Origin of the sequence: Marinicella sediminis, from assembly GCF_002000055.1 — a bacterium.
Classification (GTDB): Bacteria; Pseudomonadota; Gammaproteobacteria; order Xanthomonadales; family Marinicellaceae; genus Marinicella; species Marinicella sediminis.
The window spans coordinates 230686-274071 of sequence record NZ_MVBD01000006.1 but is presented as its reverse complement, the minus strand read 5'-3'; the positions used below and the strand labels follow the sequence as shown (position 1 = coordinate 274071).

Annotated in this window: 41 protein-coding genes and 1 tRNA gene; 9 read left to right on the top strand and 33 right to left on the bottom strand. The window is 47.1% G+C overall.

Annotation, left to right across the window (positions count from 1 at the left end; translation table 11 throughout):
- The 11 genes from B0475_RS10595 to B0475_RS10545 all read right to left on the bottom strand — a co-directional run.
- A partial coding sequence (locus B0475_RS10595; protein ID WP_157892861.1) for a beta-ketoacyl synthase N-terminal-like domain-containing protein occupies positions 1-5069 on the bottom strand: 5069 nt, incomplete at its 3' end.
- Complete coding sequence (locus B0475_RS10590; protein ID WP_077411811.1) at positions 5066-5851, bottom strand: alpha/beta hydrolase; 786 nt, start codon at positions 5849-5851, stop codon at positions 5066-5068. The genes B0475_RS10590 and B0475_RS10595, both read right to left, overlap by 4 nt.
- Positions 5852-6228: 377 nt before the next feature.
- On the bottom strand, positions 6229-11034 hold the full coding sequence (locus B0475_RS10585; RefSeq protein WP_077411810.1) for a GNAT family N-acetyltransferase: 4806 nt from the start codon (positions 11032-11034) through the stop codon (positions 6229-6231).
- A gap of 106 nt (positions 11035-11140) precedes the next feature.
- Positions 11141-11869: an START domain-containing protein gene (locus B0475_RS10580; RefSeq protein WP_077411809.1), complete on the bottom strand. Its 729-nt coding sequence runs from the start codon at positions 11867-11869 to the stop codon at positions 11141-11143.
- Between the two features lie 294 nt (positions 11870-12163).
- Complete coding sequence (locus tag B0475_RS10575; protein WP_077411808.1) at positions 12164-12625, bottom strand: methyltransferase family protein; 462 nt, start codon at positions 12623-12625, stop codon at positions 12164-12166.
- Positions 12622-13062: an acyl-CoA thioesterase gene (locus B0475_RS10570; protein ID WP_077411807.1), complete on the bottom strand. Its 441-nt coding sequence runs from the start codon at positions 13060-13062 to the stop codon at positions 12622-12624. Before B0475_RS10570 ends, B0475_RS10575 begins: the two co-directional genes overlap by 4 nt.
- A gap of 61 nt (positions 13063-13123) precedes the next feature.
- The gene (locus tag B0475_RS10565; protein WP_077411806.1) at positions 13124-13615 is read right to left on the bottom strand and encodes a P-loop NTPase family protein; all 492 of its coding nucleotides are present in this window, start codon (positions 13613-13615) and stop codon (positions 13124-13126) included.
- Positions 13608-14285, bottom strand: a complete 678-nt coding sequence (locus tag B0475_RS10560) for a hypothetical protein (RefSeq protein WP_077411805.1) — start codon at positions 14283-14285, stop codon at positions 13608-13610. Before B0475_RS10560 ends, B0475_RS10565 begins: the two co-directional genes overlap by 8 nt.
- Positions 14285-14671, bottom strand: coding sequence for a cupin domain-containing protein (locus B0475_RS10555; protein ID WP_077411804.1), 387 nt, complete (start codon positions 14669-14671; stop codon positions 14285-14287). Before B0475_RS10555 ends, B0475_RS10560 begins: the two co-directional genes overlap by 1 nt.
- Positions 14668-15021, bottom strand: a complete 354-nt coding sequence (locus tag B0475_RS10550) for a DUF1428 domain-containing protein (RefSeq protein WP_077411803.1) — start codon at positions 15019-15021, stop codon at positions 14668-14670. The genes B0475_RS10555 and B0475_RS10550 overlap by 4 nt, the downstream gene beginning before the upstream one ends.
- 13 nt (positions 15022-15034) lie before the next feature.
- Positions 15035-15415 (bottom strand): VOC family protein, encoded by a 381-nt coding sequence (locus B0475_RS10545; RefSeq protein WP_077411802.1) that lies wholly within the window; start codon positions 15413-15415, stop codon positions 15035-15037.
- Between the two features lie 133 nt (positions 15416-15548).
- Between B0475_RS10545 and B0475_RS10540 the strand changes: the two genes are divergently transcribed.
- Positions 15549-16643, top strand: a complete 1095-nt coding sequence (locus tag B0475_RS10540; protein ID WP_157892860.1) for an NHL repeat-containing protein — start codon at positions 15549-15551, stop codon at positions 16641-16643.
- Between the two features lie 48 nt (positions 16644-16691).
- On the opposite strand, the gene B0475_RS10535 is transcribed toward B0475_RS10540, so the two are convergent.
- The 5 genes from B0475_RS10535 to B0475_RS10515 form a co-directional block, all read right to left on the bottom strand.
- Positions 16692-17600, bottom strand: a complete 909-nt coding sequence (locus B0475_RS10535) for a 1-aminocyclopropane-1-carboxylate deaminase/D-cysteine desulfhydrase (RefSeq protein ID WP_157892859.1) — start codon at positions 17598-17600, stop codon at positions 16692-16694.
- Entirely contained in the window at positions 17584-18684 is a 1101-nt protein-coding gene (locus tag B0475_RS10530) for a GGDEF domain-containing protein (protein WP_077411799.1), read from the bottom strand. Before B0475_RS10530 ends, B0475_RS10535 begins: the two co-directional genes overlap by 17 nt.
- Positions 18685-18708: 24 nt before the next feature.
- The gene (locus B0475_RS10525; RefSeq protein WP_198538204.1) at positions 18709-20238 is read right to left on the bottom strand and encodes a B12-binding domain-containing radical SAM protein; all 1530 of its coding nucleotides are present in this window, start codon (positions 20236-20238) and stop codon (positions 18709-18711) included.
- Positions 20235-21065 carry an alpha/beta fold hydrolase gene (locus tag B0475_RS10520; protein WP_077411798.1) on the bottom strand — a complete coding sequence of 277 codons (831 nt, stop codon included), beginning with the start codon at positions 21063-21065 and terminating at the stop codon, positions 20235-20237. The genes B0475_RS10525 and B0475_RS10520 overlap by 4 nt, the downstream gene beginning before the upstream one ends.
- A 64-nt stretch (positions 21066-21129) precedes the next feature.
- Positions 21130-21555, bottom strand: a complete 426-nt coding sequence (locus tag B0475_RS10515) for a DUF1801 domain-containing protein (RefSeq protein WP_077411832.1) — start codon at positions 21553-21555, stop codon at positions 21130-21132.
- Between the two features lie 195 nt (positions 21556-21750).
- On the opposite strand from B0475_RS10515, the gene bfr (B0475_RS10510) reads away from it, so the two are divergent.
- The 5 genes from bfr (B0475_RS10510) (at position 21751) to B0475_RS10490 (ending at position 26022) form a co-directional block, all read left to right on the top strand.
- On the top strand, positions 21751-22221 hold the full coding sequence (bfr, locus tag B0475_RS10510) for a bacterioferritin (RefSeq protein WP_077411797.1): 471 nt from the start codon (positions 21751-21753) through the stop codon (positions 22219-22221).
- 2 nt (positions 22222-22223) lie between these two features.
- Positions 22224-22691, top strand: coding sequence for a bacterioferritin (gene bfr, locus B0475_RS10505; protein WP_077411796.1), 468 nt, complete (start codon positions 22224-22226; stop codon positions 22689-22691).
- Between the two features lie 113 nt (positions 22692-22804).
- The gene (locus B0475_RS10500) at positions 22805-23683 is read left to right on the top strand and encodes an alpha/beta hydrolase family protein (RefSeq protein WP_077411795.1); all 879 of its coding nucleotides are present in this window, start codon (positions 22805-22807) and stop codon (positions 23681-23683) included.
- A complete protein-coding gene (locus tag B0475_RS10495) occupies positions 23665-25461 on the top strand; it encodes an ABC transporter transmembrane domain-containing protein (protein WP_077411794.1) in 1797 nt (598 codons plus the stop codon). Before B0475_RS10500 ends, B0475_RS10495 begins: the two co-directional genes overlap by 19 nt.
- Positions 25462-25524: 63 nt before the next feature.
- Complete coding sequence (locus B0475_RS10490) at positions 25525-26022, top strand: lipocalin-like domain-containing protein (RefSeq protein ID WP_109862379.1); 498 nt, start codon at positions 25525-25527, stop codon at positions 26020-26022.
- 157 nt (positions 26023-26179) lie between these two features.
- Here the strand turns inward: B0475_RS10490 and B0475_RS10485 are convergent, their stop codons facing one another.
- From B0475_RS10485 to ruvC, 10 genes are read right to left on the bottom strand one after another with little or no spacing between them, the layout of a single operon-like run.
- Complete coding sequence (locus B0475_RS10485; RefSeq protein ID WP_077411792.1) at positions 26180-26605, bottom strand: OsmC family protein; 426 nt, start codon at positions 26603-26605, stop codon at positions 26180-26182.
- The gene (locus tag B0475_RS10480) at positions 26602-27423 is read right to left on the bottom strand and encodes an alpha/beta hydrolase (RefSeq protein ID WP_077411791.1); all 822 of its coding nucleotides are present in this window, start codon (positions 27421-27423) and stop codon (positions 26602-26604) included. The genes B0475_RS10485 and B0475_RS10480 overlap by 4 nt, the downstream gene beginning before the upstream one ends.
- A 36-nt stretch (positions 27424-27459) precedes the next feature.
- Positions 27460-28743, bottom strand: a complete 1284-nt coding sequence (gene tolB, locus B0475_RS10475) for a Tol-Pal system beta propeller repeat protein TolB (RefSeq protein WP_077411790.1) — start codon at positions 28741-28743, stop codon at positions 27460-27462.
- 3 nt (positions 28744-28746) lie between these two features.
- Positions 28747-29544 carry a cell envelope integrity protein TolA gene (locus B0475_RS17660; RefSeq protein WP_157892857.1) on the bottom strand — a complete coding sequence of 266 codons (798 nt, stop codon included), beginning with the start codon at positions 29542-29544 and terminating at the stop codon, positions 28747-28749.
- 22 nt (positions 29545-29566) lie between these two features.
- Positions 29567-29983, bottom strand: coding sequence for an ExbD/TolR family protein (locus B0475_RS10465; protein WP_077411788.1), 417 nt, complete (start codon positions 29981-29983; stop codon positions 29567-29569).
- A gap of 3 nt (positions 29984-29986) precedes the next feature.
- On the bottom strand, positions 29987-30613 hold the full coding sequence (tolQ, locus tag B0475_RS10460) for a protein TolQ (RefSeq protein ID WP_077411831.1): 627 nt from the start codon (positions 30611-30613) through the stop codon (positions 29987-29989).
- Positions 30614-30645: 32 nt separating this feature from the next.
- Complete coding sequence (gene ybgC / locus B0475_RS10455; RefSeq protein WP_077411787.1) at positions 30646-31050, bottom strand: tol-pal system-associated acyl-CoA thioesterase; 405 nt, start codon at positions 31048-31050, stop codon at positions 30646-30648.
- Positions 31047-32075, bottom strand: coding sequence for a Holliday junction branch migration DNA helicase RuvB (gene ruvB / locus B0475_RS10450; protein ID WP_232781872.1), 1029 nt, complete (start codon positions 32073-32075; stop codon positions 31047-31049). The genes ybgC and ruvB overlap by 4 nt, the downstream gene beginning before the upstream one ends.
- Entirely contained in the window at positions 32075-32674 is a 600-nt protein-coding gene (gene ruvA / locus B0475_RS10445; RefSeq protein ID WP_077411786.1) for a Holliday junction branch migration protein RuvA, read from the bottom strand. Before ruvA ends, ruvB begins: the two co-directional genes overlap by 1 nt.
- Before the next feature lie 10 nt (positions 32675-32684).
- Positions 32685-33200 (bottom strand): crossover junction endodeoxyribonuclease RuvC, encoded by a 516-nt coding sequence (gene ruvC / locus B0475_RS10440; RefSeq protein ID WP_077411785.1) that lies wholly within the window; start codon positions 33198-33200, stop codon positions 32685-32687.
- A gap of 151 nt (positions 33201-33351) precedes the next feature.
- On the opposite strand from ruvC, the gene xth reads away from it, so the two are divergent.
- From xth to B0475_RS10425, 3 genes are read left to right on the top strand one after another with little or no spacing between them, the layout of a single operon-like run.
- The gene (gene xth, locus B0475_RS10435) at positions 33352-34119 is read left to right on the top strand and encodes an exodeoxyribonuclease III (RefSeq protein ID WP_077411784.1); all 768 of its coding nucleotides are present in this window, start codon (positions 33352-33354) and stop codon (positions 34117-34119) included.
- A gap of 4 nt (positions 34120-34123) precedes the next feature.
- A complete protein-coding gene (locus B0475_RS10430) occupies positions 34124-34645 on the top strand; it encodes a cytochrome b (protein ID WP_077411783.1) in 522 nt (173 codons plus the stop codon).
- A 9-nt stretch (positions 34646-34654) separates the two neighbouring features.
- The gene (locus tag B0475_RS10425; protein WP_077411782.1) at positions 34655-35215 is read left to right on the top strand and encodes a YceI family protein; all 561 of its coding nucleotides are present in this window, start codon (positions 34655-34657) and stop codon (positions 35213-35215) included.
- 324 nt (positions 35216-35539) lie between these two features.
- Here B0475_RS10425 and B0475_RS10420 read toward each other — a convergent pair.
- The 7 genes from B0475_RS10420 to dnaA form a co-directional block, all read right to left on the bottom strand.
- Positions 35540-35615, bottom strand: a tRNA-Lys gene (locus B0475_RS10420).
- 86 nt (positions 35616-35701) lie between these two features.
- Positions 35702-36142: a DUF3465 domain-containing protein gene (locus tag B0475_RS10415; RefSeq protein ID WP_077411781.1), complete on the bottom strand. Its 441-nt coding sequence runs from the start codon at positions 36140-36142 to the stop codon at positions 35702-35704.
- Positions 36135-37034 (bottom strand): Grx4 family monothiol glutaredoxin, encoded by a 900-nt coding sequence (gene grxD, locus B0475_RS18010; RefSeq protein WP_077411780.1) that lies wholly within the window; start codon positions 37032-37034, stop codon positions 36135-36137. The genes B0475_RS10415 and grxD overlap by 8 nt, the downstream gene beginning before the upstream one ends.
- A 2-nt stretch (positions 37035-37036) precedes the next feature.
- Positions 37037-39418 carry a DNA topoisomerase (ATP-hydrolyzing) subunit B gene (gene gyrB / locus B0475_RS10405; RefSeq protein WP_077411779.1) on the bottom strand — a complete coding sequence of 794 codons (2382 nt, stop codon included), beginning with the start codon at positions 39416-39418 and terminating at the stop codon, positions 37037-37039.
- A gap of 84 nt (positions 39419-39502) precedes the next feature.
- On the bottom strand, positions 39503-40600 hold the full coding sequence (gene recF / locus B0475_RS10400; protein WP_077411778.1) for a DNA replication/repair protein RecF: 1098 nt from the start codon (positions 40598-40600) through the stop codon (positions 39503-39505).
- A 10-nt stretch (positions 40601-40610) separates the two neighbouring features.
- Complete coding sequence (gene dnaN / locus B0475_RS10395) at positions 40611-41711, bottom strand: DNA polymerase III subunit beta (protein ID WP_077411777.1); 1101 nt, start codon at positions 41709-41711, stop codon at positions 40611-40613.
- A gap of 173 nt (positions 41712-41884) precedes the next feature.
- Positions 41885-43183, bottom strand: a complete 1299-nt coding sequence (gene dnaA / locus B0475_RS10390) for a chromosomal replication initiator protein DnaA (RefSeq protein WP_077411776.1) — start codon at positions 43181-43183, stop codon at positions 41885-41887.
- Positions 43184-43386: the final 203 nt, after the last annotated feature.

Here is a 43386-nt window from a genome sequence, read left to right as displayed (position 1 = left end):
TGGTGATCCGGGCTTGAGTCAAGTTGCACAACCTGGGCATTCAACCGTGGATGCTCGCGCATCGCGCTTTGCAACATACCATCAATACCTGCATAAACAGCTGAGTCTTCTCCTGTGGCTATCACCACCTGTAGCAAGGTTCCCACTGAGTTGGCAGGGGGCCAGATCCTTTGCAAGCGATCCAGACAACTGAGCACCAATGTCTCATAATCAGAGGCCAAATCCGTTGTGCTGCAGGCAACCTGCTCAACCTGGGCCGCTGGCAAGTAGGCCGACAGCCTGGCAGCATCAACACCGTCACCAAACACCAAAATATGATGCCCCATGCCATTGACCGGGGTAACCGATGACAACGGCAAATGCGACCAATGCGGACTCGCATACAAGCGGCCCGTGGCATTTTTACTGGATAAATCCAGCTTGCTTGCTTGCCGAACCGTCAACCCTTTGATCACCAACGCCACTTCGCCATTGGGGTTGATGATATCAATGTCCATCTTGTCAAGGCCGGAACGACCTTGACCTGATTCAGCCCGGCGAATAAAGGCAAAGATTTCGGTATCGCATTGCTTCAATACAGCCAGGGATTCCAAAGCAAATGGCAATGAGGGTGCAGATGTGGGTTGGCGCAAGTCAGTGATCAAGGCATTACACGCTTGTAAAACACCATCCAGCAAACTGGGGTGTAAAGCAAAGTCCCATTGTTTGACTTCCAGGATGTCAGGAATGGCTAAGTGTGCCAGCAGTTGTTGGTGGTCCAGATAAATGGCTTTCAGTGAGCGATGAGTCGGCCCGTAATCCAAGCCCATGTCAAACAGGCCCTGATAGATGTCCTGATCATGTAATTGGTCGGTGTGGGTCGATTGTTGAAGGGCTGCTAAATCGTGGGTTGATGACCCTTGAACTTCCGTTTCACTGATCAAACCCTGACAATGAACCACCTCTTGATCGTCAACAAGAGAAGCTACCGTGAAGGTCATTTCCTGATGTTCATTTTCATCAAATGAAACAATCGCTTTTTGCTGTTCTTCAACAATCAACGGTTGAATCCAGGCAACTTGAGAAAACTCCACAGTGGACCCGCCTGGTTCACCTGTGGCCTGGTGAAAGGCCTGAGTGACCATTTCCAAATACACAACGGCTGGCAATATTCTGATGCTTTGAGGGGCGTTTTTTTCAGGCCTGACTTTATGGTCCCGAAGGAAAAACTCAGTGCCAAGAAAATCTGTTGCATAGGCCTGACGACTAAAGTCAGAAATGTTTTGATGTACCAGTGGATGCAATAGTTGGCCCGTGCCTGAGAACAACTCAGAGCCGTGATCACCATTAAACCAATGGCGTTGCTTGTTGAAAGGATGGGTTGGCAGTTGAACACGCAAAGGCGTGCGATTGGCATGAAGCTGTTTCCAGTCAAGGGACAGACCCTTGACCCAAAGTTTGGCCAGGCTGTTTAATTTTTCTCCAGCCATCCAACGCTTCACTGTCATTTGTAAATCATCGTCATCACTGAACATGTGAACCAAGTCGCCACCAGTAATCACATTTCCTGTATGAATTTCTGACGTCTCTACAGGGTTTTCAATGAAACTTTTTAAATGACTGATCAAAGCAGCCATGGAGTCAGCGACCACACAAAACCGGTGTTCCATTTCTTCACGACCCAGCTGCAACGTATACGCCACTGATGTCAGATAACTGTGCTCGCTAATGCCTTGGCTGATTTGCTGCAGGAGGTGGGTGTACAAGTCTTCAACCTTCTGTTGCAATTGTAATTGCGACTTCGCAGATACAGGAAACAAGTGTGGTGAATCAACGGCATGTGCTTGAGGGTTGTCAATTTTCGGGGCATACTCTTCCAGAATTACATGGGCATTTGTGCCGCCCGCACCGAAACTGCTGACTCCGGCCCGCCTTGGATAACGGGTTCCGTTCAGGGTGATGGGGTTCCAGGCCTGGCTTTTTTCTACAATGTAAAAAGGTGTATCGTTAAGGTGAATTTGCTCATTCAGTGGTGAATGGTTGATCGTGGCAGGAATTTGTTTGTGCTTGAAACACAGGAGAATTTTGATCAACCCCGCGACGCCTGCGGTGGTTTCTAAATGTCCAATGTTTGATTTGATTGAGCCCAAACCACAATGCGCTCCGATGAAATCAACACCGTATTTCTGGTAAAGTTTGTCAAAAGCCATGCGCAACCCATTGAACTCAATTGGGTCACCCAGTGCGGTCCCTGTGCCATGGCATTCAATCAACCCAATGGTTCTTGGATCAATGTCTGCCTGGGTGATGGCATCCTCAACCAATCTGGCTTGCAGAATGGGGTTGGGGGCTGTCAAAGAACTGGCTTTACCACCATGGTTTTCTGATGAACCCCGGATCAATCCCATGATCATGTCGCCATCTTTTTCTGCGGCGGACAAACCCTTCAACAGAACGGCTGCAACGCCTTCGCCACGGGCATATCCATTGGCTTCTGCCGAGAAGGTTTTACAACGCCCATCCACGGCCAACATACCGGCTTTTGAATACAGCAAGTGCATTTTTGGGCTCAGCATCAAATTAGAGCCACCTGCAATCACCATGTCACAATCACCCTGTCGCAGTGATTGAATGCCCCGGTGTATGGCTACCAATGAAGAAGAACAAGCGGTGTCTATCACCTCACTCGGACCGGTGAAGCCAAAGAGGTATGAAATCCTGTTGGCACCAAACAAATGCATCAAACCACTCATTTGTAAGGTGTCATTCCTGGAAGCCTGCTGTTGAACCAATTCTGCATAGTCATTGAGATTAATGCCCAGGATGACCCCCACCCTTTGGTCAGTGAGTGCATTTGGGTTATACCCTGCCAGCTCAACCAACTCCCAACAACACTGCAAAAACAAACGGTGTTGAGGGTCCATTAATTCAGCTTCTCTCGGGCTGATTTGGAAGAACAGTGGATCAAACTGATCCACACCATCAATGAAGCCACCCCACTTCACCCGGGTTTTGTTCCCGTCTGCAGGATTGCCAAAATACGCTTGCCAATCCCATCGATCCAGCGGCACCTCTGCAATACAATCTCGTTCGGAGGCCAGATTGTCCCACAACTCTTCCAGATTATTGGCTTGGGGGAAGTACCCATGAGCACCGATAACAGCAATGGGCTCATGGCTGTCAATCAAGGTATTTGGCTGATTTGGCCGGTGTTGATTGACTTCGATGCTCTGGTTCGCGGCTTTGAGCATTTTAATTTGTGTGTGACTCAATGACGGCAAGACCGGGGTCTGATGGCTCGATTCATCACTGACATGAGCTGTTTTGCTCAAAGGCAATGCCTCTGGCAGCATTTCCGCCAAAGAGCTGCAAAAACTGCTCAAGTCCGGGTACTCAAAAAAAACCGCAGCGTCCAAATTCAATTGATAGTGATTGTTGACCCGTTTAATAAAATCGGTGATCAGGATTGAGTCCATCGCGTAATCACGTAACGGTTTTCCGGCATTGACTTCGCGGACAGCCAAACCCGTTGTTGTGGAAAATATTTCGACCACATCTTCAATGACCTTACTCACGTCTGTGGCCTTGTTCAGTTGACTGGATGCAGCTGTATATACAATCGAATAGTCTTCTGCACGAAAGGTCTCTGTCAACGCCTTGTATTCCTGGTATCCACCTGGAAACGTGCTGATGTTGATGTTGTTGTCGTTTTTGTACCAGGATGAACAATCAGCAGATTCCGTGGCTTGCTGGCATTTATCCAGCATGTACTGCATGTATCCTTTCTGCACATCTGGTTTAACCGTGATTAGCCTGAAATCTCTTTTCTGTTGTGACTCAAGCATTTGTTTGATGTACTCCACCTGACTTTCAACGAAAAAAGTCACCGAAGACGAGTTGGTGTTGGTGTTGGGGCCATAAAGGAAAAACAAGTTCGGAAACCCTGCGGTTGCCAAACCCAGATAAGCCTCAGGGCTGTCAGCCCAGGAGTCACTCAAGCGCTGCTCAGCTGCACCCACAATTTCATAGGGTGGTATCAGGTTGTTCAGGTCAAAGCCCGTCGCCATGATCACCAGGTCCAGGGCTTGATGGTTGCCATTGATCACCACGCCCTGCTCATCAAACTGATCAATGTGGCCGTTGTAAACCGTGACATTGGCTTCGCGGATGGCTTTGTGATAGGTGTTGGATGCCAATGGCCGTGAACAACCTGTCGGGTAATCCGGACGCATATTCTGCCCTTCTAACCAGGTATAAAATGCATCAAACTCATCCCAGTCATTGATGTTTGACTGGGCATAAAGTTGCTTCATCTCAGACTGCTCATCAAATGGATCAACCTTCGGGTATTCGTCCAACAACTTACGATATTCATCCTGAGCCACAGAAAAACGCGCTCTTGTTTCCCGCCAGAAATGCTCATCAGAATGCATTTTGTTGATGGTCATGGGTGAATAATTTACCCTTGGAAATACGTATTTAGCGCTTCTTGCGAACACACAAACCTGTTCAGCCACTGGCTGCAAAGCTTCAACAAGCTGCAAGGCGGTTGCGCCATTGCCAACAATCCCAATTTTCTTACCAGCTGTGGCAATACCAGAATCCCACTCAGCAGAATGACAGACGGTGTTTTGAAATTGCTCAATGCCTGTAATCTTCGGATAATTCAATCGATTCAACTGACCGGTGGCATTGATCAGAAACTGTGCCGTGAATTGTTTTCCTTCCGCCAAAGTCACCGTCCATTGACCACGATGTTCATCAAACTTTGCCTGTTGGGCTGATGCGTTGAATACAATGTTTTCTTCGATGTTGTATTGACGCACACAGTCTTTCAAATAAGCCAGAATTTCCGGCTGTTTTGGCCAAGCATCGCCTTCAAATTTTTCGAAAGAGTAACAATATGCAAACATTGGAATATCGCACCCACAACCAGGGTATAAATTATTAAACCAGGTGCCGCCAGCTGCATCATTTTTTTCTAATATAACAAAGTCTATGCCCATCTTTTTCAAGGTAATGCCCATGCAGATCCCTGAAAGACCTGCTCCGACGATGATGACTTTATGTTCAGGTTGTTGTGTTTTCATCTGAATACCTCATGTAAGAACGGTTCCATGACTTGAAGGCTATGTAGGTAGTTTGTTTCAATTGGAATCATGTGACCCAGATCAGGCAAAATGTGTGGTGTGGTGTTGTAATAACTGGCCAAAAACTGAGTGACTTCGGCAGGAAATAAAGCGTCTTCTTGTCCACCAATTACCATCAATGGGTGATTGATCTGAGGCGCTTTTTTGAATAAGTCTTGAAAAAACACTTCATATTCCAACAAGGCAAATCCAGGAATGATTTGATTGACAAAATGGTCAATTGTCTTTGCTGGCATATGAGTCAGACTGTGCGGAGAAAAAATCAGTTTTTGGTTGGTCTTGTTACAAAAAAAATCGATCAACACGTCTGGTGATTGAACAGCCATTTTTTGGCACATTCTCAATGTAAAAACCAAACTGTTTGTGGGTGGTACAGATGACAACAATATCGCACCTTTCAACTGCTCCAGCCCCTGCGCATCAGCCATGATGTGCTGACAGATACCACCACCCATACTCATACCGATCAACACATATGGGCCGGTGATTTGTTTGATGGTGTTTTTGACATGGGCGATGCAACGTTGCAACGAGATGTGCTGCCTGGTCCCGGCATCATCCTGTGCAGAGTGACCCGGTAAAGTAATCAAGGTGACTTCATAGCCTTGTGACTGAAAATATGGGACAAATTGTTCATTGAAAACCCAGTCGCCCAAACCCAGTCCATGAATCAAAATGATGTTGTTTTTATGTTGTCTTGTTTGTGATGGTAGATTCACCATTTTTATTCGTAGTATTCAATGTTTCATCAAGTAATAAGAAAAAATGGGCCATGACCCAGATCTCAAACAGGTTGGTTGTTGCCGTCTGAAATGATTGTTTTCCACAAAAACGGCTCTGTTTTGAATGAATGAACTGCTGGTAGCTTCCGTTTGACAATGCAATGTAGCGACTAATCCTTCCGAATAATACCGCAAAAAACGCCAAACCCCAAGTTCTTTTACTCACATTATTATGAATACTCAGCTAACTAATATTTTGCTCACAAAAAACCAAATTGCTTGCATTGGAGATACATTGCTCAATTGTGATGACGGTCAGTATTTTCTTTGATCAGGACGTCAATCAACCATCAATTACCTGATGACAGATGCCCGTTTCACTTAATCACTGACAGCACCGGTGATTTGTCCGCAGAATAAAATGTCAATTCATTGGACAACATATATAAATATGCCGGCTCAACCGCTTCCATGGCCTCATGCATGAACATCGATGAAATTTTGACTTCAGCCACATTGCTTGATAACAGGGAAGGAAACACCAGGTCCATTATTTTCAGCGTATTGGTAAACTTTGATAAATCAGTGGCTGATGTCAAATCAACACACGCTTGAAGTTCCGGGAATGGCAACGATGTATCATTGTTTTCAATATCTGGTGCTGAGTCCAGGGTGGCTTCAATGATCGCAGCCTGATGGCCCGAAGTTCGTTTCTGATGAATGGTCACCTTGTGTTGCTGCCCATTTGGTTGACAATGAACCATACAGTCCACTTGTTGATTTTCAACCACAGACAGTGGATAAAATTTAAGGCCTGAAATGCGGTTAATCCGAGAATCATTTGAACATTTTTTCGCAACTTCAACCATCTTTTCGATCATAAAGCCGAGGGAGAAACAACTGAATTCTTCGTATTTGCACAAATAATCCTGGGGGAACTGTACCCAGGACTCGACATAACTCACCCCCCTTGGCGACGTCACCTCACTGTCAGGCATCAGTTGCGGCGTTGTTTTAGCGATCCAAAAGCTTTGTCGTCTGAAAGGGTATGTCGGCGCTGAAATTTTGTCTTTGTGATGAGGGTGCAGCCCGTTGAAATCGAGCATTTCACCCCTGACCCATTGTCGGGCAAAACGGATTAAATCCATTGATTCAACGTCACCCTGGAAGTCTGATTTGGAGGTATTTAAATTCGGTGAATGTTCGGCTTCATTTCGCCCGTGAAAACAGTTTTTGGTGTCTATACCGGCCAACCACTGGTTGATTTGACTGGCAAGGTCGTTGAAACCTGTTGTCACAATCGCCAAACGTTCTGGCCAATGCGTTCTGCCGACCTGCATGGTGTAAATGAAACTGGAAAACTCAATTTGATCTGTACAGGAATCAATCCATTCAACCATTTTTTCAGCATATATGCTCAATTGGCCCGCCTCTTTAGCGGACAGGATAAATAGCTGGTCCCCTGTTTCTTCATCTGGGTGAACAGGAGCGTTCCACTCACTCAAAACCACGTGCGCGTTGGCACCACCAGAACCAAAACTACTGACACCAGCCATTCTTGAACGCCCTGCTTTCACCTTCCAGTCGGTTCTTCGGGTGGCCACTTTGAGCATAGAGCCGGCCAGGTTGATCTTTGGGTTAAGTTCATTGAAATTGATCGTTGCTGGAATTTGTTGGTGCTGTTGACTCAGAACCACCTTCAAAAGACCAGTGATACCCGCAGCTGATTCAAGGTGTCCCAAGTTGCTTTTGACTGAACCCAGGAGGCATGTTTCCTGGTGAGTGATATCGGGGAAATGTTCAGTGATTGCTTTCTGAATGCCTTGACATTCAACAGGGTCACCCAAGGAAGTTCCTGTGCCATGAGCTTCAATGTATTGAATGTCGTTGGGCTCTACACCTGCCCGCTTCCATGCTGTGGCGATTAACTCAGCTTGTTTAACCGGGTTAGGCACTGTCAATCCACCTGCCAATCCACCATGATTAATCGCCGTTCCTTTAATCACAGATTTAATCGGATGGTGCCCACTCAACGCCTGATCCAGAGGCATCAGCAACATCATCACGGCCCCTTCGGAGCGCACATAGCCGTCCGCCGTACGATCAAAGGTTTTGCATTTACCTTCCGAAGACAACATGCCTGCCTGATCATAGGAGGTCGACAACTCGGGAAAACAAATTAAATTGGCACCGCCAACCAGGGCCGCATTGCATTCCCCGTTGTTCATGGCTTGACATGCCAGATGAACCGCCACCAATGAAGCTGAACAAGCGGTATCAACCAAAAAGCTGGGGCCTGAAAAATCAAAATAATAAGAAATTCTGTTCGCCGTGACAGCCAATGCGCCTGCCGATGCTGTGTGAGCCACCGTTTCAGCCTGTAAATGTCTTGATAAATTGCTGTAGTCTGTATTGCTCGCACCAATGAATACGCCGGTATCTGAGCCTGCCCAATTCGCTGGCTGAATGCCGGCCTCTTCCAGACAGCTCCAGGCAAGCTGTAACAACAAGCGTTGCTGAGGGTCCATGAGTTTGGCCTCGGCTGGCATAACCCGAAAGAATTCTGCATCAAATTCGTCCGCACCATGGATGAATCCACCCCTTGAAATGTGATCATTTTCAAGCGGCCAATCACATCGGTCAACCGGGAAATGACCAATTTGTGATTGTTCATCACAAAGCACCTGCCACAAATCGGCAGGAGATTCGATACCACCTGGTAATTTACATGCCATGCCGACAATGGCAATGTCTGCAGAACGATTGCTGTCTTGTTGTTTGGCCACCGGGTCAGTTACCGGTTTTGAATCCTCAGCCTGAACCAAGCCCTGGTCAACCAGGAAATCGAGTAATTTAGCGCCAGTGCTGTGCTCGAAAAACAATCCGGGCGAAAACTGACTTTGCAAAAACACTTCAAGTTGCCGCTGCATTTTCATCAAATCGGCGGAATCAAGGCCCATTTCCATAACTGGCCTGTGCCAATCAAAAGCACTGTCATCGGCCAACATATCACAGATGCTCTTTTTGACGTATTCAGCCATGTCTTGCTGTGCAATCTGAGCCCTCTTGTCTGCTTGCTCAGCTTGCTCAGCTGATGTGATGCTGCTACCAGCAGGCGATCGAACCCTTGAGTGCAAGTCGTAACTGACCAACACGCCATGGTTCAAATTCACCTCATCTTCTGGTCGGTATCCGGGAATTGCACCAACCACTTCAGCACCATGGTCCCGGTGAAATGCCAGCACAGGGTCCTGTCTGTTATCTTGCCATTTAACATAATGATCAAATGGCACTGAGCCATCATATTTTTTGCACAAGGTCACTCCAACGACTCGATTCACCCCTGTCATCACTGTGCCAACTTGCAACATGAATTCCAGCAACTGATCTCCATAACCAAAGCTTTGCTGAGCTGGATCAATGTTCACGGCCAATAACTGCACCACTTTGCCATCTGGCCGGTGCAGGTGATGTACATTGTCAGCCACAGCCTGGTACAAGTCGGCGACATCATTGATCAGTTGGCTGTAAATCACCCCCAGTACTTCACCTGATTTCTCCAGGACAAATTGACCTCGGGGGTTGTTTTCTAATCGATTGAGGATCAGCTCTTCAGGTGTTTGGCTGTGTTCCCAACACAGTTTTTCCAGCTCAATCAATCGAGCCATATCTGCTTTCTGAGCACTGCGAATCACATAGTCACGTTTTCGCAACATCAGGGCACTGAACGTGTTGTGGTCCTCTTGTTTGGGATACGGCCTGACAACGTCATCTGAAAACAGGCCAACGCTGCCAGCCAAAACCAACAGTGATTCTGCAGAAATTTGCGGCATGGCATACAGCTTTGCTGTTGTGTCTGGCCAAAAACATCCGGACATTCCGAGCCGTTGCCTGATGTCTTCTGGCGACAATGAATGTCGCTCAAAAATCAACAACGTATCACCCGCCGCTTTTTCGGCCCAGGCAGCCAATTGGTGCTGACGAAAAGAGAGCAAATCTGCATGTGAGAACTCATCACCCGCAGCATTGCAATACCGTTGCGTGTTATTTGCTGCCTGAACCACCACCGTTTGACTGTACTGATTGCCAGACACAGCGTGATAAAACTGGCCACAACTGCCAAGAACATGGACTGTTTTGGTTTTTTCAGGCTGATCCTCAGCATCAACGCAACCGAAAACTTCAGGCTGTAAGCCACCTGCTGTCGACCAACCTGTCAGCGCCTTTTCCAGACCAGAGTCTATGCCGTTGTCGAGCAATTGATCAGCAAACAATGTGCAATTGATTGATCTTGATTCCTGACCATCAGCCAACGCACCATCAAGACCTGAAATTAAGGTTTGTATCAACGCAACATCGGTATTGTTTGAGGTGTTGATAACTATTTTTTCGGTCGTTTTCAGGTGGCTCTCTGCCAGACAACGGGTCATCTCATCCACTGCGATCCTTGCCGCGGCATCGTGCAGCGGTGACCACACCGCAGCGTGTCGATGCTGAAACTCATTTGATCCTTGTGGCTTGGTTTCAGCGGAGGTGCTGACCGATGTGCCTTTCAACCACCCAGACAAATCTGCCAGCAAGCTATGCAGGTAAGCGGCTTGCATAACTTCGGCACTTTGAAGCAGCTTTAGCCCCCAGGCTGACATGCCTTTTGCAGACACCTCCAGGAGTTGATGCTTTCGCAACAATTCAACAATTGGTTGACGGGTGGCTGCCTTGAGCTTGGTTAATGTGGTCAGTAATTCATCACCACGGACCCTGAGAATCACCAGCAAACTGACAAGAATGGCACCGGTGAAGAATTCATGACCGCCATTGGGGGTCTTGCCCAGCGATTTGACCAGCCCAGCGACCGCTTTCAGGTCCTGTACACGCAATCGGTTTTGGTTATAGTCCCTGGAATACAAAGTTGACAGTGAATCAGTCAGCAAAGGGACTGCTGCTGCCAAGTCAGCCGATTGATAAAAACCAGCTTCATTGCGCTGAATGATGCCCAACACATCAAGCGTTTGCATGACAACATGCCAATGACCCTTGTTGTTTTCGGTGTTTTGGTCTACAAAATCCCCTAAGTCATTGGGTTTTTGCTGATCCAGTTTTTCCAACCACGATCGCTGTTGACAAAATGCAGTCAACGCAACAGCGACGTATCCCTGGCACCATTGGTTCACTGAACCTGACATTAAAAAGGAACTCCAATGACCTTAAAGATTTTGCTGGCTGTCACTGCTTTGCCATTAATCACGAAACCAGCTTGATCAGCCAACTTGAAGACCAATGAACGGTTAGTCATTCAACAATGAAGTCAAAAGAGGCATTGCGGTACTTCTCCTGATCTACCAATTCAAGCCAGGCTTCACTGATGAAGTAGTGGTTCATTTCAGCCCCATCCATGTTCATCATGAAGTCAGGAATCATCCCACCAAAATCTGAATCTTGTACAAACTCGACTTCCACTTCGCCATTTTCTAAAGGCGTGTATCGCCAAGTGTTATTCATGCGAGGAATGCGAACACAACAATCCCGTTCTGGAATCAAGTCAGGTTTGGCGGTTATTTCAACCAACGCGGACTTGGTAACCGGGTCTTGGGTAAACTTTTGTTCCACCACCAAATCCCTGGGGGTAAGTGGCTCGCCAAACCCCATGGTCCAAACATGAGTGTGTGATAACGTCGCAGGATCCCATTCCTTGAGGGTTTCCATGCTGATGCATTCTGGAAACCAGTCTTTACAGTTCTGCAAGGTGGTGTCCTTGATGGATGCCACAAGTTGTTGCAATGGGTAGTTCACCCGTCGGATTGTTTTGTACTTTAACAGACTGGAGCCACTGTCTTTTTTACTGTAAACCTGAACACCGTCACGATCTATCTCCAGTTTCCAGTGACCATCACCTGAATACCTCCACACATACTTAGCCACCAGGGCCAACAGGGCCAGAGCCAGGATCAGATAGCCAAGATAGATAAAAATTCTTTTGATCAGACTTCTTTTTTTTGCTGTATTTACTGGAGTGTTCATTTTTTAATGTTTATTCAAAGGCGAGAGGGTTGAGTTTTGCTGCTGTGATCAGATCATAATTCACTGCCACTGAGCGCAATCTTTTTGATATCTTATGTACAACTTGTGATGCATGTTATCACAAGTCTAATGTTATGTGAACACACAAAATCTGAAATAAAATGACAATTCAATGGCGCCGGAATCAACCCAGCCTTGGATAAAAAGCCACACCACTTTTGCAGCAAAAACCGAAGCCACAACGCCAGCAGTTCATGTCCGCCTGACACCAGGGTGTGATTTAATTTTGTGGCTTCAAATCCAACGCCTCACTTGTGTTTGGTACTGCTGATAAGCTTCACCAAACAATTCCGTGAGTACCTGTTCTTCCGGGATGATCTGAAAACGATTCATGTACCAGACAAAAGCCGGCAACAACACCAAAACGATGGGATTGGACAATTTAACTGCATATGCCAGCAGCAGCAACAGAAAGCCCAGGTACATTGGGTTTCGGGTCCAGCGGTAAATACCAGTGGTGACCACTGAACTGGCCCGTTCGGGATGCAGCGGATCAACGGTGGTCTGTGCCAGACGGAAACTGATGATACCCGACAAGATGAGGACCACCGCCAACACCGTGATGACCGCAGTCAAAACGTCAAGCCAGCTGATCATCAGCCGCAAGTCCGGCAGCAAACCATCGAGCAGCCACATCAGACCACCAAAGACCAGCATCAACAAAGCCGGTGGTACTTTCAGAGACAGGCTTTTCACTGCACTGATTCAAGGGTTCTGATGGCTGCCAACAGTTCATCATCCGGCTTCACCTTGCCTCCTGTGTTGTAGTCCACCATCACAATGCGCCCGGAGCCAACGGATGTCACGGCGTTCTGACCGAGACTGAAAATGCCATAGCGCATCATGAATCCATAGTCGTGGTACTCGGTGATCCCGGCTCCGACCAGTACGTCATCTGGGAATACCAGCGGACGTTTAAAACGACAACTGGTTTCTGCCAGAATCGGCCCCAATTGTTTATCCTGCATGTCTTTCATCACCCCAACGGCATTGAAATAGGCAATCCTGGCAGATTCAAAATATTTAAAATATTGGGTGTTGTTAACGTGGCCAAAGGCATCCATTTCGCCCCATTGCACAGGTAATCTGACCTGTACAGGTAAGGCCTGATCAAATTCATTTCGGTTTTTCATGGTGTTCGGTTGGTGGATAACAACGTCAGTCTACTGGAGCACCCAAAGTGATTCAACCCTTTTACCCACTGGCCGGATTTTCCCGGTGTCTGATCTTATCGCCGTGGAATGACTCAAAGAGCTTTTTGTGTGCCTGCAGAGAAAACTCATCTGTCCGCTGATCGTATTCAGCGATCCAGTTCAGCAGCATCGGCAGGTTTTCGTCCTGAGCTTCCTGCGAGACATATTTATGCGGCTCCCAGGGGCGCTTTCTGGCGTTTGCCTGACACATGGCCACTGGCAAGTTCATAAACACCGCAAGCTCTGCCAATGGTGCAATCAGGTTGAGTAAATCCGTATAACAACCCTCGATGATCCATTTTGGGTGTTGCATGATGAAGGCCTGAATGTCTTTCACAGACGCCTCTTGCGGGCGACGAACCGGCGGGTTGGTCGCCTCCCAGGCCAAGGTGTCCAGATCCAGGTGTGCCAGATTTTGCTGTTGTTTTAAGCGGTTTGCCAGGGTGGATTTGCCCGATCCTGAATTGCCAAATATGATGATTTTGTTAACCATAGCCGCTCCGATAATGGTTGATGTTGTGGGTTTTAAGACAATTGAGCCAATCATCCGTTGGTGGCAACAAAATCACCACCTGCGGATACAGCGATCGTTCTTTTTTGACCAGTATGGTGAGCTGCTCACCAATCAGGGCATGACCTTTAAAGGATCTGGTCCACACGGCATTCCCGGCTTCCTGTTGATCTCGGTGATAACTGATGTTGCCGGCGTTGAGCTCGTACCGCGCAGTGAATGGTGCCATTTGATGAGCACCTTTGATACATCGCTGAGCCATTTTGCGGCAAGATTTGTATGACACCTGGTCGGTCCAGCGCAGCATAACCGGCTCGAAATCCGGCGCTTTATACAACAGCACACCACACAACAAAAACAACCCCAGGCACAGCAAGAGTGGCCACTGTGATCCGGACCAGGTATATCCACCAATCACAGATGCCAGACAAATCATAAATCCAATTACGCAGACCATTATTCCAATCCAGCGTGCTGTGTTTTTGACCCATTGCATGATGGTGTTTTGTTGCCAACGTTGATTGAATTGCTGTCTTTGATGATAAAGCAACTCAAACGCCTGCTGCTCTGCTTGTTGCAAGTAAACCTCATCAACTTCTGAGCAACGTTTTTGGCTGTCAACCTGGCCTTCTGTCACCACTTGCCTGGTCATCAAAGTGGTCTGAGTTGCTCACTGAGATCACGTGTCATGTCTTCTTGAACATTACCTGTGTGAGCCGTGGTTTTCTTTTCAAACAACAACACAACACACTCTTCACTGGCTTTTGGGTTATGCATCACACCTTTTGGGACGACATAAAATTCACCGGCATTGAGTCTCACTGTGTGGTCTTGCATGTGAATGTCCAGTTGGCCATCGAGAACCAGAAAAAATTCATCTTCCTGATGGTCGTGCCAGGTAAACTCACCTTTGATTTTGGCTATTTTGACATAACTGTCATCGACCTCTCCCACCACTCTGGGGGACCACAATTCGGTCAGTAATGCCGCCTTTTCCTTGAGGTTAACCACCCCTTTTCTGTTTTTTTCATCAGTCATAAATTCACCAAAACATCAAAGCCACCATGGATCAGACGGCTGGCATCAAAAGGCATCGGGTTTTGTTCATTCGAACACCATGGGTCTGCCATCACTTTTGGCATCGCCTCATCCCGCACTTTTTTACTTGGCCACACAAGCCAGGAAAAAACCACCGTTTCATCGGCCTGACTCTTCACTGCATCGGGCATGGAAGTGATTTTACCTGGAGGTACATCCACACCCCAACCCTCTGCGAACTGCAGCGCACCATGTTTCTTAAAAGCTTGACCAGCCAATTCAATGTGTTGTTGGTACTGTGCCTTATTCACCGTAGGTACAGCCGCCACAAAACCATCCACAAAGCTCATTGCCATGGCTCCATTAATGGTTGGAAAACAACCCGACGCGGTTGCCTTCGGTATCAATGATCAAAGACACAAAACCGTATTCGCCAACGGCCATCTTTGCCTGCAAAACCTCACCTCCATTGGCCTCAACCCTGGCTGCTTCTGTTGCGCAATTTTCACAATTAAAGTAAATCAGGGTACCTCCGCCACCGGATGACACACCTGCCACTTTCATCAATGCGCCTGAACTGCCAGTGGCCTCCATGTCCTGTGGAAATCCCCACATTTCAATGTTGGCATCAGGAATCACGATTTCAGTCAATGTGGTATTTAAAACGGCCTCATAAAATGCCCTGGCCCGCTGCATGTCCTGGACATACAGTTCAAACCAGCCTACTGGATTGTGCTTACTCATCTGTCGCTCCTGTCTGAAAGAGACTCCATCCTACATCATGTCCGTTGAAGCAGACAATCACAGTGTTTCATTTACAAAGCACCGCAAGGTTGTTTATGATGGATGCATCTTGCATTTTTCCTTGGGAGGATTCATGATTTACCGTCATCTCACACCACGATTAACTGTGTTTCTTTTGGCTGGCTTGCTTTCCGCTGCCGGCTCATTGCACGCCTTTTCACTGGCCGAAGAAATATCAGGTCATTCACCCAGTCCAGATGTCTTGCCCGTCAGGAATCCTGACAACTTTGAACAAGTGATGGGAAGCCTGATTGATACCGGCGTGTTGTTGATACCTGAATCAACCAATGACCGGGTTATGGCTTTTGACCCCGCCACCGGCGACCTGATTGATCCAGACTTCATACCTGCAGATCCCGTCAATTTATCCACCCCCATTCAAGCCATTCTGGCTGCTGACCAAAACAGCATTCTGGTATCAGATCAGCTTGAGGACCTGGTACAACAATATGATTTGGCCGGTAACTACCTGGGGGTTTTTGCACCGGCAGGTGGTGTCGACACCAATATTCTAGATAACGTCCGCGGCATCGCACTGGATGGCAATAACAATCTGTTGGTCACGGTAGGCGGTGGTGGCAATGACGATGCGATTGCGCAATTCGACACTTCCGGAAACTTCCTTGGGAACTTTGTGGCCAATGGCGCCGGCGGTTTGGATTCACCTTTTGATGTCATTCCTACAGCCGCAGGGGAGTTCCTGGTCGGAGGCATCAACAGTGATAACCTGATGCGTTATGATGGCACAGGGTCTTATCTGGCTGATCTCAGTTCCATCGACACTTTTCCAGAACAATTGTATCAAATGACCAACGGAAATTTCCTGGTAGGCAACTTTACCGGGACTGAAGAAGGTGTTGTAGAGTACACCAGCACAGGTACCCTGGTTGGTATTTATGATCCAGTTTCACTGGGTGGCTACCGTGGTGTTTATGAGCTGGAAAACGGCAACATCCTGACCACCAATGGCAGTGGCGTTCATGAAATTGACCGCACAGGTAACCTGGTAGAAACCAAAATATCCGGCGTCAGCGCACGCTTCATTACTTTCGTTCAGGCCGGCTCTCCCGAGCCACCAGCCCCCGTGCCAGGCATTTCTTTCTGGGGATTGATGGTGCTTATTCTGCTGCTGATGGGGCTCACCTTGAGGTTTCGGCACACCGCCTGACAAGACCCAATATAGCCACCTGATTAAACCCTCCTGGTGAGGGTTTTTTCATGGCTGAAAGGTGCCGCCCTGTAATCCACCGGTGTGGATGATCATGGGTTGGTCATGAGCGGTCAGTTGCCCGGATTTAATCATTTGGGCCAGTGCATAAAACGCTTTGCTGTTGTAAATTTTATCTAATTCAAAACCCTGTTGCTGGGCAAAAGCCACCGAAAAACGAGCCAGTTCTGGTACGCTTTTGGCATATCCGCCGCAATGATAGTCATGCAGAACGCGCCAACTCCTGGCCGCCTTGTGGCCGGCCAACCATTGCGTTATGTCCTGGTTGACAGTCTGTAAGCCTTTCAATACAGCCACTCCAATCACCTCACAGTTCCAGCCTGTTTCACCCACGCCACGAACCAATCCGGCCAGGGTGCCTCCCGTTCCTACAGGGCAGATCAAATGGCTCGGTTGATGTCCCTGCAGGTCGATTTCTGTAACCAGTTCTGCCACGCCTTTAACCGCCAGATCATTACTGCCCCCTTCAGGAATCACCAGGATATCAGGGGTTGTTCTGAGCATCGCTTTAACGGTTTGTCCCTGCTCTTTTTGCCGGTATTCAGATCGACTGATGAAAGTCAGTACCATACCCAGACGCTGGCAATGATACAGCGTATCTGACCAAATGGCATGATTATGCTGAAGCTCGTCACCCCGAACCACTCCGATGGCTTTAAGCTGTTGCTCTTGTGCAGCAAAAGCGGTGGCCAGCAAGTGGTTCGAATACGCGCCACCGAACGTCAAAACAGTCTGGCCCGGATTGTGGCTGGCCTTGATCAGGTTGTATTTGAGCTTTCGTCGTTTATTACCCTGCACCACCGGATGATTCAGGTCTTCTCGTTTAACCAGGACCCTTACCCCCAACACATCTATGGGCTCTACCGGAGTGATGTTTTGTTCAGCGACGATGACCATCCTGCAATTGATCCCGGCCTTGCGCTTTGGCCTGATACAACAAATCATCGGCTTCCTTGAGTGATTCTGTGAAGCTGTTCGGTTGCCGGTGGTTCACAAATCCAATGCTGGCGGTTACCCCAAAAACCGAGCCATCCTCTGTTTTGAAAAGCCATTCCCTGAAGTGCTGCAGAATCTGGTTGGCACAACGCAGGTTTTCCCCGTCAGACCCCTCAAGTAACACCAATAAAAACTCCTCTCCGCCAAAGCGGGCCAACCGGGATGACTGGCTGAGGTTACGTTCAATGAGTTGGGCGCTTTGTTTGATGACCAGATCTCCAACGTCATGCCCGTATTCGTCATTGATGCGTTTGAAGTGATCCAGATCAAGCATGGCCAGTGACACCGGCTCAAAGGTTTTACTGGTGAACAAGCCGTGCTCTTTCAACCAGGCAAACATACCCGTTCGGTTGAGGGCCCCTGTCAAGGGATCATGATGCGACTGCCAGTGCAGATTTTTGGCCAGCTGGTAATGTTCTTCGGCTGATTGTTTGATTTTGATCACTGAGATCACCGTGAACACAATGATGGCTGTCATATGAGGAAAGACCCGGCCAACCAACTGATGATCGGCAATGAAAAAGTAACCGCACCAGTAGTAAATCAGAAAGCCCACCAAAAAGAAAACCAGCAGCATACCAGTGGTGAACAATGGCGCCATGGCCATCACCGCCAAAACATAAAACACCGGCACCAGCACCACAATGTCCTTTTTTTCCGGAACCAATAAATTCAGCGCCAAAAAAAACACAAAAGACAACAGGCCCAAAGAGAGGAACCACAGCGGAATGAAGCGATGGTTGTGTTGCCGGTGTATCAAACGCAACAACAGCAATAAAGGCAATGCCGCCAGCACCCTGAGCAGCAGAATCTGTTCAAACAATGCCGGATAACGAAAATAGTCAATGAACAGAAAGCCAATCAGGTAAACCAGGCTCAATGACAAGATGATCCTGGCCACTGGAATCAGTCGCTCGGCCTGATAACCAAGGTAGTCAGGAAACCCCTGATGATTGTTCTTTGCTGCTGGCTGCACCTGATTCACGCAATGATTATAACAGCTGTGGTTTTATAAATGGCGCGCCTGACGGGCGTTTTGCTGGCTTTTTCTGTGGTTCTTTTGGGGATTCAGCAGAAATTGCAACTCACCTTTTTCCCCACTTCGGTCAAAGTCCTGCTGAAGAACTTCCAGCAACACAGCAGGGTCGACACCCAGGGCGGTTGGAACAATCTGATACAGCAACACAAATTGTCTGCGAAGGGAAATCTTCCAGGTGCTTTGCGCTTCGGCAAACAACGCATCACTGAAGGTCAGGAAACGAATAAAAGGCCGCTCTCCCATCAGCACCGGCAATGTGTTTTTGAACCGCCCCTGATTACCAAAGATGTCCCAGTAACGGGCAAAACGACCCACCCGCTGTAACTCGGTAAAACTGATGTCCCGGGTTTGTAACACCGTGTAAGGTGGCGCCGGGCTGTATTTCATCTGATAGGTTTCAGTGTGACGGTTGATCGGTGCACCACGCAAACGTTTGAGGATGCCCAGTTGAATCTCCTGGGGGCCCAATTCATACAACTGATCAAAACTCTGAGCAAAACCAGCCAGGGTATCCCCGGGTAAGCCGAAAATCAAATCCGCATGAATGTGGGCCCGGGTTTCCTGCCGCAACCAAATCAGGTTTTGTTTGGTTTGTTCATTGTCTTGTCTCCGACTGATCAGTGACTGAATCTCCGGGTCAAAAGTCTGCACGCCCACTTCAAATTGCAGTGAATTGGCAGGAAACTGCACCAACAAGGCTTTCAGGGCATCTGGTAAGCGATCAGGTATCACCTCAAAATGCACCATCAAACGGTCATCCATGCGATCCAGAAAAAATTGCAGGATGGTGGTTGAGTGAGATACTTTGAGGTTAAATGTTCGATCAATGAACTTAAAATTCCTCGCACCCAGTTGATACAAGCGATCCATCTCTTCCAGAAAGCGATCCAGGGTGAACGTTTTCGATGTGCGATCAAGTGAAGACAAACAGAATTCACATTTGAACGGACAACCCCGTGAGGCCTCAACATAAATGATGCGGTTGCTGATGTCTTCGGCATCATAATGCGCATAAGGCATGGTCAGTTCTTCCAGGGCCTGCGGAACACCATTGATAACCCGGTCTGCTGGCCCATCGCCTTTTAACAAAGCATCACACAAATGTTTGAAGCTGGTTTCACCAGGGCCCTTAATGACATAATCAGCATAGTCAACCAGCACGGGCTGATCAGGCAAATGACTGACTTCCGGGCCTCCAAGTATGACCACCACTTCGGGGGCCACGGTTTTGATTAACCTGACCACTTCGGTGGTTTCCACCACGTTCCAGATATACACACTGAAACCAATGATCCGCGGTTGACCTGCCAGCAGTTTTTCCACCACATCAATCGCCCTGTCATGAATGGTGAATTCTCTGATCTGTGCCTGTGCCTGAAGGTTCTCCAGATTGGCATACAGGTATCGTAAACTGAAAGACGAGTGGATATACCGACTGTTCAGGGTGCTCAGCACAATGGCACCCGGGGCCTTTTCCTGCTGTGTATCCAACTGCTTCACAGGTGTTGCTCAACGAATGGCCGCATCGCCCGGATCACCCCTTCAGGATTTTCCAGAGGCAACAAATGGCCTTGTTCAGGGAAGGCGGCAAACTGATGGTGGGGGTTATTCTGCCAACGTTCCCAGAACGCTGATGATATGGTGTCTGAATGACCACCGCGCATCCCCAATACAGGTAATTCGGCCGCACACAACTGATTGCGAAAATAAGTCGCGGTGGCATAAACCCTGGCTTCCCACTCACGCGGATAAGTGAGCGTAAAACCATCTGCACTTTGATTGATCCCTGCCCGGATGTAATGCCACAGGTGTTCATCTGAAATGCGTTTAAAGGCCCGCGGTTTGCGGTGAAAATCAAAGGCCGCCTGCAGCGACTCAAATTGATTCGGCCGCCCCAGGGCTTTGTTAATGATGGCAACCCGTTGTTTAACCAGAACCGGAAATAGCCGGGTCAAAGCACAATACACCCACGGTAAGGCCACTGGTTCGATCATCACCAGGGCTTTGATCAGATCGGGTCTTTTGCGGGCTGCCAAAAATGCCGTCACTGAACCCAGCGAATGACCCACAGCCACCACGTTACGTAGCTGTTGTTGATCAAAAAAGCGAATCACATCATCGGCCAGGTCATGCCAGTTGCGGATGCTGTCAGGGTCGGGAGTTGGTTGCCACAGGGGTCTTTGCTTGTATGCCACCACCTGGCGATACCCACTGAGCGCTTCAATGATCGGCACATAACTGCCGGGAGGATAAGCATTGGCGTGGGCAAAATAAATGGGGCTCTGGCCAGTATCTGTTCCCCATGTTTGGGCGGGTAATTCTTGCATGTTGTTCTGTCAGTTCTTCATCAGCTGCCTGGTAGACAGCCATGAACACATTCAATGCAGGTGTTCACGCGTCTTCAGGGTATTTCTCGGCCATGTATTCTAACGCTTTGACAATCAATTGTTCCAACACATTAAGCCGTACGTCACTTAATTTGTTGACATACAGGCAGGATTTTCCGGTTTTGTGTTTACCCAGTTCAGCCAGCAAGTCCTGGTGTTTGTCGACACCAGCTATGATGTATAACGAGAGATTGGTTTTACGTGGCGAAAAACCGATGCGCATGAAATCGCCTTCGCGACCTGAATCATATTTGTAGTGGTACTGACCAAAACCGATGATGCTCGGGCCCCACATCTGCGCCTGATAGCCCGATAACCGTTCCATCATTTCCAACAAAGCAAAGGCATCCTGACGTTTTTGGTCCGGAGTCACAGCGGTGAGGAATTGAATCACACTTTGTTCTGTGGGTTGGGTTTTATTTTGACTCATGGTTGTGCTCTGCTGATGCTTGATTTCATGATAACACAGATCTGCATGGATACTGACTGAGTGATCACTGCAACGGTAAATAAAAACGCGAATGATTACGCTTGTTATTGTCCAATAAGCCATTGAAATATAACTATAATTTTGACTTTTTACCACACAGTCTTTATAGTGGGGTTTTGTCAATGACCCAAACCCATGAGTTTACATTCTGATACCCACAAAGAACTGAATCATGTGCTTACCAGCCTGCTGACTTCGATCAATCAGTTTTTTCTGCATGCCCGGATCTGCAAAGACTGGGGCCTGAACACCCTCGACCAGGTGTTTTACAAAAAATCCATTGCTGACATGAAACATGCCGATGATCTGATTGAACGGATACTGATGTTGGGTGGTTTACCCAACCTGCAACAACTGGATCGTTTACTGATCGGCGAAAGCCCTGAAGAAGTGTTGTCTTGTAATGTCCGCTTTCTGGGCCATCAGCATGAGCGCATTAAAACCGCCATCGGCCTGTGTGAAACAGCTCAGGATTATGTCAGTCGGGATCTGTTGTGCCGCATACTTGATGAGGAAGAAGAAGCCATCGACTGGCACGAAACCCAACATTCCCTGATCAAAGACACAGGGCTTAAAAACTACCTGCAATCACAAACCGGAGCCTGATCATGAAAGGAAACCCAAACATCATCGATGCCCTGAACGCACTGTTGGTCTACGAACTGACTGCCATGGATCAATATTTTGTTCACTCTCGCATGTATCAGGACTTGGGGCTTGAGAAACTGTTCGAACGCATCGATCATGAGTTTGAAGACGAAAAAGCCCACGCCGCGGTGCTCATTGAACGCATTCTGTTTTTAGAAGGCACGCCAGATCTGAGAAAACGTGATGGTTTAAACATCGGCAAAGACGTCCCCGCCATGTTAAACAGTGACCTGCAAATTGAATACAACGTACAGGCAGCCCTGAAAAAAGTCATGGCATTGTGTGAAGAACAACAGGATTACGTGACCCGCGATCAATTATTGGTGCTGCTGGATGACACCGAAACCGACCATGCCTACTGGCTTGAAAAGCAATTGAAACTGATCAAGCTGACTGGCCTGGAAAATTACCTGCAATCACAAATGTGATCACCACCCACCCAAAACATCCATTTGCCAGAGTTGGTCACAGGGTCAATTAACCGGAGAATTTTGACTGATCACCGATTCCGACCATAAACCGTTCAGGCATTTGACGTAAAATGGTGTTTTTGTTGATTATTCAGGTGTCCGGAATCCACACCATACACACAACAGACAAAGTCTGTCTGTCACTGGAAGTTTTTGGCCAGTCCAGGCAACCAACGCTGGTCATCAATCCGGCCATCGGGGTGAAACGTCGTCTCTACCATGACTTTGCCTGCTGGTTGGCTGAACAAGGAATTGCCTGCGTACTGTATAACTACCGGGGCATGGAAGATGGCCTGGGTCGCTTACCTGATGGCGCAGACCTGAGCACCGTTGCCTGGGGTCAGTTGGATCAAACCGCAGTGCTCAACTGGGTGACTGAACAGTTACAACCCAATCGGTTGTTTTTGCTGGGTCACAGCATCGGCGGACAATTGGTTGGATTTGCTGAAGGGCTGGACCAGGTACATGGCATCATTCATGTGGCTGCACAAAAAGGTGATCAGCAATTGTGGTCAGGCACGGGGCGGCTGAAATTATTTATGCTGTGGCATGTGTTGATACCATTGATGTCGCGTGGTCAGCGTTTTCACGCAGCAAAACTCGGTCTGGGAAACTACCCCTGGCCGGCAGCAGCTGCCAGACAGTGGGCGGCCTGGGGACGGGCCAAAGGCTATCTGTTTCACCCGCGCTTTGCTTATGACCTCAGTGGTTGGCGAAGTTTTAGCGGACCATTGCTGAGTCTGGGCTTTTCAGATGATGAGATGGCTCCTGAAGCCGCCATAGATGGCCTGTTGAGTGAGTTTCATGCAACGCATGACCTTGGACACATAGACAAACGCATCATCAACCCCACATCATTGGGGTTATCAAACATTGGACATTTTGGCTTCTTTAAGCCGGAGGCAAAAACACTGTGGCAAGACCTGAACACATGGATTCAAACCCACTGAATGAAGACAACCAGGCTGAGGAAATACCCAAAGCCTCGCTCAACCAATTGCGCCTGATCGGTCCGCTGATCAGACCTTACAAAAAACACATCTTACTGGCATTGCTGCTGTTGTTTTTAGGTGCTGCGGCCAATCTGGCCATTCCGGTGGCCTTTAAACAAATGATAGATCTGGGTTTTGCAGCTGAGAATCAGGACACCTTATCGTATTATTTTGTCCTGGTCTTTGTGGTTTCCTCGCTGATGATACTGTTCACCTCGCTGCGCTACTTTTGGGTTTCATGGATAGGTCAAAAAGTGGTGACTGACCTGCGGAAAAAAGTCTATCGACAGGTAATGGGGCAATCCCAGGAGTTCTTTGAAAAAACCAAAACCGGTGAAATCCTTTCTCGCATCAACACCGACACCACGTTGGTAGAAACCGTGGTAGGCAGTACCTTTTCCATTGCCCTGCGCAGTGCAGTGACCTTTTTCGGTGCGGCTTTTATGATGATTGTTTCCAGCCCAAAACTGGCCATGTATATTGCCTTTCTGATTCCCTTGGTGGTAATCCCAATCGTCATCACCGGACGTAAAATACAGCAACTGTCGAAAGCCGAACAAGACCGCATTGCGGACTCCTCGGCACTGGCCACTGAAACCATCAATGCCATGCACACGGTTCAGGCCTTTGCCCAGCAAAACCAGGAAAACCGTAAATTCAGCAACGCCATCAACCGCGCATTCAAGGCTGCTGTGGCCTCAATCCGCATGACCACCATCATGTCCATGCTGGTTGGATTTGTGATTTTTGGTGGCATCGTTTTTGTGCTGTGGCTGGGTGCCCGGGATGTGATTGATGGTGTAATGACCGCCGGCACCCTCAGTCAGTTTGTGATGTACGCCATCATGGCCGCCACCTCGGTCGGGGCCTTGTCAACGGTGTGGAGCGAGCTGAAAAAAGCCGCTGGTGCCCTGGAACGCATCATTGAACTGATGAATACCCACTCAACCATCACGGACCCTGAGCAGCCAAAGCCGATGTCCGGTACCATTCTGGGAAATGTCAGGCTGGAGAACGTGTCATTTGCCTACCCCAGCCGGCCTGATCTGAATGTATTGAATGACATCAGCTTTGAGGTGGTTCCAGGTCAGACAGTGGCCCTGGTGGGACCTTCCGGTTCAGGCAAATCAACAATGTTTCAGCTGTTGATGCGTTTTTATGAACCTCAGTGCGGAACCATTCAATTGGACGGCACACCCATTGAGCAGTTCAGGCTGGATGATTTACGGGCCCAGTTTTCCCTGGTTGCTCAGGACGTCACCATCTTTTCTAACTCAGCCCGGGAGAACATTGCCTATGGTCGGCCGGATGCCACCGATGAAGAGATCAAAGCCGCCGCCAAACTGGCCCATGCCGATGAATTCATTGAAAACCTGCAGGACGGATACGACACCTACCTGGGTGAACGAGGGGTCAGGCTGTCGGGTGGACAGGCACAACGATTGTCCATAGCCAGAGCAATCATCACTGATCCCCCTGTGCTGCTGCTGGATGAGGCCACCAGTGCGCTGGATGCCGCCAGTGAGCAACTGGTCCAGCAAGCGCTCAACGGCATCATGAAAAACCGCACCACCCTGGTGATAGCCCATCGCCTGGCAACCATCCGCAAGGCCGATCAGATCATCGTTTTGGATCAGGGCCGGGTGGTGGCCAAAGGCAAACATGAGCAATTAATCAGCAACAGCGAGTTGTATGCTGAACTGGCCAAATTGCAATTCACGGATGAAGGAGCCTGATCAGACTTGCAAAGGACTCACAATCTACGTAAAGTATAGTAGTTTGTCATTGCCTGGTATTTTATGAAAAATTCCCTTATGTTACTGCTGTTTTTCAGCTCCTGGTCACTGGCCGATAACAGCAAAAACCCATTGCCTGGTGCCTGGCTCATCACAGGTGTTGAGTGGCAGTCTGCAGAGCGAACTTCGGCATTAACCGATGTGCAGCCTGGGTTGTTCATTTTTACCGATGATCACTATGCCCTGATGTGGAGCCCGGAAAACCAACCCAGAAATCCTTTTCAGGTGCTGGCCAAGCCAACAAATGAGGAAATCATTGCCGGTTTTCGATCCATTGTTTTCAATGGCGGGCGTTATCTTTATTCTCCAGGCAAGTTGGTCACCACTGCTGTCGTGGCCAAAGTACCCGGTTTTGAATCCGGACAACAGTTCTTCTTTGTCGAAACTGACGAGGGTGAGCTTACCTTGACGTTCTATGATGAAATCTACCCAGATGGCAGCCGTCCAGAATGGTCAGGTACCTGGAAAACAGTATTTACCTTGAAAAAAGCGGCTCAATGATGCGGTGTCTCAGTTTGCTTTCTCAGCCTTGCTAATTGTTGCCGGATGCGTTGTAGTTGGCGCTTCTTTCGGCGACGCTTTTCAACGGACTGAGTGAGGGTCATCCACAATGGGATACCAAACGCCATGATCACAAAAGCCTCCACAGTATAAATCATCAGACCGCCGGCTTGATTACATGTGTGTGGGTGATGTTTACCGTGGCTTGTAACATGTGAGACACCGAGCAGTATTTTTCAGCTGACAAACGGATGGCCCTGGCCACCTGTTTTTCCGACAAATCATCACCCGTGATGACAAAATGCAGGTTGATGTCGGTATAGATGCGGGGAATTTCCTCGCGGCGTTCTGCGCTGACCTGTACCTGGATGTCGCTGAAGGTTTGTTTGGCTTTGGTCAAGATCAGTTTGACATCGATCCCGGCGCAGGCACTGAGGCCCATCAGCACCACTTCCATGGGTGAAGGACCGATTTTATCACCACCTTTGCTGGTGGGTGAGTCCATCACAATGCTTTGCTGATCGGCGTTGGTGCTGACGAAGGTGTAATCATTCACCCATTGGGTGGTTACGGTGTTTTTCATTGGGTTTCAGTGTTTTGAGAAAATATGTTGTTTAACCACAGCATACCCTGGCGATAGGCCGCAGGCACACTGCTCATGTGATGATGACCTTCAACGGTCATGACTTTCATTATCCAGTGGTGAGGGTTGCGTTGCCAGTGTTCCAACCATGTTTTTCTTGGCTTTTTAAATCGCTCATCATCACCATCAGCCTGCATGATAAACAGCCTGGGTTGTGCTGATGTCGGTTCTGGGTCTTGTAAAAACTGAGCCGTGTTGCGATGGATGGCTGGATTGGAAGCAATTAAACCAGCAAATGTGTGCGGTTGGTGCTGTGCAGCATAAAGGGCAAACTGCCCGCCAATGGAATGACCCATTAATATCCGTCGGCTTGAATCTGTGGGGTATTTTTGTTCGATCAAAGGAAACAGCTCATCGGTCATCATTTGATGAAACGCCGCCGCACCGCCGTAATGCGCCCGGTCATCGGCCGGTAAGGTAAAATCAGTACTGCGCCGATTGCCTTTTTTCCAGTCGGTGGTGCCATAACTGATTCCAACCAAGATCACCGGTGAAAGCTCTTCGGTGGTTTGCAAATAGTGATGGTAGGGAGCCAGCATTGGGAACAGATTACCTCCGTCCAACAAATAAACCACCGGATAACGTTGTTGATCCCCTGCCTGAGGGGCTGGGGACTGTACATAGATGTGGTACTGATGCCCATTCACTGCTGATTTCAATGGCATATAATCAACCCCTTGCAATGCCGTCATGTGCGTCAGGCTGTCAGCCTGAACAATTGGACAACTCAACAACACAATCAGCAGCAGGGATTTCATCTTATGCCTCAGTAAACCGGGTGTTCAGCATCGTTTTCAGCGCATCAAAGGTGACCAATTGGGTTCCCGAACATGACCCGTACTCAGTACCAGGTCATTGCTGGTCTGACCGTCGGTAGAAACCGCTTTCAGTAAACCCCTTCCTGACGCATCACGGGTGGCAAACATCACCATTGCACCATTGGGCGCAAAACTGGGAGTTTCATCCAGCGAGCCATCACTGATCAATTGTAATGTGTTCGACGGGCGATGAAACAAGGCAATTTTATAAACATTGTTGTTCCCATGGACCATGGCCAGGTATTTACCATCCGGTGAAACGCTGGCACGCGCATTGTATTCGCCTTCAAAGGTAACTCGACGGGCCTTTTGATCCACCAGGTTGGTTTCGTAAATCTGTGGACGGCCACCACGGTCTGAAGTGAAAAACAAGCTTTGACCATCTGGTGCCCACTCAGGTTCTGTATCGATGGACCAGTGATTGGTGATTTGTCTCAGCGACCGGTCGAACACATTGATGATGTAAATTTCCGGGTTACCTGTTTTTGACAGTGACACCGCCAATTGCCGGCCATTGGGTGAAAATTTGGGCGCTCCATTGATGCCTTTGAAATTGGTCATCAGGGTTCGGGAGCCGGTACTCAGATCCTGCACATAAATCGCTGAATTACCCTGCTCAAATGACACATAGGCCAGTTTTTTACCGTCCGGAGACCAGGAAGGAGACATCAGTGGCTCTTTGGAAGTCACCAGCGATTGTGGTCCATAACCATCGGCATCAGCGACAATTAACTGATATTTAAAATCGGCACCCTCTTTGATGGCAGTCACGTATGCCAACTTGGTGGAGAACACCCCGGGAATGCCCAAAATGGCTTCATATATGCGGTCAGCGATGTAATGGGCTCCTGCCCTTGCCTGTAATTGGTTGAGTGGTAAAGTCAATGCCAGCAGCTGTTTTTGTTCAGCAACCGAAGACAACCGAAAACGCACTTCCATGCGGTCGCCATCCAGGTATGTGATGTCGCCATATGACACATAATCAGCACCCAATAAACGCCAGGTGCCATAATTCAGGTCAGCGTCTGAAGCTGGCTGATCGACCAGTAATGCCGGATCCAGGGGTTTGAATTGACCTGACCTGGCCAGGTCATTTCGAATGACCTCCGACATATCGGTATTCAGTGGTTGATTCTTATTGACAAAATTAACCACCGCAATGGGTAAAGCTGACGCACTGCCACCATCAATGGTGATGTTCAGCTGGGCCTGACTGTTCAGGGTAATAAACAAACTGCAAATGGCCAAAAGGCGTTTCATGTATCAGTCTCCATCATAAGTAAAATTAAAATTGATTCTTCGATCAAACACGTCCTCAAAACCACTGAAGGGTAATGGATCGGCTTTTTTTACCGCATTGATGATCGAATTTCTCACTGTGGCACTGGCGTTGCATGGGCGTCCAATGCTGACGTCTATCACCCCACCCCCTGGAATTTGGTTTACCTTGATCTGACACTTCAAGCCAGCCGGAGTTCCACTGGGCCTGGCCCATTGGCGGGTCACTGCAGACTGGATGGCTGCCATGTATTGGGTGAGTAAAGTGCGCTTTTGTTGCGCATCGCCATTTTCAACACCCACTGGTGGGTTTGCTTGAACTGGTTGTTCAACGGGTGTTTCGGCTGGTTTGATTTCAGGCTGTTGTTGTGCCTGGGCTTCGGCTTCCTGCCGTTTTTTGCGCAATTCTTCCAGGCGCTTCTGGCGGTCGGTTTTTTCTGCCCGTTTGCTTGTATCAATGGTTGGTTTCACCACCTCTTTGGGCTCAGGTTTAGGCTCAACCCTGGGTGCTGGTTTGGGTTGGACCGGTTCGGGTTTAGGTTCAGGCGGTTTGGTCACCGGTTCCGGTTTGGGTTCGGGTGGTTTAACCACCGGTTTGGGCTTTTGTTCAGTTGGTTTAGGCGCCTGTTGCATGAATTGATCCAGGTCCATAATTTCCGCCTGAATGGCGATTCCTTTTGGTGGTGTGATGTAGGTTTGTTGCGTGGACAAAAACAACACCAGCACAATACCCACATGTAACCCCACTGAATACAACAGTGCGGTTTTTTGTTCAGGTTGCATGCTCAACACCGCCATGTGTGACTCAGTTTTCCGGCTTCACAGGTTCACTGATCAATCCAACTTTCTTTGCACCGGCCTGTTGAGCAATCGCCATGGCCTGATATACCTGACCATAACTGACTGACTGATCAGCGCCGATCATGATGGGTAATTCGTCATTCACTTGAATAAAAGCGCTGATTTTCTTTTGCAGGGTTTCGGCATCAAGTAATTCGTATTCGCCACCGATGGACAGATATAAATCACCATTGGCGGTGACATTGATCACCGCCGGTTCGGTTTCAATGGTGATGGTGTTGGCATTGGATTCGGGTAAATTGACATCCACACCCAGGTTCATCAATGGTGTGGTGATCATGAAAATAATCAACAACACCAGAGTCACATCAATGTAAGGAACCACATTGATTTCGGCTTTGACTTTACGCGGCCTTCTCATGGTTTATCCAATTTGCCGATGCAAAATGGCTGAAAACTCTTCCTTGAAAGCATCATACTGAGCATAAATCCGCTCCACTTTATCACTGTAGCGGTTGTAGAAGATCACGGCAGGTATGGCTGCGAATAAACCCATGGCCGTGGCAATCAAGGCTTCGGAAATGCCCGGTGCCACCAAAGCAATGGTGGCCTGGGTAACATCTGACAAAGCATGAAATGACAACATGATACCAATCACTGTACCAAATAACCCAATATACGGACTGGTGGAACCAATGGTCGCCAGGGTAGGTAAATGGCTTTCCAGTTTTTCAATTTCACGGTTCAGTGCCACGCGCATCGCACGGTCTGATCCTTCAATACTGCGAATGCCACTTTGTGCCTGGGTTTTGCGCTTAAATTCTTTGAAACCAGCTTCGAATATTTTCGCCGAACCGGTGTTTTTCTTTCCAGACAGAGAGTCATACAAACGATTCAAATCCACACCGGACCAAAAGTGCTCTTCAAACTTTTTTGCTTTGTTTTGTGCCGTGGCCAATACTTTTCCCTTTGAAAAAATAATCAACCAGGACCACACTGATGCCAGAATCAAAATGATCATCACCACCTTCACTGGTAATGAAGCGCTCATGATGATTTCGTAATAAAATTGTCCGCTGTCGTTCAAAACAATAACTCCTCTAAATATTGTTTGGGAAATCGCATGGGTTTAAATTTGCTGGCATTCAAGCTGACGATCTGTACCCGGGCCCGGGCCATCAACACACCTTCCACATGTATCTCCTGGGCTACCCACATGGCGATCTTGCTGTGTTCTACCACTTCGGTGCTGACCGTCAGTAAATCATCCAACCTGGCCGGTAAAATAAAGTCTATTTCCATTTTGCGGATGGCCAGTATGACATTGGCCTGTTCCCGCATCTGGCTCTGATACAAACCTTTGGACCGCAACCATTCAGTCCGCGTGCGTTCGAAAAAGTTCAAATAATTGGCATGATAAACCACGCCTCCTGCATCTGTGTCTTCATAATATACCCGGAATTGATGGGTGTATTTGTTCTGGCTCATTCAAATAAATCCTGATTGTGGCGGTTTTTTGGTGGGCTGATACCCATGGTTTCCCAGGTTTTGGCAGTGGCTATCCGTCCACGGGCCGTTCTGGCAATCAAACCTTGTTGAATCAGATAAGGTTCAATGACATCTTCCACTGTTCCCCGCTCCTCTGATAAGGCTGCCGCCAGAGAATTGATCCCAACCGGTCCTCCTTCAAACTGTGTGGTGATGATCTCTAAAAGCTTCCGATCCATTTCATCCAGACCCCGCTGATCAACCTGCAACATATTCATGGCGCTGGAAGCGATGGCTTCTGTGATCACCCCTTCCCCTTTCACTTCGGCATAATCCCTGACCCGACGTAACAAACGATTGGCTATTCTGGGTGTTCCCCTTGACCGCCTGGCGACCTCTACACAACCAGGCTTGTCTGCCTCAATGTTCAGGATCTGTGCTGAGCGGGCCACAATCTGTGTCAGGTCACGGGTGTCATAGAATTTTAATCGCTGAACAATTCCAAAACGATCACGCAAAGGAGAAGTCAGTAATCCTGCCCGGGTGGTGGCGCCGACCAGGGTGAACGGTGGCAAATCAAGTTTAATTGAACGGGCAGCAGGACCTTCTCCAATCATGATATCAATTTGGAAATCTTCCATGGCTGGATACAAAACTTCTTCGACTACCGGCGATAATCGATGAATTTCGTCGATAAACAACACATCATGCGGTTGCAGATTAGTCAGCAATGCAGCCAGATCACCGGCTTTTTCCAACACCGGGCCTGAAGTCTGCCGCATTTGCACGCCCATTTCATTGGCAATCACATGTGCCATGGTGGTTTTACCTAAGCCTGGCGGCCCAAAGATCAACACATGATCCAGTGATTCCTGACGATTCCTGGCTGCAGTGATGAACAGTTCCATTTGGTCTTTGACTTCTTTTTGACCCAGGTAATCCCTTAACGTTTGAGGTCTGATGCTGGCTTCAATCAGCTGCTCCTGATTACTTTCAGCAAATCCACCAATGAGACGATCTTCCATCAACCAGCTCCTTTTAATTGCAGGCATTCGCGGATAATCTGTTCCACACTCATGTCATCTTTGGCAACCTGTTTTACCATCTGGCTGGCCTCGGTGGGTTTGAAGCCCAATGCCTGGAGAGCGCTTTCCGCCTCACTGTGTATGCCAAAACGACTGGCCTGAGGTTGATTGGCATCACCACCTGTGATTGCAGAGACTTCCACTTTGTCTTTCATTTCGATGATCAATCGCTGAGCCGTCTTCTTGCCAATACCAGGGACTTTTACAATGGCATTGACGTTTTGTTCCTGAATGACCTGGGCAAATTCTGCCGAACTCATGGTCGATAATATGGCGAGGGCTGACTTGGCACCAATGCCATTAACTTTTAACAAGGTGCGAAACAGGTCACGTTGGGCAAAACTGCGGAACCCATAGAGGATGGATGCATCTTCACGCACCAAATGGTGAATCACCAGGGTCAGCTCCTGTTTTAATTCAGGCAATTCAAAAAACACACTGGTTGGGGCTTCTACTTCATATCCAACCCCATTGACATCAATGATCAAATGAGCCGGTGGTTCGGCGTGTACCAGCCTGCCCTGTAAACGTCCTATCACAACTCACTCCTCAAAACTTTCTCCAGTTACTGGTGTTGTTGGCCACCAATCGCTGTTGAGCCCAGCGGTTGTTGGCATGACAAATGGCCACAGCCAAGCCATCTGCTGCATCATTTTGTACTTTAATGTTTAAATTCAATAACAATTGAACCATATACTGAACCTGGGTTTTATCTGCCCCTCCTTTTCCAACCACAGCTTGCTTGATGGCTTTGGGTGCGTATTCATGCACCTGAATATCGTGTACCACAGTGGCACAAATCGCTGCCCCGCGGGCTTGTCCCAGTTTCAATGCGGCATTGGGGTTTTTTGCCATAAAAACATTTTCAATGGCCATTTCGTGGGGCTGGTATTGTTTGATCAGTTCATTGACCGATTCAAAGATGGTTTTCAGGCGCACAGGGAAATCACCATCACCACACTTAATGGTTTCATGATGAACGTACTGTACCTGTTGTTGTTGGGTGTCAATGATGCCCACGCCGGTAAACCGGGAACCGGGATCAATGCCTATGATGCGCAACATATGTCAATGATAATCAATGTGACCTTTATTTTATGTTATTGGTTTGCCTGATGGGTAAAATAATCCGACTAACTCCTGAATGATGTTTTAGCCATGCTTATTTGATTGTCGTTTTGTTACAATTCCTTATTTATCTGTCTTAAAAAATATCATGAAAATAGCCTCCTGGAATGTTAACTCATTGAAAGTACGGTTGGATCATGTGCTGCAGTGGCTGGATACAGCACAGCCCGATGTGCTGGCTTTACAGGAAACCAAAATGACTGATGACGTATTTCCGCTCGAGGCCATCAGGCAGGCAGGCTATCAGGTGGTTTTCTCTGGTCAAAAAACCTACAACGGCGTTGCCATTTTGGCCAAATCACAACCCGAAGATGTGATCACAGACATCCCGGATCTTGATGACCCACAACGTCGAATTCTGGCAGCCACAGTGGATGATGTAAGGATCATCGATCTGTATGTGGTCAATGGGTCCGCGCCTGGAACTGAAAAGTTTGCTTATAAACTGGATTGGCTCAATAAAGTAACGGCATTCATCGAACAACAAAAGACTGAATATGAGGATGTCGTGGTGCTAGGAGATTTCAACATCGCTCCGGATGATCGGGATGTTCATGACCCGGTTAAATGGCATGAAAAAATCCTCTGTACCACTGAAGAACGGCAAGCATTGAATCGGATTCTGGATTTAGGTTTTCAGGACAGTTTTCGATACCTGCACGACGAAGATGGGTTTTTCAGTTGGTGGGATTACCGCATGAATGGCTTTGCCAGAGGCCTGGGTTTACGGATTGACCTGATATTATCCACTGATGAGATGTCCGAGGCCATCACCGCATCATACATTGATGTAGAGCCCCGAAAATGGGAACGACCCTCAGACCACACCCCGGTGGTCACTGAATTTGACTGGTAAATCAATGACTAAATATCCTTTTACAACCCGTCTGTTACATGCCTTATCCGCGTTATTTGTCCTTACATTATTTTTTTCAGGCTGGTACATGGTTGAGCTGGACTATGGCAGTCCCTGGTACCAAACCCTGCCTGAATGGCACATCGTCATTGGAATGGTCTTGATACTGGTTTGGTCAGTGATGCTGTTTCGCTTGTTCTTCATCCGCAAAGCGGTGTTTCCTGATTCGATTAAACGATCAGAACGGATTTTGGCATCATTGGTCAAATTACTTTTTTATGTACTCGTGTCTACCCTGCTGATCACGGGTTATCTGATCACCACAGCCAGCGGTCAATCTACCGAGCTTTTTGGATGGCTCAAAATCCCGGCTGTTTCACGTTTTTCTGCCAGCCAGATCGATACCATGGGTTGGCTACATCAGTATGCATCATATGTTTTGATGGTACTGGTAATTATTCATGTCCTGGGTGCTTTGAAGCATCATTTCATTGACCGGGACGAAACACTCAAACGCATGACATAAGAGGTACCCATGAAACCATTGTTTTTTCTATTATTGCTGATGGCACTGCCAGTTTCAGCTGATCAGTATGTGATTGACACCAAAGGATCACACGCTTTTGTACAATTCAAAATAAGCCACCTGGGCTTCAGCTGGTTGTACGGCCGTTTTGATGACTTCAGTGGCAGTTTTACTTATGATGAATCTGATCCTGCAAAAGCCAGTATTGAAATGACGGTGCAAACCAACAGCATCAACTCCAATCACACTGCCCGTGACAAACACCTGAGAAGTGATGATTTTCTTAATGTCGCGGTAAACCCCACAGCCACCTTCAAAAGTTCAGCATTCACACCCAGTGAAAATGGTCATGGACGCATGACCGGTCAACTGACCCTCAATGGTGTTACTCAAGACATCAGCTTTGATGTTCAGTTCATCGGTGCCGGTAAAGATCCCTGGGGAGGTGAGCGACGTGGTTATGAAGCCACCACCGAATTGAAGCTTGCAGATTACAACATCAAAAAGAGTGTTGATGGTGCTTTTGAAAAATTGTGGTTAACCGTCTCGGTTGAAGGCATCAAACAATAAAAGGTATCACTTGAAACGTCAAACCGTCGGTTGAAAAACCGGCGGTTTTTTTGTGCCTGAGATTTTCTCATTTATAAGGTAATTGACCCATCATGGCTGATTATGAAAACAGGCCGCCTTTTTTCAACAACAAAAACAATTGTAAATTATTGATTTAAATACAAATAATAGTTATTTTTTGGTGGTTATTATCCCTGTGGTTTTTTGGTTAATTATTAACCAAGCTTAACTGACCTGAAATTGCTGAATACAAACCAAGCGCAAACACGACAAATCCTGTTGAAATTGAATGAGGAAGTTTCTGGGGATGATGTTTTGAGAAGATGGTGGGTCGTATAGGATTCGAACCTATGACCAATGGATTAAAAGTCCACTGCTCTACCAGCTGAGCTAACGACCCATTTGAAACAATGGATGTGAAACCTGATCGTTTCGAGGTGCGCCATGATAAAATAATTCATTCAATTAGGCAAGCACTTTTCAGGCTTATTTATATTTTTTTTTGTGGTGCTGAATCCAACCACCAGGCATGTTGTTTTGGGGGTCATGGTGGGTCCAGTGAACCACCCCTCCCTGAGCATTCCATTCATACCTGCCCCTGACCTTAATCAGATCACCCGGCCTCACCGGAACCCTTGGAGCCAGGTCAATGTTATGCGCAATCAATACCGTTATGCCATCGGTATTGACTATGAATCTTTGGTGCCTTGAACCTTCATCATCATCGCTCAGGAGACGCTTCACACGGGCCTCAAATTCCACCCATGTTTTGACTGCTTGTTCAACAAACAATGAGTTGATTGAGGTGCCTTTTGCGGGATCATTATCCTGAACGACCCGTTCACTGAGCGTGAAAATGATCAACAACAAAAAAACGCCTGACAACAGGCGTTTTTGAGTTATTTTTTTGATGACATGATCAACCATTCCAGGCGTTGTATCCACCGGTCAGATTGAACACTTTGGTAAAGCCTTTTTTGCGGAAATACTCAGCAGCAGACATGGATGATTGACCGACCTGGCAAACAAACACCAATGGCGTGTCTTTTGACATGCCCTCGATGTCCTGGATGCTTTCTTTATCCAGTCTGACGGCCTGATCTACACTGCCTTCAGCAAATTTATCGGCTGATCTGACATCATAAATTTTGGGGTCTTCGACATCGGTATCCAACCAGTCCTGCAATTCGGCTACCGATAAATCTTGAACCGCAGGTGGTTCATTGGGGTTTTTAATGCGTAAACCTGATCCCTGCAGCTCATCCACCCAACTGATTTCGACACCGTTGGCCCGACGGGCTGTACCAATGTCCATATAGACTTTCAAATCGCCCACATCAGCAACTATTTCATAGCCTTTAGGCATTTCCAGACTGAATCGGGTGTTGAAGTCATCATCAACAGAAAGAAACAGTTGATGGTCACCCATGTCTTTGAGGCCCTCTTTGATGTGATTCAGGGCTTCATCACTGATGGTGATGACCGGTGGTGTTCTGTCTGGTTGTGGAAGATTTAATAAACTGTGTAGCTCTCCGGTGTTGAACATCTCAGAAATGATGTCATTACCGCCTATCAATTCCTTATTCACGTAAAGCTGTGGAATTGTGGGCCATTGACCATAGGCTTTGATGCCTTCTCTGATCTCCGGATCATCCAAAACATTGAATGAGGAAAAACCATCACCAATGAGGTCTTTAAGGATTTTTACAGTATTGCTGGAAAATCCACACATGGGGGTCTGTGGGGTTCCTTTCATGAATAAAAAGACCGGATTTTCATCCAGCATCTGCTCTATTCTGTGGGTCGTTTGGTCATTCATTTTTATACATCCAAATTACTGGCATTCAATGCGTTTTCTTCAATAAACTGCCGCCTGGGTTCAACCACATCTCCCATCAGGGTGGAAAATACAGTGTCAGCAGATACCGCGTCTTCTATGGTTACCTGCAATAATCTGCGGCTTTCAGGGTTCATGGTGGTTTCCCATAATTGATCGGGATTCATTTCACCCAGACCCTTGAACCGACTGATCGTCAGGCCTTTTTTAGCTACACTCAGCAGGTATTCCAAGACATCACTTAAACTGTTGATTCCAATAACATTATCACCTTTGGTTAAAACCGCATCACCTTGTAGAAAATCTTGGTTTTGTTCTGCGATTTCCATCATTTGCTGATAATCATTAGAAGCAAAGAAGATGTGGCCTAATGTGGTTTTTTCAATCAGACCATTGCCATTCTTCTCAAAAACCAGGGCTTGCAGTTCATTGTCCTGTTCCACCTTCCAACTCACACCCAGGCGATTATTTTGATTCATCAGCTCCTCAGCCTGACTGATCCATTCATCATTAACCATTTGTTCGGCCAAATTAACCTTGGGCAAGTTCAACAGCTGGTCGATGACTTTGCGATCGTACAATAAACTCAGGCGTTCAATCACAGATTTCACATGTACTTGTTGCTTAATCAAACGATACAACACATCTCCTGTCATGGGTGGCAGATCTTCCTGATACTTCAATTCCACGTCATCCAATGAACGGTTCAATAAAAACTCATTCATTTCATCATCGTCTTTCAGATAGGTTTCTTGTTTGCCTTTTTTCACTTTATACAGTGGTGGCTGACCAATGTAAATGTGACCCCGTTCAATGAGCTCTGGCATTTGCCGGTACATAAATGTCAGTAACAAAGTTCTGATGTGTGATCCATCGACATCGGCATCCGTCATGATGATCACTTTGTGGTAACGCAATTTATCTGGATCAAAATCATGCTGGCCAATCCCACAACCCAGTGCAGTGATTAGAGTACCCACCTCAGCTGATGACAGCATCTTATCAAAACGGGCTTTTTCCACATTCAGGATTTTACCTTTTAATGGCAAGATCGCTTGATTTTTCCGATTCCGGCCCTGTTTGGCAGAACCACCAGCAGAGTCACCCTCCACCAGGAATATTTCGGACAAGGTCGGGTCTTTTTCCTGACAATCAGCCAGCTTACCAGGTAAACCAGCAATATCCAGTGCATCCTTACGACGGGTCATTTCTCTGGCCTTACGGGCCGCTTCACGGGCCCTGGATGCATCCATGACTTTATCGGTCAATATCTTAGCTTCACCAGGATTTTCCAACAGGAAATCTGACAACCGTTCACCCACAGTACTTTCAACCACGCCTTTGATTTCAGAGGAAACCAGTTTGTCTTTGGTTTGTGAAGAAAACTTGGGATCTGGTGACTTAACAGAAATGACAGCAATCAGACCTTCACGACAATCTTCACCCTGCATAGAAATTTTCTTTTTGGAGTTTTGATTGATGAAATTATTGATGGTTCGGGTCAAAGCACCGCGGAAGCCAGCCAGGTGAGTACCACCGTCTTTTTGTGGGATGTTATTGGTGAAACAAAAAACTGTTTCCCGATATGAGTCAGTCCATTGCATCGCCACTTCAACAGCTGTTCCGTCTTCCTGTTCACTTTGAAAGTGCACCACAGAATCATGTAATGGAGTTTTCCGTTCCGCCAGATAATGAACAAATGAAGCAATGCCGCCTTCGTACTCAAAGTTTTTTTCTTCACCGGTGCGTTCATCTTTCAGATCAATGCGCACTCCTGAGTTCAGGAAAGACAATTCCCGCAATCTTTTGGCAAGGATATCAAAATGAAATTCAACATCAGAAAAGATTTCTGTTGAAGGTTTAAACCGCACTTTTGTACCGGTCACATCAGTGGTGCCAACCACCGCCAGGTCTTTTTGTGGCTCTCCCATGACATATGATTGTTGATACACATTACCATTGCGATGGATTTCAAGATCCAACTCAACACTCAATGCATTCACCACAGAGACACCCACACCATGCAATCCACCTGAGACCTTGTATGAATTGTCATCAAATTTACCACCAGCATGCAACACAGTCATGATCACTTCAGCTGCCGACTTACCTTCTTCATGCTGATCTGTCGGTATGCCACGGCCGTTGTCAGATATGGTGACACTGCCATCGGCATTGATGACCACTTTGATGGTGTCGCAGTGCCCGGCCAAGGCCTCATCGATGGAGTTATCAACCACCTCAAAAACCATGTGGTGTAAACCGGTGCCATCATCTGTATCTCCAATATACATGCCAGGACGCTTTCTGACTGCATCCAATCCTTTCAATACCTTGATGTTCGACGAATCGTAATTTTCACTCATAGAGCCATCTGTGTCCCAAATAAAACAACCTATTATACCAGCTTTCAGGCATTAAAAAACCACCCTGATCAACCTGTATTCAGCTTATTGCGTCATGCCATTTGCGGTTTGTATCACACCATCATGTTTCACGTGAAACACATCAACATCACTGAGTTGACTGGTAATCCGTTTGTGATCAACCGTGGTGATAAACACCTGATGTGGACTCTGGTTGATGAAATCACAAAGGATTTTGGTTTTATCACCATCCAACTCAGCATCCATATCATCTATACAAATCACCGGTAAATGACTGGCAAACTCACTGAGTAAATCAATAAAGCTTAAATAGAAGGTGATGGAAATGAGTTTTTTCTGACCACGGGATAAAACATCATGAGCCAGACTGTGGTGCATTTTGGCCTTGATGTCCATTTTATGTATGCCTGAATTCAGATTGCCATACATCAGGTTTTTTTCCCGTTCACGATTGATGACCTCTTCCAGGCTAAAGTCTTTGTTCCAACCTTGAAAAAATGTCAACACCAAGTCACTGAGCTCTGGTATCAATCTGGAAATATAATGATGGACCCGTTGTTCCAACATGGTAAATACTTCAGAACGAAGGTGATTAAGTTGTGATGCGTATTTCAGATATTGGGATTCCCACTGACCGAGTTGCTGGTGTTGCTTTTCTTTATACAATGCATTGAGTTGTTTCTGGCAACGGCTGGTCTGAGACCACACCGATAGGTATTCATGTTTCACGTGAAACACCAACCAATCCAAGAAAGATCTTCTGAATTGTGGGGGTTTATCCAGAAACAAATATGAATCAGGGTCAATGGACACCACTGGAACCAGGTGAGCAATCTCACTTTGTTGGTTGATGTGTGAATGATTGAGTTTTATTTGTTTTTTATTTTTGCTGTTAAAGCTGATTCCCAGTGAATGGCTGATATGTTCATCTTCATCTGCCAGTTGTGAGAACACAGTGAATTCGGTTTGTTGGTGTTGGATCAGCGGTTTATTGCGTTTGCTGCGAAATGATTTCCCTGTAGATAACCAATATATGGCTTCCAAAACTGAAGTTTTGCCTACACCATTACTGCCACAGAACACATTGATCCGGCGCTGAAAAGACAACTCTACGGCATCATAACAACGAAAGCCGTTGAGTTTGAGTTGTTTGATGAACACCGGTCAGTGGCTAGATACGCAAAGGCATCACCACCAAACGGCAATCAGCCCGGTCAGGGTGTTTGATAAGACAACTGGACAATGCTTCCTTAAAACTGAACTGAATGTCTTTTTCGTTGATGGCTTGTGTCGCATCGAGAATGTAATTGACATTGAACGCAGTTTCAATGTTTTCTATGTCGGTTCTGACATTGATGATGTCTTCCGCTTGTTCCTGATCGGGGTTGTGACCGATGATCTCCAGCTTGTTGGCGGTGATTTTAAATTTGACGCCTTTGTATTGTTCATTTGACAGGATAGCCACCCGTTGTAAGGCCTGTCGAAGTTCTTCACGATCTGCAATGAAATTATTTTCCATGTCCAATGGGATGACTGATTCATAATCAGGAAACTTCCCATCAATTAACTTGGATGTCATGGTGAGGTTATCAATGTCAATTTTCACATGATTACGGCCAATGTTAATGGTGATTTCCTGGTCCAGGTCACGAATCATCTTTTGTAATTCCAGCACCCCTTTGCGTGGAATCAACACTTGTTTATTCAAACCAATTTCATTGACATAATCACATTCTGATAAAGCCAGACGATGACCATCTGCTGAAACACAACGCAGCTTGTTATTCAGCACTTCAAACAACAGTCCATTGAGGAAGTAACGAACATCCTGAACTGCCATACAAAAAACAGTCTGCTTCAGCATGCGCTGTAAATCGACAGCACCCATGGTGACAGGTTGATAACTTTCCATGTCATCAATCAGTGGAAACTCCTGTGCAGATAATGTACTTAAACTGAACCGACTGTCACCGGAGGTAATCAGACATTGACCTGAATCGTAAGCGAATGTCAGGATCGAACCATCCGGCAGGGCTTTACATATATCCAGGAACTTCTGCGCAGGAACAGTGACTTCACCAGGTGACTGGGCATCAACCACACATTCTGATCGCATTTCAACATCAAGGTCACTGGTTGTCAGCAACAATTGATCATCATCTAACTTAAGTAATACATTACTCAGAACAGGTAAAGTACCTTTCTTTTCGACCACACCACAGATTTGAGTTAAGGGGGCCAACAGGGTTTCTCTCTGGATATTAAATAACATAGTATTATATATAAAAATAGTTATTATAGTGTTGAATATCTTCTTGGATATATCTGTATCCTTTTGATATTAAACAGTTTATTTAAGCAAATCTACTCGATTTACCTGTGGATAACTTGTGGGTGAAATAGCAAGTTTAAGCTGTTCACAAGTTATCCACAAGATATTCAGACTTATTCAGTCAGTTTATTCACAATCTTTTGTTTGTCCTCATTGAGGTCATTGTTTTCACCCAGTAACTCGGCCACTTTTTTATAAGCATGCAGAACTGTGGTGTGATCACGGCCGCCAAACAACTCCCCTATTTCGGGATAGCTTTTGTCGGTCAGGTCTTTGGCCAGGAACATGGCCAGTTGCCTGGGCCTGACGATTGAGCGTTTTCGGCTTTTACCCAGCAACTCTGATAATTTTACATTGTAATACTGTGCTGTGACCTTTTGTATGTTTTCCACTGAGACAATCTGGTGATTCACTTTGAACAGTTCCTTGAGTATCTGTTTGGTGTAATCCAGATCAATTTTCTTACCCGTGAAAAAAGCATTGGCTTTCAGGGTACTCAGAGCGCCTTCGAGTTCCCTGATGTTGGAGTTCAATTGTTTGGCAATGTAAAAAGCGACTTCGTCCTGCAGGGTGAACCCCAGATGTTTGGCTTTTTCTTTGAGGATGGCTACCCGTGTTTCATAGTCAGGGGGGTCAATGGGTACCACAATACCCCAACCCAAACGAGATTTAAGCCGGGACTCCAGGCCGTTGACTTCCTTGGGATATCGGTCACAGGTGATGATCACCCTTTTCTGACCTTCCAAAAGGTAATTAAAGGTGTGAAAAAATTCTTCCTGGGTACGTTCCTTGCGGGCGAAAAACTGAATGTCATCAATCAACAAGGTGGTTACTGAACGGTATTTTTGTTTGAACAGCTCCATGGACTTTTGTTGAATGGCTTTGACCATTTCATTCACATAGATTTCAGAATGCAGGTAGCAGACCACTTCATCGGGATTGTTTTTCAGAATTTCGTTACCAATTGAGTGCAGCAAATGGGTCTTACCTAAACCGGTGCTGCCATATAACAACAAAGGATTGAATTCTGGGTTGGGCGTTTGTGCAGTTTGCAAAGCAGCTGCCAATGCGATGGTGTTCGAGCGTCCTTCAATAAAGGTGTCAAAAACGAAGCGGCTGTCCAGATTGGAAGGGATCTGATGATTATTTTGTGGTTTGTTTTCAACCACCGGATGATGAGCCACCGGTTGATGCAACTTAATAGAAGCTGAAAACTGTTGGCCAAAAACTTCTTTGATGGCCGCCAGAATGTACTTGAGATAACGACTCTGAACTTTCTCCAGGACCACATCATTGGAAGCCATCAGGGTGACGTGTTCATCATCGATGGAAATTTCCAGCGGTCTGATCCACAGCAATATCTCATTCTTGGCAATTTCTGCTTCCAGTCGTTTGAGACAATGCTCCCACATATTGATTCGTTATCCAGCTTAAAAAAAGGCGTTAAAGTATACCAAGAAAAACCCTTTGTGCCCATATAATACGCTGCACAAATCAGTGCAGTCTGTAGGCCTGATAAGGGGGTCATGGTGTCAAAGACAGACAATGAAAATACCAGAAATGGGTCATAAATACCAATGAAATCATCGGCAACTTCATAACAAGCAAAAAAGCG

Coding starts and splice junctions, on each gene's coding strand:
- B0475_RS10590 (WP_077411811.1), bottom strand. CDS start 5,851: ATGGTGAATCTACCATCACAAACAAGACAACATAAAAACAACATCATT.
- B0475_RS10585 (WP_077411810.1), bottom strand. CDS start 11,034: ATGTCAGGTTCAGTGAACCAATGGTGCCAGGGATACGTCGCTGTTGCG.
- B0475_RS10580 (WP_077411809.1), bottom strand. CDS start 11,869: ATGAACACTCCAGTAAATACAGCAAAAAAAAGAAGTCTGATCAAAAGA.
- B0475_RS10570 (WP_077411807.1), bottom strand. CDS start 13,062: ATGAAAAACCGAAATGAATTTGATCAGGCCTTACCTGTACAGGTCAGA.
- B0475_RS10565 (WP_077411806.1), bottom strand. CDS start 13,615: ATGGTTAACAAAATCATCATATTTGGCAATTCAGGATCGGGCAAATCC.
- B0475_RS10560 (WP_077411805.1), bottom strand. CDS start 14,285: ATGACCAGGCAAGTGGTGACAGAAGGCCAGGTTGACAGCCAAAAACGT.
- B0475_RS10555 (WP_077411804.1), bottom strand. CDS start 14,671: ATGACTGATGAAAAAAACAGAAAAGGGGTGGTTAACCTCAAGGAAAAG.
- B0475_RS10550 (WP_077411803.1), bottom strand. CDS start 15,021: ATGAGCTTTGTGGATGGTTTTGTGGCGGCTGTACCTACGGTGAATAAG.
- B0475_RS10545 (WP_077411802.1), bottom strand. CDS start 15,415: ATGAGTAAGCACAATCCAGTAGGCTGGTTTGAACTGTATGTCCAGGAC.
- B0475_RS10540 (WP_157892860.1), top strand. CDS start 15,549: ATGATTTACCGTCATCTCACACCACGATTAACTGTGTTTCTTTTGGCT.
- B0475_RS10535 (WP_157892859.1), bottom strand. CDS start 17,600: ATGGTCATCGTCGCTGAACAAAACATCACTCCGGTAGAGCCCATAGAT.
- B0475_RS10520 (WP_077411798.1), bottom strand. CDS start 21,065: ATGCAAGAATTACCCGCCCAAACATGGGGAACAGATACTGGCCAGAGC.
- B0475_RS10515 (WP_077411832.1), bottom strand. CDS start 21,555: ATGAGTCAAAATAAAACCCAACCCACAGAACAAAGTGTGATTCAATTC.
- bfr (WP_077411797.1), top strand. CDS start 21,751: ATGAGTTTACATTCTGATACCCACAAAGAACTGAATCATGTGCTTACC.
- bfr (WP_077411796.1), top strand. CDS start 22,224: ATGAAAGGAAACCCAAACATCATCGATGCCCTGAACGCACTGTTGGTC.
- B0475_RS10500 (WP_077411795.1), top strand. CDS start 22,805: ATGGTGTTTTTGTTGATTATTCAGGTGTCCGGAATCCACACCATACAC.
- B0475_RS10495 (WP_077411794.1), top strand. CDS start 23,665: ATGGATTCAAACCCACTGAATGAAGACAACCAGGCTGAGGAAATACCC.
- B0475_RS10490 (WP_109862379.1), top strand. CDS start 25,525: ATGAAAAATTCCCTTATGTTACTGCTGTTTTTCAGCTCCTGGTCACTG.
- B0475_RS10485 (WP_077411792.1), bottom strand. CDS start 26,605: ATGAAAAACACCGTAACCACCCAATGGGTGAATGATTACACCTTCGTC.
- B0475_RS10480 (WP_077411791.1), bottom strand. CDS start 27,423: ATGAAATCCCTGCTGCTGATTGTGTTGTTGAGTTGTCCAATTGTTCAG.
- tolB (WP_077411790.1), bottom strand. CDS start 28,743: ATGAAACGCCTTTTGGCCATTTGCAGTTTGTTTATTACCCTGAACAGT.
- B0475_RS17660 (WP_157892857.1), bottom strand. CDS start 29,544: ATGCAACCTGAACAAAAAACCGCACTGTTGTATTCAGTGGGGTTACAT.
- B0475_RS10465 (WP_077411788.1), bottom strand. CDS start 29,983: ATGAGAAGGCCGCGTAAAGTCAAAGCCGAAATCAATGTGGTTCCTTAC.
- tolQ (WP_077411831.1), bottom strand. CDS start 30,613: ATGAGCGCTTCATTACCAGTGAAGGTGGTGATGATCATTTTGATTCTG.
- ybgC (WP_077411787.1), bottom strand. CDS start 31,050: ATGAGCCAGAACAAATACACCCATCAATTCCGGGTATATTATGAAGAC.
- ruvB (WP_232781872.1), bottom strand. CDS start 32,075: ATGGAAGATCGTCTCATTGGTGGATTTGCTGAAAGTAATCAGGAGCAG.
- ruvC (WP_077411785.1), bottom strand. CDS start 33,200: ATGTTGCGCATCATAGGCATTGATCCCGGTTCCCGGTTTACCGGCGTG.
- xth (WP_077411784.1), top strand. CDS start 33,352: ATGAAAATAGCCTCCTGGAATGTTAACTCATTGAAAGTACGGTTGGAT.
- B0475_RS10430 (WP_077411783.1), top strand. CDS start 34,124: ATGACTAAATATCCTTTTACAACCCGTCTGTTACATGCCTTATCCGCG.
- B0475_RS10425 (WP_077411782.1), top strand. CDS start 34,655: ATGAAACCATTGTTTTTTCTATTATTGCTGATGGCACTGCCAGTTTCA.
- B0475_RS10415 (WP_077411781.1), bottom strand. CDS start 36,142: ATGGTTGATCATGTCATCAAAAAAATAACTCAAAAACGCCTGTTGTCA.
- grxD (WP_077411780.1), bottom strand. CDS start 37,034: ATGAATGACCAAACGACCCACAGAATAGAGCAGATGCTGGATGAAAAT.
- gyrB (WP_077411779.1), bottom strand. CDS start 39,418: ATGAGTGAAAATTACGATTCGTCGAACATCAAGGTATTGAAAGGATTG.
- dnaN (WP_077411777.1), bottom strand. CDS start 41,711: ATGTTATTTAATATCCAGAGAGAAACCCTGTTGGCCCCCTTAACTCAA.
- dnaA (WP_077411776.1), bottom strand. CDS start 43,183: ATGTGGGAGCATTGTCTCAAACGACTGGAAGCAGAAATTGCCAAGAAT.